The following is a 42,849-nucleotide window of genomic DNA, read 5'->3' as shown; positions in this document are numbered from 1 at the left end:
CGTGACAGAACGGCCGTTCTCACGCGCAACGCGTTACGCGATCGCTACCACCCTCCATGCGGCCCCGGCCCCACTCGCACCTGGAAATCGCACTCCGTGACCGCTCCCCAGCAAATGCACCAGACCCCGGTAACTGGCCGGCCGCTGAGTCGCTCGATGTTCACGGCGATGGCCGTGAGTACGTGTTGCAGGTGGGCTTTCGGCTGTCCTCGGTAGCGGCAGCGGCGCATGCCGTGTCCATGGGCGAACTCGTTGATGGCGCCCTCCACTCCGGAGCGGATCGCGTAGCGGGCCTTCCAGTCGTGTGTCTGCTGTTCGGCGCGGACGCGGACTTGCAGGTCGTGGAGTTCTCGTGGGGGAAAGCCCACGTTCCGGGCGCTCTCGGGGGAGTTGGTGCACCGGGGGCGGTCCGGACACGGCTGGCACTGGCTTTTGGTGAACTGCGCAACGATCAGGGGTGCCGCAGTGGGCGAGGAGGTCAGGTAGGGGCCGTGCCAGCCCTGGCTGACCTTGCCCTGTGGGCAGGTGACTTGTCGGCGGTCGAGGTCGATGCGGAAGTCGTCTCGGTCGAAGCCTTTGTTGCTTCGGTGCTGGCGGGTGGGGTTGCCCGGCAGCGGCCCGCTGACGGTGACCTGGTGTTCGCGGGCGGCTCGTTCCAGGTGGACCAGGGAGCTGTAGCCGCCGTCGACCAGGTGCTCGGCCGGCAGCAGTCCACGATGCGCCAGACGGGTGTGGATGCCGGGCAGGGCCTGGGCGTCGTTCGTGGCGGCCGGGGTGGTGGCGACGTCCGTGATCACGTTGACGCTGTCGGGGGCACATGTCTCGGTGAGATGGGCGGCGAACCCCTTCCAGCCGATGATGTGCCCGTGACGGACATAGCGCGCCGTGTCTCGCCCAAGCTCGGCCAGGCGCTGCGCGAGACCAAGCGGGACGGGCTGCACTACCTGGTGCTGGACGGCACGCTGATCCACACCGACCGGGTCGCCGCCGACCGGCCGTACTTCTCCGGCAAGCATCGCGTGCACGGGATGAACATTCAGGTCATCGCCTCACCGGACGGAACCATCGTGTGGACCTCCGGAGCGTTGCCGGGCAAGGCCCACGACCTGAGCGCTGCCCGCATCTGGGGCATCCTGCGCGCCTTCGAAAGCGTGGGCATCATCACCCTGGCCGACAAGGCGTATCAGGGAGCCGAAGGCCCGATCCGCACCCCGTACAAGGGCAAGAACAAACCGGAATCCCAGAAGCAGGCCAACCGCGCCCACGCCCGCCTTCGCGGACCCGGCGAACGAGCGAACGCCCAGCTGAAGAGCTGGAAGATCCTCCGCAAGCTACGCTGCAGCCCCAGCAAGGCCGGCCACCTATGCAAGGCCATCGCCGTCCTTCAAAACCACCGCGTTGCTCAGGCCGCCTGAGGATGAAAAGGGTCACTGCCTCGCAGATCCTCTGTCGTGGCCATCGTTGTACCCTGCGTCTCCCGGGCGGCGCTCCATCTCCTGTAGTGCCTGTATCGTCGCCTGTTCCGCTGACTCCGCCAAGCCCTCATGCAGAACCGCGAACGCGTGTAGCGGCGTATCTCCAGATATGCCACTAAAGTTTTCCACAGTGCCATTAGGGTGACGACCTTCGCCGACCAGAGTATCGATGAGGCCGAACATGCTCAGAGTTTCATGTGTGCTATATGCCTCGCGTCCTATCCCGAATTTGGCCAGGCGCTTTCTTTCCTCGGCTTTCACGTAAGGAGATTTGCCTCGGCCCCCTTGTAGTGCTATCAACATCAAGAGCAGGAGTATCTCGGAATCCTCGAGAGTGTGGATCCAGCCGCTGGTAAAGAAGGAAGCGGGGATTTCCATGTGCGGTTCACCTTTGCGAGGTACGACATACGGTATTACCTCGCCGCCTGGGCGGACCCCTCCCTCGTCTAGCAGCTGGAAACGCTCATATCTCGAATACCTGTTGGCGTTTCTTAGCTCTACGAGCTGTTCGTTATCACTGCCTAGGTGTGACAGTGCAGACGTGATGGCCCGACGCTTTCTTGCTATATTACCGTGAGCGGGCGGTCTGTTCGACGTTGCGGGAGGGATGACGATCAAGTCGACCCAGCCAGTGTTGGATCCTCCTGCTATGAGTGGACGATCATTGACGGGTCGCCCGCCTCCTCGGCGATACATTTGGGCCTCAAAAATGGCGAGCAGATAGAAGCGAAGTGCGATCCCCCGAGGAGATATTAGCCTGGCCGCTGGAGGGCGTTGCTTTACGTCGGGCAAGCTTCTGGGGGAACGGAGGAAAGCTGGACGCTCAGAGTAGACAAATCTCCTCCGAAGGCGAATGGTGGTGGGTCGCCGATCGGGGTGCCCGAGCCTACTTAGGTGATCAAGGGCCTGGTGTATCGTTCCTGCGGCCTGGATCTCCTGCAGGCGCTTTAGACGCTTCTTAACGGTCTCCTGCTGTTTCGTCCTCATGTGTCTCCTCAGCCTGGCGGGTTGGACCGTGACCAACTTCGACGCCTTGACCCGCCCCTCCAGTTTCAAGGGTGCTTCGGGATTCTCCTATGATCAGCGCCCGCTCACCGGCGGGTCAAGGCGTAGATCCTCGCACGCAAATGGGGCATGAATGATCCTCCATGATGGCTGGTGAAGGCCGGGTATCAAGGCGGGGCTCCGGGGTACAGCCGGAGCCCCGCGCGGCGACTACTCATGGAAAGCACAGGAGCGTGCCGCATGGCAAAGCGTAAGTCCCAGAAAGCACCGCAGGAACCCCCGCAACTGCCTCTTCGCTGGGTGGTCATCCTAGCTCTGACCGGGCTGGCAGCTGTTTCAGCTCACACTGCCGGAGGCCCGGCTCTAGCGATCACAGCAGCGGCTGCGGTTCTGGTAGCCCTGCAAGCAGTCATTAAGTAGGCGCTGCGATGCCGGGCGCGGGCGGGGTCGCGCACGGCATCGCAAACGGTTGCTGGCCTGTCGGCGCCGGTGAGCACGTGCGCGTGCCCTACAAGGGCCGCAACAAGCCCGCCTCACAGAAGGCCGCCAACGCGGCCCACGCCAAGGTCCGCAGGCCCGGCGAACGCGCCAACGCCCAGCTGAAAACCTGGTGCATCCTCCGCAAACTCCGCTGCTGCCCACTCCTCGCAGGTCAGCTCGTCAAAGCAATCCTTCCTTCAACTCCGCGAAGCGGGATCAAAGCCACTCAATGGTCCAGGAAGGTGAGCTGATGGGCCTCTACAACCTGCTGCTGGTCGAGCTGGAATGCCCTCGATGCCGGGCTAATGCGATGTGCGAGGTGGAATTCAAGCTCGGACTTCTGGACCTGCGGAGATACCGGCTCGGGGACGCCTTGCGATGGGCTGGTGGATACAGGAACAAACCGCCGCGACGCCCGGACGGGGGCACAGCCGACGGCGAGGGCCACACCGAGTGCCCGCACTGCGGCAAGGACTTCTGGGTTCACGTGTACGTCCGCGAGGATCAGATCTCGGAGGCAAAGCCCGAACCCGATCGCCCCGGCTACATCGCATGACAACAATCACTAGGTCCGCTGCGACTAGGCCATCAGGATGAAAAGGCCTCAGTGGTAGGGAGTGGCGGATTCCTCGAAGAGGTTGCTGAAGTCCTCGCTGCCGCTTTGCTGTGGCAACGTGGCGCGGCCTGGACCCGAAGTGGTCATCGAACGCCTGGGTGATTCTCGCCGTCATGACTCTCGACGGCCAGGCGGTCAAGGACTGGTCCGACCGCATCGACAACCTCGCCCAGGGCTTCGGCGCCACCTCCTGCCGGGTCGCGCTCGTCAAGGGTGGCCGGCTGCTGCTCACCTTCCCGCGCCGCGACCCACTCGCCGTACCCATGCCCGCGCTCCCCATCCCAGAAGAACCAACGGTCGGGCCGGTCGAGATCGGCAAGCAGGAGGACGGCAAGCCGCTCCGGCTCAAGGTCCACGGAACCCACATCCTGATCGCGGGCGCGACCGGGGCGGGCAAGGGCTCGTTCCTATGGGACACCATTCGCGGTCTGCTCCCCGCCATGCGCGCGGGCTGGTCGAGATCTGGGCGCTGGACCCCAAGCTGATGGAGTTGTCCTATGGGCGGGAGCTGTTCCAAGGGCGGTACGCCGCCCATCCCTCCGACTGCGCCGACCTGCTCGACGACGCCGTCAGCGTCATGCAAAAGCGCGCGACCCGCTTCGCCGGACTCCAGCGCTCACACGCCCCGACCGTCGAGGACCCGTTCGTCCTGGTGCTCGTCGACGAGGTGGCGTTCCTGACCGCCTACCAGCCCGACAAGCAGCTCAGGCAACGCATCTCCGCCGCCCTGGCCACCCTCGCCACTCAAGGCCGCTCAGTCGGCGTCGGCGTCATGGCGGCCCTTCAGGACCCACGCAAAGAGGTCATGAACATCCGCAACCTGTTCCCCGACAAGATCGCGCTCCGGCTCGACGAGTCCGAACAGGTGGACATGGTCCTCCGCGACGGCGCCAGAGATCGCGGCGCCCTCGCCGACCACATCTCACTCATCCCAGAACTGGGCGTAGGCGTCGCCTACATGCGCCTGGAAACCTCACCCGAACCCATCCGCGTCCGCGCCGCCTACGTCTCCGACGCCGACATCCGCGCCATGGTCGCCTACTACGGGCAGGCCGCATGACACTCGCCCACTTCCTCGACGGCCTTCGCTGCGCCACCTGCCACACCCTGAACCTTCTCTGGCTCGACCTGGTCCGCGCCCAGGTCGAGTGCCGCGAGTGCGGCCAGACCGCACTCATCCTCACCGACCCCGACGAAGGGAGGTCCGCATGACCCATGCGCACGACCGCGCACTACCTCGGGCCGTACGTCAGACCATGCCCATGGCTCGCGAGGTGCTCGAAGAGGTCGCCAAGCTCCACGGCGTCTGTATCCGGCCCATCCCACTCAAGCGGCTCGACATCGTCACCGGCCACTCGGAGATCATCGACGTACCGTGCGGCTCCACTCTCGACAGCAAGTGCCCGCCGTGCGCCAAGCGCAACCGGCAACTCCGTATGGCCCAGTGCCGCGAGGGCTGGCACCTGGACACCGAACCCGCCATCACGCCCGACGAGGGCAACGAGGAACAGCGCTGGCTCGTCGAGTTCCGCGCCGATATCCAGGCCCAACACGACGCCGCCGAAAAGGCCGGCGACGACACCACCGACTTGGACGCGATCATCACCGGCCTCGACGAGGAGATCAACGCGGCCGGGATGCGGGGCAACGTCCTTGGCCGGACAACCGCCAAGCGCTCCCGCTCGACCAGGCGGCGGCAGGACGCACCGGACCTGCCCAAGCGCACGATGACCAACACCACCCTTGGACGCACCTTCCAGGGCGCGGACGGCAGGATCTACCGGCCGTCCCTGTTCGTCACACTCACCCTGCCCAGCTACGGCAAGGTCCGCGACGGCGCTCCCACCGATCCGGAAACCTACGACTACCGGCGGGCCGCTCGGGACGCGCTGCACTTCTCCAAGCTGGTCGATCGCTTCGTCCAGAACCTACGCCGGGTCGCAGGCTACGACGTGCAGTACTTCGCCGCCGTCGAACCACAGAAACGCCTCGCGCCGCACCTGCACATGGCCATCCGCGGCACCCTGCCCCGCGCCGAGATCAAGCAGATAGCCGCCGCCACCTACCACCAGGTCTGGTGGCCGCAGGCCGACGAAGTGGTCTTCGAGGGCGATCACCTGCCGGTCTGGCAGGACGGCACCGGCTACCTCAACCCGGCAACCGGCGAAGTCCTGCCCACCTGGGACCAGGCCCTCGACGCCGTCGACGAGGATGCCGAACCACTCCACGTGCTCCGCTTCGGCGAACAAGTCGACGTCCAAGGCGTCCTCGCCGGGACAACCGACGCCGACCAGTGCATCCGGTACTTGTCCAAGTACCTCACCAAGTCCCTCGGCGACACCCTCGACGGCCAAGCCCAGCGAGAGCACGCGGCCCGCATGATCGACGCCCTGCGCTACGAACCGTGCTCGCCCACCTGCCGAACTGGCTGCGCTACGGCATCCAGCCCAAGAGCGCCAAGCCCGGCATGATCCCCGGCTGCCGTGGCAAGGCCCACAAGCCCGAACACCTCGGCTACGCCGGACGCCGCGTCCTGGTCTCCCGCAAGTGGAGCAACAAGACCCTCACCGAACACAAGCAGGACCGCGCACCTGGGTCCTGCAAGCCCTCGGCCAACCCGACGAACCCACCGACCTACACCGCTACGTCTGGCGGTCCGTCCCAGCCGGAGACGCCAACGTGCCGCCACTCGCCGCGCGCCTCCTTAGATCCGTCCACGAACGCCAACGCTGGCGCGCCCACCTCCGCGAACTGGAAGCCGCAGCAGCCGGACAAGATCTTTCGGCAACCGAGCCACTTAGGAGCGCCGCGTGATGGAGAGGCTCTTCTACCGGCCGAACGACGCGGCCATGGTCTTGGGGATGAGCCGTACAGCCATCTTCCGACTCATCAAGACCGGTGAACTCCGGTCGATCAAGCGCGACGGATACCGCCTGATCCCCGCTGCCGCCCTGCTGGATTTCGCCCGTGACCTGGAAGACAAGGAGGCGGCGTGATGGCACGCAAGCCCAACGGCCGTTCCTCGATCTTCCTTGGCAAAGATGGCAAGTGGCACGGCTGGGTGACCATGGGAGTCAAGGACGACGGCTCTCCCGACCGCCGACACCGCATCGGCAACACCGAAACCGAGGTGACCGGCAAGGTCCGTGAACTGGAGAAGCAACGGGACTCCGGCAAGACAGACAAGCCGGGTCGGGCTCCTACGGTCGCCGAGTGGATGCGCACTTACCTCGACGAGATCGCCCCGCTGAAAGTCAGTGACCTCACGCTGGTGAGCACCTACCGGCCCAAGGTCGAACACTGGATCATTCCGCGTCTGGGTGCTCACCGACTCGACCGGCTACGCCCTGAGCACTTGGACGCCTTCTACGCCTACCTCTCACAGCAGGGTCTCGCCCAGAACACGATCCTCCAGATTCACCGCATCCTGTCTCGCGCACTAAAGATCGCAGTACGCCGGGAGAAGGTCTCCCGGAACGTCTGCACGTTGATCGATGCACCCGCCTCTGAGGACGTGGAGATCGAACCGCTCGACGCCGACGAGGCCCGCGATGTCCTCGATGTGGCCAACCAGCAGAGGAACGGAACCCGTTGGTCCGTGGCGCTCGCTCTCGGCCTTCGGCAATGTGAGGCGTTGGGCCTGCGCTGGAAGTACGTGGACCTCAAGCGAGGCGTCATCCGCGTCTTCTGGCAGATCAAGCACCAGCGCTACCGCCACGGCTGCAAGGACCCGCACACCTGCGGCGGACGACTTCACCGCTACCCGTGCCCCAAGGACTGCCCCAAGGCCAAGCGCACCTCCGGCCGCAAGCACGTGTGCAACAAGAAAGGCCAGAAGTACTGCGCGCCCCACTGCACCAAGCACGCACCCTCCTCCCCCGAACGCGTAGGCGGCTGGATCTTTGTGAAGCCCAAGGGCAAGAGCAAGCGAACCGTCATGATCCCGCCCCCGCTGATCCCGCTCCTCAAGCTCCACCAGAAGGCCCAGCAGACCGAACGGGAAGCGGCGGGGGAGCGGTGGCAGGACTATGACCTCATCTGGTGCCACCTAGACGGACGCCCCATCGACGCCGGACAGGACTGGGACGAATGGAAGGAACTCCTCCGCCTGGCCGAAGTCGAGAAAGACGCCCGCGTCCACGACGCCCGCCACACCGCTGCGACACTCCTCATCGAACAAGGCGTGGACATCAGCGTCGTTCAGGAGATTCTCGGCCACTCACAACTGACCACGACCAAGCGCTACACCCACATCACGGCGACACTCTCGACCGAAGCAGCAGCCCGCATGGGCCGCGCACTCTGGGGATAACTGCAACTGAAAATGCAACAGAGCGGGCTTCCGGATCATGAAGATTGGGGAGTCCGCCCAGGTCATTGAGGTAGGGCGCCCGGGGCTCGAACCCGGAACCTACGGATTAAAAGTCCGCAGCTCTGCCAATTGAGCTAACGCCCCCTAGCAACAGCACAAGGGTACAGAGATTACCGCCCCCCACGCGACGCCCTTCCGCCCCCTCACCGATAAGCCGGGAGCCCCGTCAGCGCTTCCCCCAGCACCAGTGTGTGGATCTCCTGGGTGCCTTCGTAGGTGAGTACGCTCTCCAGGTTGTTCATGTGCCTGATCACAGGGTACTCCAGCGTGATCCCGTTCCCGCCCAAGATCGTTCGAGCCTGCCGGGCGATGTCCAGCGCCGCCCGTACGTTGGCCAGTTTGCCGAAGCTGATCTGCCGGGGCTCCAGCTTTCCGCTGTCCTTCAGCTCGCCAAGGTGCAGGGCCGTCAGGCCCGCCTGTGCCGTTCCGACGTACATCCAGGCCAGTTTCTCCTGGGTCAGCTGGAAGGCCCCGATCGGCTTGTCGAACTGCACGCGCGTCTTCGCGTAGGAGACCGCCGCCTCCAGGCAGGCGCGGGCGGCGCCCACGACGCCCCAGATGATGCCGAAGCGGGCCTCGGAGAGGCAGGAGAGCGGGCCTTTCAGACCGGAGACTTCCGGGAGTACGGCTGAGGCGGGCAGGCGTACGTCGTCGAAATACAGGGACGAGGTGATCGAGGCCCTAAGGGACAGCTTCTTGTGGATCTCAGGGGCGGAGAAGCCCGGCGTATCGGTCGGTACGACGAAGCCGCGGATGCCGTCGTCCGTCTGCGCCCACACGACGGCCACGTCGGCGATGGAGCCGTTGGTGATCCACATCTTGGAACCGTTCAGGATCCAGTCGGAGCCGTCTCGCTTGGCGTACGTGCGCATGTTGGCCGGGTCGGAGCCGTGGTCGGGCTCCGTAAGGCCGAAACAGCCGATCGCCTCACCGGCGGCCATCCGGGGCAACCATTGCTCTTTCTGCTCGGCGGACCCATAACGCCAGATGGGGAACATGGCCAGCGAGCCCTGAACCGACACGAAGGACCGCAGACCCGAGTCTCCGGCTTCGAGTTCGCGGCAGGCCACACCGTACGAGATGGCGTCCGTGCCGGCGCAGCCGTAGCCCTCGAGGTGCATGCCGAGCAGGCCGAGCGAGCCGAGAGCGGGCGCGAGCTCGCGTGCGGGAAAGGTGCCCTGCTCGAACCAGTCGCCCACGTACGGCAGGACGCGGTCGTCGACGAAGGACCTGACGGTGTCGCGGATCAGCCGCTGCTCGCCGTTGAGCCGGTCGTCCAGGCGCAGCAGGTCGTCCATCGAGCGTCCTTCCGTCATGTAAGGGCCTACCAGGGTTCTACCAGGGGGAATCCTGATGTGCGAACGCCGGGTCGCCGGGCAGTCTTGAGACATGAGCGAATACAACGTCAAGCAGCTTCGTCGGACCAACAACGGCCGCGTCATCGCGGGTGTCTGCTCGGGCATCGGGGAGTATCTCGGCATCGACGCCAACCTGATCAGGATCGGCCTGGCGGTCGTCACGCTGTTCGGTGGGCTCGGAGTAGGCGTGTACGCGATCGGCTGGCTGCTGATGCCGGACGAGGACCGCAACACCTCGATCGCCCAGGACCTCCTCAACAAGCAGCAGGCCAAGTCCACCTGGCAGGACGGCACCGACTACTACCGCGGCGAGCAGAAGCCGCAGCAGTGATCAGGCGGGGGCTGGGGTCTCGACCCGGGACTCGGACCAGAGTATGGCGAGCACGGCCGCGACCGTCACACCCGTGACGCCGGCCAGCGCGACCACCGGCTCCGGTCCGAGTTTCTCGGCGGCGAACCCGCCGATCAGGATCCCGATCCCCTGTACGGCCAGCAGTCCCGACTGCACCAGGCCGAACGCCTGGCCGCGTTGGTCGGCCGGCACGCACTGGACGAAGGCGGCATTGGCCGCCAGTTGGTACGCCCCACCCACCCCCGACAGGAACCACGCCCCCAGCACCACGGCCAACGGTGGCTGCATCGCGGTCACGACCAGCGGCAGACAGCTCAAGATGGCCAGCCACCCCATCATGCGCAAGCGCCGCGGCGGCGTGACGAACCTACTGAAGAAGAACGCCCCCACCGCGGTCCCCATCGGCATCGCCGCCATCAACAGCCCGGTGACCACCGGGACCGACAGGGTGCCGGTGCTGAGCTTCGCCGCGTAGGGGACGGCCAGGCCTTCCGGCAGGATGTAGAAGCCGCAGAGCCAGGCGAAGAGCACAAGAGTGCGGAGTTTCCGGTCGCCGAAGACGAGTCGGGATCCCGCCCTGACCATGGCCCACATCGACGACCTGCCGCTGTGATGGGCGGGCGCGGGGCGCCGATGGACGCGCGCGACCAGGATCAGCGCGGAGCCCAGGAACGTGGCCGCGTCGACCGCGAGCGCGCGATACGGACCTATGGCGGCGATCATCGCGCCGCCGGCCGCGAAGCCCAGCATTTGAATGCCCTGGTTCGTCATGTTCTGCAAGGCAGAGCCGACGATGTACCGGTCATCTTCGAGCACCTCCGGCAGCAGCGCCGCGCGCGCGGCCGAGAAGGGCGCGCTGAGCAGCACCACGACGAACACCAGCCCGCACAGCAAGGGGAACGGGACCCCCGGCAGCGCCATCACGCCCACCAGCGCCGCGCGGAGCAGGTCGCATGTGATCATGACGCCCCTGCGCGCGAACCGGTCGGCCAGGCTGGCCAGCAGCGGGCCGCCGAGGATCGTCGGCAGGTAGGTCAGCGCGTAGACGGCCGCGGTCGCGAGCGGCGATCGCGTGCGGTCGTAGACGAGCACGGCCAGCGCCACCTGGGCGAGCTGGTCACCGAGCAGGGACAGGCTCTGGCCGTACCAGAGCGCGCGGAATTCCCTGATGGCGATGACCTCGCCGTATGTGACTTGGCGTGGGAGGGCACGGCGATGCCGTCCCAGCAGCCGTCGCGTCCGCATGGCCCCCATTGGACTCCGCTGTGCCTGACTCAGAGTGTTCGCTATGTCACCTAAGGTGCCCGATCATTTGACAGGCCGCAACCCAAAGCAGCCAACCCATTGCGAACGGTTACCAGCCTAGTTCATGGAGCCGGGCGTCATCGATGCCGAAGTGGTGCCCGACCTCGTGGACGACCGTTATGCGCACTTCGTCGATCACGTCGGCCTCGGTATCGCAAATCTGACATATCGGATTGCGGTAGATCTCAATGCGGTCGGGCAAGACTGCGGAGTACCAGTCGCCGCGCTCTGTGAGGGGGATCCCCGTGTACAGGCCCAGGAGGTTGGGTTCAGGCGCGTCGTCGACGACCGTGACGACGACATTGCTCATCACCCGCGTCAGACCTGGGGGAATCACATCCAACGCCTCGGCTACGAGCTCCTCGAACCTCTCCCGCGAAACCTCGATCACCCTTGCCATTCTGCCTCGCAGGTTGGGTAAGCAAGAAACTGTATGAAGTTCGCTGACAGATTGAAGACCGTCCTCCAGTCGCGGGTGTCCAGGGTCGTGGCCGTCCTCATCGTGGCCGCGGTGGGCGCCTGGCTCGGCATCTTCCTCAGCGGCACCGTCAAGGCTCAGGTCGGTCCGGTAGAGACGGGTATGTCGCTCCGGCCCGCCTGGAACGGCGAGACGATCGTGGACGCCAGCCCGCTGGGCACGCTCACGTTCCGCACCCATGACGCGCCGCTCAGGCTCCGCATCTCCCTCGAGAACATCGACCAGGAACGCGCCAAGGCGATCATCGAGGACCCACGGCTGGCGGACCGGCTGCCGGAGATCATCGAGCGCGACCTGCTCGACGGTGTCCGCGCGCTGCTGATCCGCTCGCTGCTGTGCGCGGGGGCGGGGGCGCTGATCGCGACCCTGCTGGTGTTCAGGCGCCCCCGCGTGGCCTTGCTGGGCCTGCTGGTCACCTCGGTGGCGCTCGCCGGCACCAGCGCGCTCGCGGCGCTCACGTTCCGCCCCAATTCGCTCGTCGAGCCCAGATACTCGGGGCTGATCGCCGCCGCGCCGTCGCTGGTGGGCAGCGCGGAGTCGATCGTGACGAAGTTCGAGTCGTACCGGTCGCAACTCACCAAGCTGGTCACGAACGTCTCCAAGCTGTACGACACGGTGTCGACGCTGCCGTTGTACGACGCGGACCCCAGATCCATCCGGGTCCTCCACATCTCGGACATCCACATCAACCCGATCGCCTGGAACGTCATCCGCTCCCTGAAGGACCAGTTCAAGGTCGACATGATCATCGACACCGGCGATATCTCCGACCATGGCACGAAGACCGAGAACAAGTTCGTCGACGAGATCGGCACCCTCGGCGTCCCGTACGTCTACGTTCGCGGCAACCACGACTCGATGATCACTCAGAAAGCGGTCGCCAAGCAGAAGAACGCCATCGTCCTGGACGACAAGACCCAGAAGGTGGCAGGCCTGAACATCTACGGCCTCGGCGACCCCCGCTTCACCCCCGACAAGACCGTCGCCGTGGACTCGAACCCGGCCGTGCTGGCCCAGTTCGGCCGCTCGCGTGTGCCGCGGATGGGGAAGCCGGACGTGGTCGCCGTCCACGACCCAGAGGTCGGTCGCGGCTTCTCCGGCGCCACACCGATCATCCTCGCAGGTCACACCCACGAACGATCGACGACCGTGCTGCCCTCGGGCACCCGCCTCCTGGTCCAGGGCTCCACGGGCGGCGCCGGCCTGCGCGCCCTCGAACACCCCCAGCCGACCCCCATACAGGCCTCGGTCATGTACTTCGACAAGGAGACCAGACGCCTGCAGGCCTGGGACGACATCACGCTCGGCGGCCTCGGCGAGCAGTCGGTGTACATCCAGCGTCACGTGGAGCGTGACCCGGGACGTATGATTTCTCCAGAGCCAACGAACGCCCCGTCGCCAACGGGATCGATCACTGGCACGACGTCGCCGGCCGCCGGTCCGCCACTTTGGCATCAAGGGCAATCGTCCCCTATGCTTCAGAGGTCTCCGACGGAAGACGACAGGGAAAGTTCCTGAGCCCCCATCGTCTAGCGGCCTAGGACACCGCCCTTTCAAGGCGGCGGCACGGGTTCGAATCCCGTTGGGGGCACGGCGAAGCGCCTAGCGCACCGCAAAACGGTTGGTCGAAAGCCAACCGGGAGCTGGTAAGCTAAGCGAGTCGCAAAGTAAGGCGCAAGGTCCTGTAGAGCAGTTTGGAGTGCTCGCCACCCTGTCAAGGTGGAGGTCGCGGGTTCAAGTCCCGTCAGGACCGCTCGGGTCAGGTAGCTCAGTTGGTACGAGCGTCCGCCTGAAAAGCGGAAGGTCGGCAGTTCGACCCTGCCCCTGACCACCAGCCTTGAACGGCCGAGATGCCCCGAAGCGAAGCTCGCTCCGGGGCGTTTTCGTGTCTGTGACAGCAACGCTGACAGCAACGTCGCGCATCAATCCAGTGGATCATGTGGGCGTTTCCGTCCTACCGTGAGTCGTGGACTTTCACCCGGGCAGCCTTTTTGGTCCCGTCCCCGAGCGACTCGGGCGACTGGTCTTCCTCAACGGGACTCCCAGCTCAGGGAAGACAACTGTGGCGAAGGCACTGCAAGAGGAGTTGGCTGAGCCGTTCTTTCACCATTCGTTGGACGAGTTGCGCGGTGGTTACCAGGGTCGATACTGGCGGCAGGACTACGGAGGCGTGCTCTTCCGTAGAGTGCTCGATGGCTACCTGCACATGCTGCGCAGTCTCACACTGCTTGGTCATGACGTGATCTCGGAGGCGGTGATCACACCGCAGATGTTGGATCACTACCTCGCCCTGTTCGAGGGGATTCCGGTGCTGTTCGTCGGAATTCGATGTCCTCTAGAGGAGGTGGAACGGCGTGAGAGAGGGCGAACCGACAGGATGACGTCGGCGCCGCAACTCGATGAGCCGGTCCATGCGCATGGCTGCTATGACCTGGAGGTGGACACCTTCGTCCAGAAACCTGCGGATGTCGCCAAGCTGATCATTGCCGCTCTGATGGAACCGCCGGTGGTCGGAGCGCTCAGCAAGATCACCGGCACGGGATAGCACGGGATCATCTGCTGGATGAGAACTTTCTCTACGGTTTTAAAGGCGGCCCGCTCCGCGGCCCGCCGGGCGGCCGCGTGCCCGGCTGCGGCTCTTCGGCCGGTCCGGGCACGCACCGCCCCGCGCGCCCGAAAGGTCAGCAGAAGTCCACTGAACGCCGTGACGATCGCCCACTTCGCTTCTCGCCATAGGTGGCCAGGGCGATCGGCTGCCGCGGCCCTCCTGCGTCGGGCTTTGCCATCGGGCAACGTGGGCAAGGTCCTGCTAATCTTCCGGATCTGATGCCGCACCAGGTGGCATGAGACGGTTTGCTTCCTGATGAGCTTGTGAAGCCTCAGCTGCGCGGCCCAGCTCCGAGAAGGTGGTGCCGAGGTTGGACAGCGAGCGGGTGAGGTGGAGGCGGTAGCGCTCGGCCAGCTGCCGGTAGAGGATGACGGCCTGTTCGGCCGGGGGCAGGGCGTCGGTCGGGCGGCCCAGTGCCGAAAGATGCAGGCCAACACCTGACAACCACCGTGCCCGCTCCCTGCTTCGTCGGCACCGACAAGATCATCATTCATCGGATCTATTACGACCAGTTGGAGCTGTACAGCCAGCTTGGTGGCGAACTCGTCCTCGGCGGTCCCTCACCGGCATAGCCCGGCTTGCGGTCGCACTCCGCATGCCGTAGGCGGGAGCCCTGCCTGGCAGGCGAGCAGGAGAACTGGTCGCCGACGTGTTGTGGACGCAATGGTCGCCCGAGTTCGGCGGTGAAGACGCAACCGCTGTTGTAGCGGTGCAGTAAGTCTCCGAGAGCATCGGTCCGTTCGTCATTGCTGGCGTAGGGCCGTAGGTGGGCCCCTTCCTCTACCAAGCGCCCGACGGCATCGAATCGATCCGTTTAACTGTGAAAGTTCGACACAGGTCTGGATGGTCCTGAGCATGCCGATTCTCGATCTTGGACCCGTGTTCGAGGCGTCCAACGCAGCCTGAAACTTACATGACGTCTAGGACCGCGTGATCTCATCGGGCGTGATGGGAGCCAGACGGCCGAAGTGATCCGATCTCTGTGGAACCCTGAGCATTGACGGGTGGGAGCCTGGGCCTTATGTGTGATGTCCGGCCATGCCGTCGAACCGATACGACGCTCCCATTACGAGGAGACAGGATGCCCCCCTCAAGCCGTCGGCTTTTGCCGACGAACGGCGACGGCCTGAACGGCCGGGCGGTGGCGCCCGCGGAGGGGCGGCCGGACCCGGGAAGTGCCTCACAAACGGGATTCACCCGAAAGGATTACCGATGAAGCGGAGCGACCCCTCCTCCCGTCCTCGACGTACGGCGAGCAGGTGGCCGGCTGTGGTAGCGGCCCTGCTGGTCGCGACGATCGGAGCTCAGCCGGCTGTCGCGGCACAGCGGTCCGCGCCGTCGGAGTCCACCGCGACGGTTGCCGCCGCCGCTGGGGACATCGATGGATTCACCGCGGGCAATGCCGCGGTCGCCTCGGTCGATCTGGCCGGGACGTGGAGCTTCACTCCGGCGGGCCGGTCGACGACGTCGATCAAGGTGCCCGGAGGTGGCTGGTACAAGCAGGGCTTCACCGATGTGTCCCAGGCGGTGTACTCGCGTACGGTGACGGTGCCGGACTCGGGGCAGCCGCAGTCGGCGTGGATCGAGTTCGGCGCCGTGAACCACCAGGCAACGTTGTCGGTGGATGGCCGGGTGGTCGCGACGCAGACCACGGCCTTTACTCCGTCGAAGTTCGACATCAGCGCCTACGCCGCCCCGGGCACCACTCATACGATCAGCGTCGATGTGAAGGGCCGCGGCGCGTTGAAGGCATCCAACGGCCGGTACCTGGTGCCCGACGCCGCCGAGTGGTCCGAGGCGGTCCCCCAGGGGATCTACCGTTCGGCGTTCCTGCGGGTGTACCCGGCGGTGTACGTCAGCGACACATTCGTGCGTACGTCGGTGGCGAACAAGACGTTGAGCTACGACGTGTCGGTGCGTAACACGTCGGGCAGTTCCCGGTCGGTGACGTTGACCGGGTCGCTGTCGTCCGACAACGGAACGGCTTTCAGCTACCCGGAACTGCCCAGCCGTACGGTCACCGTGGCGGCGCGCTCGACCGCGACCGTGACCGTCGGGTCGGTCGCGTGGAACCTCGACAGCACCTCGTACTGGTGGCCCAACGTGCCGTACCGGTCGGGGTACCGGGCGCAGCTGCACCGGCTTACGGTGCATGCCGACACCGATGACGGGCACACCGGCGACGCCACGTACCGGTTCGGGTTCCGGGAGGCCACCCAGAACGGTGAGTACTACTACCTCAACGGCGTGCGCGTGAACTTCCGCGGCGACAACCTCCAGGGTGCCGACTACGACCGGATCAACAACGGCGGCAAGGGCGACGCCTTCGACACGCTGCCCGGATTCCTTCCGCCTTCGTCGGGCAACGGCGGCTGGCCGCAGGCCGTGGACAACTACCAGCGGCTCAACTACAACGTGGTGCGCATCCACCAGGAGCCGGCCAGCCCGTACATGTTGGATGTCGCCGACGAGATGGGCCTGATGATCATCGACGAGGTCGCGATCCGCGGCTCCCAGTCCGGGCAGGATTGGATCTCCGGGCACGACAACATGGTCAACCACGCCCGTGCGCTGGTCCTGCGCGACCGCAACCACCCCGCGGTCATCCGCTGGAGTCAGAACAACGAGCCGAACCAGAGCGGCCAGGATTCCGAACAGTTCGAGAAGGACCTGTATGCGGCGATGAACGGCGCCGACGGCACCCGGCCGGTCATTGTCGAGCTGGGCGTCGGCGCGAATCTCAACATGTATCCCGGGATGACGTACGCCAACTTCGCGGTGATCTCGCACTACGTCGACGGCTTCGGCAGGTACGGGGAGGGCCTGATCACCGTGAATGGGCGGCCCGACGGCGAGGGCGAGTACATCTGGCCGGCATGCAACACCAAGCAGGGCTTCGAGTGGTTCGCCACGGCAACCCTGGCCAAGCGCGGCAAGAACGCCACCGACCTGCGTCCGTACACGCTGCTGTCCGCCTGGGCCAGCGTCGTGCCCGGAGTGCGGAGCACCGACTTCACCCCGGAGGAGGGCGGTCACCCTATCTACGGCGCGGACAACCTCCCGGACCCCTGGAGCAACCAGCAGATCCAGCGCGTGCAGGCGGCGTTCAACCCGGTGGCCGCGGTCGACCTCCCGTACTGGTCCGCCTCCGGCGCCTCGGACTCCAACGGCACCTTCCCTCTGCCGCAGGCCGTGCCCACCTACGCCCGGAACGCCACGGTCACCCGCAACATCACCGTCTTCAACGACGACTTCGCCGACACGTCGGTGGGCTTCACCTGGACGGCGCGGCTCGACGCGCCGGACGGCGCGGTCGTCGCGTCCGGAAGCACGACCCTGACCGTCCCGCTCGGCTCGCGGGTCACCCAGCCGGTGTCCTTCACCACCCCGGCCACCGGCAACCGCGTGTACCTGCAGCTGTCGACCACGAAGTCCGGTAGCCCCGTCTTCACCGACGCGGTGGAGTACTTCAACCTTGGCGGAAGCAGCGGAAGCGGACCCGCACCGGGCACCTACCGCATCGTCAACCGCAACAGCGGCAAGCCGCTCGCTGTCGCGGGCAACTCCACCGCCGACGGTGCCAAGGTGGTCCAGCAGAGCGGCACCGCCACCTGGACCATCGCCACGGCCTCCGACGGCTCCTACACCCTCCAGTACGTCCCGAGTGGAAAGGTGCTCGACGTCAACGGCGGCAGCAGCACGGCCGGGCTGCAACTGCAGCAGTGGACGGCCAACGGCGGCACCAACCAGAGGTGGTATCTGCGATCCACCGGCAACGGCTACTACACCATCGTCAGCCACGGCAGCGGACTGGTGGCGGACGTCTCCGGTGGGGCGACGAGCGACGGGGCACAGGTCGTGCAGTGGGCCGCCAACGGCGGGGCCAACCAGCAATGGCAATTTAACCAGACCTGACCGGACGACCCGGTTCTCGCCTGCTGCCGCGGCGTCGACCGCTACCCCTGGCCGCTCGGCCCTGCGGCCAGGGGTAGCGGCGAGATGTCAACTCCGAACGTCGGCAAGCGACCACCACCGAGTACCTTGTCTCCGCTCCCATCGGTACGGGCCGGCAGACCACCCCGGTGAACGCATCGAACCGCCTCGCTCGCGAGCGGTAGGCGCTCGTCATTGATCGAACCCCACGCTGATGGAGGTTCCGCAACCGTCGGCCGCGACCACCTGGGCGACCGGTAAGTCCGGCAGCGCTCTGTCATTCACCTCGAATTCCAGCGTGGCTCAGGTGCCCCACTCCGATTCCCTGGTGATGGACGACGCTTTGACGGTGGAGGCGTGGGCCTGCCCGACCCAGATCACCTGGTCGCATCCCATCCTGGAGAAGGGCGCGACCGGAACCGACGAATACGGGCTCTTCGCGGCGATGAGCAACACGGGATCGCCGCCCTCAGGCCCGGCGGCGCGGGTCGATCCGTATTATCCAGGGGTCAGCAGCACCGGCAGTTCGGCCGTCCTCCCGACGAACACCTGGACCCACGTCGCCTGCACCTTCGGCGGCGGCAGCCTCAAGGTCTACGTCGATGGCGTCCAGGTCGCGGAGACAACGGGCATCAATTCCATCGTGCCGAGCACGAACCCGCTGCGCTTCGGCCAGAACACCTACTTCGGGATGTACTACAAGGGCCTCATTGATGAGGTCCGAATCTACTCCACCACACTGACGGCCGCGCAGATTCAGGCAGATATGAATATCCCCGCTCTGACGATTCACTCTGTTGGGCGCCGCGACCACGGCGAGAACCGTCGTCACGATGGACTCATCGGCCGCTTTCGATGATCTTCCCGGCGTGCGGGCTCAAGTCGTTCCCCGCTGAACCAGCGGGACGGTGGTCGCACCTGAAAGCGCCGGTTCGACTGGGATGTCGCCCGCAGTGAGGGTGATTCGCGGTCCGGCGCACCCCTCGGCAGCGCGCCCATCGCTTGCCCGGGGAGAGAGATCGGACTTGATCCACATGGTATCAATGGACGATTCTTACGCTAGGGATCTCTCCTAGGTGTCGCTAGGGATTGGGCACTTCATGGTGTACCACCAACGGGTGAGTTTCGCCGTCCTGGGCTCCGTTCAGGTCTTCCTGGAAGGGACTCAGCAGACCCCGATCCATCTCCGCGGAAAGCCTCGGGCCGTACTGGCCACGCTTCTCCTCAACGCCAACGCGGTGATCTCCCGGGACAGCCTGGTGGCCGCCCTGTGGGACGAGCCGCCGGCCACGGCGGTGGCCAACATCCAGACCCACGTATGGCAGCTAAGACGGGCGATCCCCGGTGGGGACCAGATCGTCAGGACCGAAGGGGCCGGCTACCTGCTGTGCGTCGAACGCGATCAGCTCGACACGCTGATCTTCAGTGACGCGGCGCGCGAAGGGCGGCTGGCCGTACAGCGGGGTGAACTGGCCGTCGCCGAGAGGGCCTTCGGGCGGGCGGTGGCGCTCTGGCGGGGCCGGCCCGCCGAGGACCTCGTGCTCGGTGACATGGTGACGCCCCGGATCGCCGAGCTGGAAGAGGAGCTGTACCAGGCGCGTTCCGACTGGATCGACGTCCGGCTCGCCCTCGGGCAGCATGACGAGCTGATCGGTGAGCTGCGGAAGATCGCGGACGCGCAGCCGCTGCGCGAGCGGCTCTGGGGTCAGCTCATGCTCGCCCTGCACCGGGCCGGGCGGCGGGGTGAGGCGTTGGACGCCTACCGTCGCGTACGGACGGTCCTGGTGGAAGAGCTGGGCGTCGAGCCGGGCGCCGATTTACGCCGGCTCCACGCGAGCCTCTTGGAGGATCATGAGGCACCGGCTTCGCCGGTTTCGGTGACAAAAGCGGTGCCGGACTCCACGACGTGGCACCACATCTGCCAGCTCCCCGCGGACCTCGCGGATTTCGTGGGCCGGAGCGCTGAGCTGAAAACGATTACCCAGATTCTGCGCGGCAGGGACCCCGCGGCCTCCGCACCCATGATCGTGACTCTGTCGGGCGCCCCTGGACTCGGCAAGAGCACCCTCGCGATCCACCTCGCGCATCTGCTCCGGCCCGCCTTCCCCGACGGTCAGCTCTACGTACGCCTCGGCGCGGCCTCGCCCGCCCCGCGCGATCCCTTGCGCATTCTCGGGGAGTTGCTGAGAGCACTCGGCGTGGACGGGAGCGCGCTCCCCGACACCCTCGAAGAGCGCGCCAACCTGTACAGGTCCCGCCTCGCGGACCGCGAGATCCTCATCATCCTCGACGACGCGGCAGATGAGGCGCAGGTGTCGCCGCTGCTGCCGGGCACGGCGCGGGGCGCGGTCCTGGTGACCTCACGCGCGCAGCTCGCCCTTCCCGGCGCTCAGGCGATCTCGCTGGACGTACCCGGCGAGGACGACGCGGTGGAGATGCTCGAACGTACGGCCGGACAGGCCCGCGTGCGCGCGGAGCCGCAGGCGGCGGCGTCGATTCTGAGAGCCTGCGGCCGCCTGCCGCTGGCGATCCGCATCGCGGGGGCGAGACTGTCCGCCCGGCCCGCCTGGCCGCTGTCCGACTTCGCGGCCCGCCTGAAGGACACTCGCCGACGCCTGGACGAGCTGGCTCTGGGCCAGCAGACCGTTCGCGCCAACTTCGCCGTGAGCTACGACGCCCTCACCGCCGTGGCGCGGCGGACGTTCCGGCTGCTCGGACTGTGCGGCCTGGAAAGCGTGCCCGAGTGGGCGGCGGCGGCGCTGCTCGGGGAGTCCCGGGACGTGGCGGATCGCGCGCTGGAAGCCCTGGTGGTCGCCGGTCTGGTGAACGGGCCCGAACCCTGCGCCGCGGGAGGTCTGCGATATCGGCTGCACGATCTGTTACGAGCGTTCGCGCGGGAACAGGCCGAGGCGGAGGACAGCGAGACGCAGCGGCGCGCGGCCCTGCTCCGGCTCGTCCGCGAGAGCCTCGACCGGGTGACGGCGGCCGTCGGCGACCTCCCCCTGCCCTGCGCTCCTACGCCGAGCGCTGGCGAGTCCCGCCCGGCGGCAGGGGAGTGCGACTCCGGGTGGCTGATGGAGGAGCGCGGGAACATGGTGGCGGTGGTCGAGCTCGCGGCCGCGCTGGACAGACCCGCCCTCGCGTGCGAGCTGGCCTACCATCTGACGGCCTATCTACGCATCCACGGCTTCTTCGACCAGGCCACCCGGGTTCATGATGCCGTCATCGCCGCCGCGACCCGGCTGGAGCTCACCCCGGCGATATTGACCACCCGGCTGCTGCGGGCGGATCTCATGGTGGAGCGTGGGATGTTCGGCGAGGCGCTGCTGGAGTTCCAGTCCTTGCTCGAGCCGTTCGAGCGCATGGGCGACCGGCACTCCACCGCGTACGCGCTCAGCGGCCTCGGCATCTGCCGGCATGTGTTCGCGGACTTCGAGGAGGCTCTGGAGCGCACCACGCGCGCGGTCGATCTGTTCGAGGAGCTGGGCGATCACGGCGGGCTGCTCAGCGCGTTGATCCACCGGGCCTCGATTCACCTTGAGCTCGGCCATCACGACGAGGCCGCCGAGGTCTGCCGTCGGGGGCTGGAGCTGGCGAGCGGAGCCCGTACCGCGTACCCCCGGGCGATCCTGCTTCGGGCCCTGGGCATCACCCACTACAGCAAGGGCGAGGTGGCGGAGGCGATCCGGCGCTATGAGGAGAGTCTGGAGCTCAGCCGGCGGCATGGCTATCCGATCATCACCACCTTGACGGAGCGCCGGCTGGGGGAGGCACTGGGCGCGGTGGGCCGGTTCGACGACGCGGTGCGGACGCTCACGCACTGCGGGCGGAGCTTCGCGCGTTTCGGCGATACGTACGGTGAGACGCTCACGGCTTACGCGCTCGGTGAGGTCGCCTTCCGGCGTCGTCAACCACGAGAGGCGCTGCGGCACCTGACACACGCGCTTGACGTGCTGGGAGTCCGGGAGATGCCGCTCTGGCGGGCCCGAGTCCTGCGCGAGATCGGCCGGGTCCATGCCGATCTCGGTGACCCGGACGCCGCTGTGGCCGTCTGGAGCGAGGCGCTGACCATCTTCTACAGCGTCGACTCCGCGGAAGCGGCGGAGGTGAGCGCCTTCCTCGCCGCCGTGCGGAGGCCCCCTCGCCAGGTGTCCGCCGGGTGACTCAGCCGCCTGTTCCCCGTACGACCGGCACGGCTGTGACGCCTGCCTGCCGCGCCGCCCGCCGGGCCGTACCCGGCGCGCTCCCTGTCGCGACGACGGCCCCTTCGTGCAGCGCGACCCAGGAGCGTGCGTCAGCGGGGAGATCCTCCAGCGCCTGGGCGAGCTCGACCCGCTCCGGCCCGCCGCGCAGCGCGCGAGCCCGCTCGCGGCGCCGCCAGAACAGGTGCTGTCCCACGATCAGCGGCCCCAGCGGCAGGAGCAGCGGTACGAACTCCAGGTCGGTGAGCAGGACGGCGAGTGTCAGGCCCAGCAGCAACGTTCCCTCGACCACGGCGGCCCACCAGCCGGCGGCCCTGCCGTACGCCTTGGCCGCCACCAGCGGCCACACGGCCAGCATCAGGCAGTCGCCGAGACCGGCCAGGCTCGACACCGGCCCGTAGCCGGTGGCGAGTATCGGGGCGAACGGCAACCCTTCGACCCGGGACACGAAATCAGCCGTCAGAGAGCTCACCCCTGTGGCAAGGGCGTCATAGACGGTCAGGGCGGCGGCCAGCCCCGCCACGTGGGCGGCCCGCATCCCCGTCTGCGCCCACATGTTGGCGACCCCGACCGTGAGGAGGATCATCGTGAGGTCGTTGACGACGAGCACAGCCGCCGGCCATTGCGCGAAGTACGCGGCCACGTCCGCCGCGCACAGCAGGGCGGCCACCAGCGCGGCGTTCCGGCCGCCCAGCACCGGCGACAGGACGAGCTGCGACACGGTGAAGACGACCACACCGAAGATCGTGACGACGAGCCCGATCGGCATGTGCATATAGGCGAACGGCATGGCGACGAGCGCCACGACCATGATCCAGATGTCGGTCCAGACGAACCTGCCGACCGGCGGGCGTGGCATCGTCACCCTGGCGAAGTAGCTCGCCGCGACACCCATGGTCAGCAGGATGAGCAGGTAGAGGACCAGCCCGCGCAGGACCGCCTCGGTCATCAGGGCGCTCATCGGACTCCCATCTCGGCGACCGCCTCCGCGGCCGCCCGCAGGGCCGACTTGCCCGTCCGGGCGGACTCGGTGGCCGTGAAGTGCTCGAACGTGTGCTCCCGCAGGTCCGCGCGGACCCGGCAGAGGCCGGGAAGCGCGGCCGGATCATCGACGAGCTCAATGCCCTGCAGGGGCAGCTTCAGGTCGGCCGCGCGCTCCTCCAGCCGGGACACCAGCGCGCGGCTCACGTTGCCGGCCACGGCGTGCAACGCCGGTCCCGACCGGGTCTCCTCCAGCACGTATCGCGTCGGGAGCGGGATCTCGCGCTCCGCCTGGAGGAGGTCCAGCACGTCGCGCGTGGTGATGGACGAGGGTGACAGCCGGCCGAGGACCCGCGAGGTCGCCGGTACGGCGGCCAGTTCGCAGGCAGGCTGCTCGCTCTCGGGCAGCACTTTGACGATGTCGCCGGTGACATAGCGGAGCAGCAGGGTCGTGTCGCGGTACGTGGTGTACGGCGTCACCACCAGCACACCGTGCGCCCCTGGAGCCGCCGGCTGGAACGTCTCGGGGTCGAGGACCTCGACGTGCCCCTGGTCGGTGGGGAGATGCAGGTGTCCCTGCCCGCAGACCTGGCCGCCCACGGGGGCGATCTCCGTCATCGAGTAGCTGTCCAGGACGCGAGCCCCGAACATGGCCTCCGCCCGCTCCTTCAGCGCGTCGGTGAGGACCTCGCCACCGGAGTGGATCTCTTCGAGGCCGAAGTCCTTCGCGTCCCAGCCGCCCCGCTCGGCCTCCTGGACCAGTGCCGCGAGGTACGAGGCCGTCGTGTTGAGGTGGGTCATCTGTGGCCGCTTGCCCGGGACGTGCAGCGGGACCGCCAACCGGTCCAGCGTGGCGCGGGGGTCCACGAGACCTACGTGGACGAAGGCCGCCCCGGTCATGGTCGCCGCCCGCTCGATGAGGATCTGGGCGATGGACCGCGAGGTGATGCAATTGGCCCAGACATGCTCGGAGCGGAGTCCACCGGCGAGCATCAGCGCCAAGGCCGACATGCCCGACATCAGGTCGATCTCGTAGCGGGAGAACCAGACCATGGTCGGCACACCGGTCGTGCCCGTGGTCTGGGCGAGTACGGCCGGGCGGGCCCCGTCTGCGACGAACGCGGACGGCAGGTCACGCAGCGCGGCCTTCGTCGTCGGCTCGATCGAGGCCAGGGACTCCAGGGTGATGGATCCCGGGTCTATACCGTGCTGCTCGAACCACCGCCGGTAGTAGGGGGTGTCGCGCGCGGTCAACCGTACCGTCCGTCTGAGCCGGCGCGCGGCGAGGTCCCGCTGCATCTCGGGGTCGGGCGCGGTCAGCATCTCGCCCGCGCCTTCACCCGGGGATCCGAACTCCTCCAAGGTCGCGCGGAGGTCTTCGACCAGCGCGGTCACGTCCTTCACCCGGAACCGGCGGCCCGCCAGCATCGACCAGGCGTACCCCAACTGCCGGGCGGCTGTCCCGAACATCCTGTCCCATCCTTTGCGCGGTGGTCATGGAACACGACGGTTCCTGGGAGCCGGCACGAAGCCGCTCCCAGGAACCGTCACGTGGGACCGAGCCTCAGCCGTTGAGGCTGAACACGGCGGTGGAGAGGGCGCTGACGACGTAACGCGCGTAGAACCTGACCGTCTTGACCATGACTTCTCCCTTCGTTCCTGCCCCGATAAGGGCCAGGAACGACTGTCGTCGCGGGGGCTACACGATCGCTACACGGCCGCTATCAGCGCAGGTCAGCCATCAGTTGGGGACGGGATCACCGACATCGCGCGCTGGACCGCGTCGAAGAGGCCGGCGGCTCTCAGGTCCGGCACCCCTTCCTGAAGATGGTTCATGACGTAGCCGAACGCGAGCCCGGTCGCCGGGTCGGCGAAGCCGAGGGATCCGCCTCGGCCGGGAAACCCGAAGGCGGTCGGGCTGTACCAGAAGGCGTCGGGTGTCGGCAGGCCGAAACCGGTGCCGATCCGGACGGGTACCCGAAGGATGCGGTCGACACCACTGACCTGCTCCGCGGTCGCCGCCGCCAAGGTCTCGGGGGAGAGGATGCGCTGCCCGTCGACCTCGCCGATGAGCGCGGCGTAGAAGCGGGCCAGCGCGCGGGCCGTGCAGATGCCGTTGGTCGCGGGCATCTCGGCGGACTGCTCAGCGGGGTCGTTGTGGTCAAGCGGGGGCATGACGACGGCTATCGACCGCCTGGTCAACGACGTCGGATCGGCGAAGGCCGCCATCACCTCGCGCATGGGCTCGGGAAGGGCGTCCAGGTCGATGCGGGCAAACGCCTCGAAGTCCGGCGGGGCAGCGATGATCCGGCTGACCCGATGCCGCTCGGCTGCCGGCAGCCCGATCCACAGGTCCAGGTCGAGCGGTCCGGCGATCTCTTCGGCGAGGAACGTGCCGAGGCTGCGGCCGCTCACCCGGCGGACGACTTCGCCGACCAGCCAGCCGTAGGTGAGCCCGTGGTAGCCGTGGTCGGTGCCCGGCTCCCACGCCGGACGCTGGGCCGCCAGCGCGGTCACCATCGGGTCCCAGGCGATCGCCTCCGCCGGGGTGATCGGGTGCTCGATCGCGGGCAGTCCGGCCTGGTGGGTGAGCAGCCAGCGGACGGGGATGCGGTCTTTCCCGTTCGCCGCGAACTCCGGCCAGTAGTCGGCGACGGGGGCGTCGAGGTCCAGTTCGCCGCGCTGGGCCAGCAGGTGCGCGCAGGCGGCCGTGATGCCCTTGGTGGTGGAATAGACGACCTGAAGGGTGTCGTGCTCCCAGGGGCGGCCGGTCTCGGGATCGGCGATTCCGCCCCACAGGTCGACGACTTTCCGGCCGTGCAGGTAGACGGCTACCGCGGCGCCTACTTCCTGGCCGCCGGCCAGATTGGCGGCGAACGCCGTACGCACTTCTTCGAATCCTGGTGCGGTGCTGCCGCCGATCTCGGGCATGCGTCATCGCCTTCCGGTCTTGTGATGCCGCCAGGACGTGCTAGCCGCGCCACTTCTCGATGAGCCAGGCGCAGACTTCCGGCTCGGTCATCTCGGGGAACTCTTCGGTGAACGCGAGGAGGGCGCGCAGCGCCTCGCCCCGCTCCAGGCCGCGTGCCGCCGCGTGCCTGAGGTACTCCTGACGTGCGGCGGAAGGACGACCTCCGCCCGCGCCGCGGCCGGGCAGGCCGTCGCGCCACCGCACGATCTCGTCCAGTCGATCAGCCCGCCAGCCGGGAACCCCGTCGATCTCGACATCGGGCTCGGGAAACGGGTGGCTTGAAGTGCTCGGATAGCGGGAGCGCCATTTGTGCACCGCGTGCCGGCTGACCCCCAGCGCTTCGGCGATGCCGGTACCGCCGAGGTAGTGCTCGGTCATGATGCACCAACTTCTCTGTCCGGCCTCCTTCGTGGATCTCATGACTACCACACCCGAGGTGCTTAACCTTGTCTCTGTAAGAGACAACGATAGAATGGTACGGGAAACATCGTCAACAACGCTGCGGGGCCTGACCATGGCGACTCCGGGCATAGATGGGAAAACCTTACGAAAACCAGGAAGAGGCGAGCCGGGCGGGCTGACCGTGAATCACCGGCAGCCCTGATATTTTCGGCTTATATGGTGCCGAAGATCGCGGAAATCCGGGATGGAAGTCTTCGGCCGCATATGAGGCATGACATTTGCGAGTCAATGGAACCGCTGTCACTGCCGTCGCCGGAAAAATCACCCGTCAAGGAGGCTCGTCATGGACTGGCTGAAGACCGCACTCTCTATAGGTACGACCATCGGCAAGATCGCGGGAATGCTGCAGGGCGGCAATGGCACGCTCGTTCACCTCGGTCCTAAGGGTTCCGGGGTGAATCCCGAGATCGGCCAGGCCATCTTCTTCGTGGGTGAAGACGGAAAACTCTACGCGGCCAATCAAGGGGACGCCCCGATGGGAATCCACTTCCCGGCCGGCCGGGGCGAGCTGCCAAAGGCCAACACTTATATGATCCCGCAGCGCGGGAGATTCAACATAACAGAGGCGTTCAATGTGTACGCCCAGGCGGAACAGGACCAGCTCGTCATCACCCCTGTGGAGGTCGCGTCCTCCCCAGGCTCGCGTGCGAACACGCATTCCACCATCCAGGCGCAGGCGACCAACGTTCCCGCGGGTGTGACGGTCAAACTGGGTCCCTACATCGAAGTGACGGTGAACGCGTCGGACAGGACGATCCTGGTCACCATCCTCGGTGGTCTGGCCCTGGCGGGGATCGTCCTGCTCAACATCAACGGAGCCGGCGACACCTTCGCCAATCTGGCCAACCTCGGCCTCCCGGGCGAGCATGACGGGGAGACGAAGAGCATGACCGTCCCGATCCCGGCCGGCGTCGAGGTGAGCCGGGGTCTGGAGTCCATCGACATCACCGTGGCGATCGAGGACTTGGAGAAGGTCCTGGAGCGCTTCTCGCAGGAGCACGCCGGCATGATGGAGCCGCTGTCCGAGAGGGACCTCCAGAGGATCGCCGCCTACACGGGAGCGTGACGGCGCCATCGACGATGAATGTACGTGCCTGCGCCGGCCGCGCAGGCACGTACACGTGCATTCAGAAGCCGATCACGTTGCCGCCCAGCGATTTCCATTCGGGCGACCAGGATCCGTCCGCCTCCTGCCACTTGTGCCACAGGGCGTAGTCGCCGAGGTAGAAGGCCTCCAGACGGCCGTCGTAGGTGGCGGCCAGCATCGGGTTGCTGTCCAGCACGCCATCGAGGCTGCTCCACGGCCCCCAGCCGCCGGTGGCGGTCTGGCAGATCTGCCAGGCGGCGGAGTCGGTGCCCCGGGTGAGGACGACGAGGCGGCGGTGCATGTCCTGGAAGACCGCCGGGGTGCCGGTGGCGCTCCCGCCCTCGAGCCAGTGCCAATCACCCCAGTCGCCGTTGGCGGTGGTCTGTCCGATGTGCCACAGGGTGTCGTCGGAGCGGCGTACGAATACCTCCAGCCCCCCGTCGGCCCGCTGGAACACGGCCGGAGTGTCGGCCAGAGCGCCGCCGAGGTCTTTCCAGTCGCCCCAGGCGCCGTAGCGGTTGGCCTGACAGATGTACTGCAAGGTGTCGTCGCCGCCTTGTACGAACACGGCCAGCCGGCCGTCCGCGGTCTGGAACACCGCCGGGTCGCTGCGGAGTTCGCCGCCCAGGTCCTTCCACCCGCTCCATTCGCCGTACGGCATGGTCTGCCAGCAGTGTTGCAGGGTGCTGTCGGCTCCGCGCATGAACAGGGCCAGTCGCCCTTCGGCGTTCTGGAATACCGCGACCTCGCCGCCCAGAGCCTGGCCGCCGAGGTCGTTCCAACGGTCCTCCCAGTTGCCGTTGGGGGAGTCTTGCCGCTTGTTCAGCACACGGCCCTCGGTGTCCGGGGCGAACACCTCCAGGCATCCGTCGGCGTTGCGGAAGACGGTCGGAGGGGTGCCGAACGTGCCGCCGAGGCTGCGCCATTCGCCCCAGTCACCGTTGAGGCTGAGCTGCCATACGTGCGTCACCGTGCTGTCGGCGCCCCGGGCGAACGCCTCCAGGCGCCCATCGGCGTTACGCGCGACGCGGATGCTGGCGATGGTGAGATCCATGAGCAAGTGCTCCCTACACAGAGTGGTCGTTTGGTCGCAATAAGTCAACCACACCGTATTTCGCCAGCCTAAGACGGCACGATGGAGGCTTGGCGAAGCCTTGGGGACCTGGGTCACCGCGGTCGTCAGGCATGGATGGGGGACACCGCGCGTACGCTGGTAGGGAAGGTGAGGGACCGTGATGACCACACAACACCGGGACGCCGCGCTTTCCCCCTCAGAGCAGGCGGCCATCCGAAAGCTGCTCGACGCCGACCGTCAAAGGACCACAACCCGCATCGCCATGCTGGGCCATGATCGGGACGAGATCGCCCAGTCGTCGGCGCAGTCGGCCCCCGACGACGAGCACGACCCTGAGGGGACATCCACCGCCTTCGAGCGGGCCCACATCATGGCCCTGCTCGACCAAGCCCAGACACACCTCGTCGATCTGGACCTGGCCTTCGAGCGGCTGCACGACGGCACCTACGGGATCTGCGCGAAATGCGGGCAACGCATCGCCATCGAGCGCCTGATGATCCTCCCGGCCGCCAAGACCTGCGTCAGTTGCGCCGCCCACCGCCGCCGCTGACCAGCGCGGGCGGTGATCGCCTGGTGGCTCACGCCTTGCGTCTCCAGAGTCTGCCCGTCGCCAGGTCGAAGTAATAGACGCGTTCGCTGTAGCCGCCGCGGACCAGGAAGGGACCCTCTTTCGACCAGCCGAGGGCGACGTCAAGGAAGTCGTCGCCGGGGAACCTGAGAGCGACGCTTGCCGGTCTCTGGGGCGAAGGTGTCGACCCGCCTCTGGAAACCCGAGGAGGACCCCGTCCGGGCAAGCGCGGGGACCGCCGGCGTGGGGCGGCCCCCGGGCGCTGACTAGCGCGACAGGACCTCAGGCCGCCGCGCCTGTCTCCGGCCTGGCCTCGCGCACTCCGCGCAACGCGCCGGCCCAGGCGATCACCTGGTCGAGCATGCCGCGGACCGCGACGTCGAGACCTTCCCCGGGGACGAAAGCGCCGGTCGAGAATGTGGGGATCAGGGGGACGGCGGGCTGCGCGCGGACCGTGGCCACCTGGAGCTCGGCGAGTACGAGCCTGAGGGCCTCGGCGGCTCGGACCCCAGCGGCCCAACCGCCGTAGCTGACGATGCCGGCGGCCTTGTCGTTCCACTCCCGGTATACGTAGTCCAGCGCGTTCTTGAGTGCGCCGGGGAAGGAGTGGTTGTACTCCGGGACAAGGAACACGAAGCCATCGAAACCGTCGATCAGTGCGGACCATTCGCGGGTGTGCGCGTGCTCGTACTGCTGGAGGTTTGGATTGCCGCCCTCGTCGAGGTTGCCGAGGCGGTGGTGCGCGAGATCGATCAGCTCGTAGTCGGCGCCGGCGTGAGCGCGCGCCGTGTCGAGCACCCAGGAGGCGATCTGCTCGCCTCGGCGTCCGGGTCGTGTGCTGCCGAGGATGATGCCAATGCGGAGTGCCATGACGCCCTTTCGAGAGAGTTGACGCGTCAACTCTAGGGCTGCGAAGTTGACGCGTCAACTCGCCTGCCCGGTATGATTCCCGCCATGGCGGAGACTCGTACGCTGGAACCCGAGGAGTGGGAGCTCTGGCACACCTGGATGCTCGCGCAGCGTCTGCTCGCCCGGGAGTTCGAGCGTGGTCTGCAGCGCGACTGCGGCATCTCAAAGGCTGAGTTCAGCGTGCTGGTGACGCTGTGGAAGGCTCCCGGCCGCGAGATGCGCGTGGGCGAGCTCTCCGAGTCACTCGCCTGGGAGAAGAGCCGCGTCTCGCACCAGTTGACACGCATGGAGAACCGCGGCCTCGTGGAGCCGACCCAGAGCGGGGCCGGCGGTCGCCGCACCGGGATCGGGCTGACCGCCAAGGGCCGCGAGGTCGCACAGAGCGCCATCCTCGAGCATGCCGGCAACATCCGCCGTTACTTCCTCGACTCACTCACGCCCGAGCAGGCCGCGGTCATGCGGTCATGGAGCGAGCAGGTGGTCGACCGCATCGAGCCGCGCTCCGGCGAGGTCGCCAACGACCACGTCTTCTAGAGCAGGCCCGGACGCTACCTCTCGGAGGGGGCGTCCCTCCGAGGGTCCCCAGCCACTACGGGCCGTCATCCTCGGCTCCGCCCCCGGAGGGGGTTTCCCTCCGAGGACCCCCAGCCACCACGGACGGGCTTCTTCCCCACCCCCGGAGGGGGTTTCCCTCCAAGGGACCCTAGCCACCACGGACCGTCACAGAGATCGAGACGGTCCGTGGGACGAAGCACCTGGGGACCCTGGAGTCACTGCCCTAGCGGGTAGTGCAGACGGTTCCGTTGAGGGTGAAGACGCCCGGCAGGACGTTCGGGCCGCTGTAGTTGCCGACGAAGCCGATCGTGGTCGACGCTCCGGTCGGTAGCGAGCCGTTCCCCGGCTCGTTGACGGCCTTGACGTCCGGCCCGTCCTGCGTCCAGGTGGCGTTCCAGCCGCTGCCCAGGCTCTGCCAGGTCCTGGGCCAGGTGAAAGCCAGGGTCCAGCCATTGATCGGCGCGCCGTTGTTGGTGATGTCGACGGCGCCGACGTAGCCGCTGGCCCAGTCGGACTGGACGGTCAGCCGTACCGTGCAGGAGCTCGAAGCGGGGGTGCCCGTGGTGAAGGTCAGCGGCGGGGAGGCCCACGAGACGCCGCCGCCAGCGTCGCGGGCGATCACGTTGAGCGTGTAGCGGGTGCCCGGCTTGAGGTTACGCACCGTGAGCGAGGTGCCGGTGGTCTCGCCGAGCTGCTCGGTGATGGCTCCGTTCTGGCGGTGGAGCTCGTACTTGGCGATCGAGCGGGCGCCGGGGGAGGCGGCGGGCCAGGAGATCGTGGCGGTACGGTCCGTCACGTCGGTGGCGGTCGGCTGCCCTGGCGCGCCTGGACGGCCGGTCTGGGGCGTGGCGGGGTGCAGCACGAGGGTGGTCATCGACAGCGGCGGGAGCGTCTGGCTGGTCGCGCTGCCCGCGGTCGAACCGGTGATGCTCGTGGCGCCGTTGGTGTGACTCAGTACGGTCGGCGCCCCCGACGCCGGGCTGAAGCCGGAGTAGCCGATGGTCACGGGGTAGGACGTGTCGGACGACGTATTGATCAACAGGACGGCCAGGTCGCCGTCGGGGCGGCGGGCGGCGTGCGCGGTGACCTTCGCCTGGCCGGTCGCGGCCCGGATGAACTGGTCGCCGGGGCGGGCGAACTTGCTCATCATCTGCAGCGCGTAGTAGGGCGCGAAGGGGGTGTTCAGCGGAGGCTCGCAGACGCTTCCGTCAGAGGTGCACGTAGCGCTCGACAGCAGGCCGAAGTCCCCGTAATCGGTCTGTCCTTCGACCTGAGTGACGTTGCCGATGCCGTTGTGGACGTTCCACCAGTCGACCGTGAAGATTCCGTTCGCCAGGAGCGTCGCGTAGGCGTCGGCGGCGGCCAGCGCGCCGGGCTGGGTGGTGGTGCCGGCGCTGCTGGACCCGGTGTTGAACTCGGTCATGGCCATGCCGATCCGCTCAGAACCGGGCCCGGCGTACTTCGCGATCTGCTGGCGGGTGAGCTGGATCATGTCGGGTACGTGGGCGGCCTTGTCGAGGGCGCCGGGGTACCAGTGCAGGATCACGAAGTCGATCTTCGGTCCGGCGATCGAGAGGACGACCTTGTTCCAGGTGCCGTCGTCGCCGTCAGCGACTATGCCGTCGGGCCAGTTGGCGGCCGTGGTCAGCACCGCGCCGATCTTGATGGTGGGGTCGACCGCCTTCATGGCGTCCGCATATGTCACGACATGGCGGGCGTACTCGGCCGGGCTCTTGTCAGCGTGATCGTCCGCCTCCCAGGCGGCGCCGTAGTGCCCGTTGCCGTAGTTCTCGTTGCCGATCTCCCAGTATTTGATGCCGTAGCCCTTGGTGACGTTGGCCTGACGTACCCAGGCCGCGGCCTCGTCGGCGGTGCCGGTGCCGTAGTTGGCGGTCACCATCGCCTGCGCCCCGGTGCGGCGCACACCACGGATGAAGGTGTCGAAGTCGGTGTTGGGCGCCACATAGCCGCCGGGAGCGGTGTGAGTGGCCCAGTGGTAGATGTCCGAGTAGGAGCCGCCGGGATAGCGCAGCAGCTTCACCCCGGCGTCCTTGAGCAGGTCGGCGGTCTCGTTGGTGCCCAGATTGGTGTCCCAGATGGCATGGTTGCTGCCGATGCCGGTCTCCGGGACGGTGGCGAGCGCGGCGCGGGCGTTGACGGTCACCGTGACCGGGGTGACCTCGTCGGCGTGCGCCGCGGGGACGTTCAGGGCGGTCAGCGTCAGCAGGACGGCGGACGCGGCTCGTAATACGAATCTCGGCATCGGTGCACCTCGCCATGGGTAGCGGCATTCACTCGACGCCCCCTCCTGCCAGGCGGCAACATGATCATGAGGTGTGGCGTCATGCCCGTCAACCAACGGTGAAACTTTCACGCCGACCGGCGGCGCGGGTGGAGCTCGGTGCGAAGTCCGATTCGCGCCAGCGGGAAACCAGGGATGCGAGAGATGCTCCGGTCATGAGCATGGTGAAGACGTCAGAGCTCCCGGTTGGCGGGGAGCGGTCAGGCCGACAGCGCGCTGTCGAGGCATGGACGGTTATGGAGAGGTTCTACGCGGCCGAAGCCGCGTACGTAGCCGCAGGTGGTTTCGGTAAGACCAGCTACGAACCCGTGGCTGCTCTCCTGGACCCGGAAGTGGTGCTGCACCAGGCCCCAGGACTGCCGTTCACCGGGACCGGGGTCTGGCGCGGACATGACGAGATGGAGCGGTTCCTGGCCGTTTTCAGTGAAGTCTGGGAGTCGATGGAGTTCTTGGAACAAGAGCATTGGGGGGATGCGAACATGGTCATCGTGCGGAATCGGGTGCGCTTCCGGGCTCGTGCCACCGGCAAGCAGGTCGACACCTTGATCATGCAAGTGATCACCGTGCGGGACGGACGCATGTTGGAATGCCGTCCGTTCTACTGGGACCCCCAAGCCATCACTGAGGCTTGTCGGCCCGATGCGCGGGAGCCGTTCGGCGCGGCCCAGATGTCGTAGCGGTGGTCACGGGTCATGGTCGGCCCGTCGAACTGCTCCTTGGCCCACTATCCGTATGTGGGGTGCTGCGGCCAGCCGGCCGGGGAGTCCTCCCAGTCCTCCTGCCGCCCGTAGGGGGTGAGGTCGAGGATGCTGTGGTGGAAGACGAGGCGGTCCACGCCCCGGGAGCCGGTGGAATACGTCTGGTAGACGTCCTCGCCGTCGCGCAGGTACACACTGAGCAGGAAGCCGCCACCCGCGCCGCTGTCGGCCGCGAACGAGGTGCCGTGCGACGAGACGAACGGCAGCGTCCAGCCCATCCGTGCCTTGTAGGCCTCGATCTGGGCGAGCGGCATGTTGGACACGGTGACCCAGGTGACTCCGCGGTCGCCCAGGTGGGCCAGCCCGGTCGACGGGACGTTGTTGGTGAAGCCGGTGCAGCCGGGGCAGTAGTCGTCCGGTCCGTTGTCCATGAACTGGTAGACGACCAACTGCCGGCGGCCCTCGAACAGGTCGAGCAGGGTCTTCGTCCCGGTCGGCGTGTCGAACGGGTAGTCGTTGGCGAACTTCACCATCGGGAGGCGGCGCCGCCGCGCGGCGAGCGCGTCCAGCGTGCGGGTGGCCTCCTTCTCGGCCTTGAGCAGGTCATCGCGGGCCTGCTGCCACTCTTCGGCGGAAACGATCTTCGGTAGCTCCATGCGTCGATTGTTCCCCGTGGCACCGACAGAATCCGGCCGCCTCCGCATGCTCACCGCCCCCGCCCAAGCGGGCAGAGGCGGTCATGGCAGCGGATTCAGGAGGACGGCTTGCTGTCGGTCCAGCCGGCCTCCAGTACGACCTCCGAGTTCCACACGGTGCCGGGTTCGAAGGCGCTCGTGAGGCCGACGGGCTTCACCACGACGTTCTCTTTGGCCAGGCCCCGCCCGGTCGCCTGGTCGAAGACCAACCGGTTCTCCACGACGCCCAAGCCCTTGGTGTGCTCCTCGATCGCCACGGCCGTGCCCTGGCGGCCCTCCGCGTCCGTGACGTTCTCGATGACGTCGACGGTGTCGAGGTCGGCGAGCATCCGGAAGGCGGCGCCGCGTACCTGGGGTGTGACCGGCATGTCGATGATCAACCCCATGCTCACGGTGAAGAGCCAGGGGTCGGCCGCCATCGGGTCGCTGCTGGACTCGGTGCTGTGCCCCTCGTACGAGCGCAGCAGCCACGCCTTGAGCTCGGCCGGGTCGGAGGGCAGGCCGCGCAGGTCCTTCATGGTGACGTTCCGGCCGAGCCAGAACACCTTGTCCCCGTCGACCAGGGGACTGTGGCCGGTGAACCCCTTTCGGGGAGAGGTCGAGAGGATCATCGGGCGTGGCTTGCCCGGCACCTTGACCGGGATCTCGGCCGGGGAGCCGGCCTGCTTCCACGCCTCCTCGTCCGCGGCGGTGACCGGTCGCGCGCCGAGCGGTTTGATGCTGCCCCACTGGTCCCCACCGGTGGCGTTGGGCGTCCAACCCTCCTCTCGCTGCCGGTCCATGACCTGGTAGCCGGCGCCCTCGACCGCGAACAGGCTTCGCCGCATGGACACGGTGTGCCAATAGGCGCCCGTCCCGGCGGGCTGGTGGGCCGCCTTCGCGGCGGCGGTCAGCAGGATGTCCCGAGCCGAGAGCTTCACCTTGGGGGTGGATGATGTGACCGTCGTCCGCGCCGGGACGGGCGCCTGCGCCGTCGTGCCGCCAGTGCTGGAGACCACGACGGCCACAGCGGTCGCGGCGCCGATGAGGCTGAAACCCCATACCGGCCGTACGTTTCTACGCTTGCGCCGCGCCGGCCGCGGCCGGGACATGGCGTACGAGAGCTCCGCGGCCCTGGTGCGTTCGTCGACCGGGGCGTCGCCGAGGTGCGCGGGCCGGGCGGCCCGTAGTTCGTCGATGGGGTTCATGACCACTCCTCGCTGAGGTTCGGCACGCGGGGCCGGGGCTGTCCCGCCGGTTCCATCGCCTGCTTGAGCCGCTTGCGCGCGCGATGCAGCCGTACGCGGAAGGCGGCGGACGAGCAGCCGATGACATGAGCCGCGTCCTTGGGGGACAGGCCCTGCCAGGCGATCAGGAGGAGGACCTCCCGGTCGTCCTCCGGCAGCTCGGCCAGCGCGCGCAGCACGCCGAGCCGCTCGGTCACCTGGTCGGCCACGTCGCCCTCGGTCCAGGCCCGCAGCTCCCCGTTCAGGGCCTCCCGCCGGATCTCCGCGCGGATGTTGTCGCGCAGGACGTTGCGCGCGACTCCGAGCAGCCAGGGCAGAGCCGGCTCCGGTACGTCGTCCAGCCGCCGCCAGGCGACCGCGAACGTCTCGCTCACCACCTCGTCCGCCACCTGCCGGCCCGCGCGACTGACCACGTACGCCCACACGCGTTGTCGGCATTCGTCGTACATGCTGGTGAACCGGTGCGAATCATCCGTCACCGCCTCAGCCCCTTAATCCCGGACATGGTTCTTCTGACACCAGGAAGTGGTCTGAGCATCTTCGTTGTTACGCCAATCACGAAATTTCCGGACGACCTGCCGCCCAGCCGGCGCGGCCACCTATACCCTCGACCGCGAGGCAGCCGAGGGCGGGGGATGAGTGTGGACGAACGGATCGAACGGGCCAGGGTGCTGTACGAGCGGGCCGTCTTCGACGGCGATGCCACGGCGCTGGAGACGGCCGACCGGGACCTGGACGCGGTCGAGGCGGATCTCGCCCTGGCCCGCGGCCGGCTCGTTCACGGGCGATTCCTGGACAAGGGCGAGGAGGACCCGAGCGAACAGGAGCTGTTCGAGCGCGCCGCGCGGCTTTACCGGACCCTCGGCGACGTGCGCGGCGAGGGCGAGGCGCTGTTCTGGATCGGCGTCTTCCACCAGGTCGTCCGGCGGGACAACGACGCCGCGGTCCCCATGCTCGAACGCTCCCACGAGCTCGCGGCCCAGGCAGGCGACAAGCTGACCATGTCGTACGCGCTGCGGCACCTGGGCATCGCCGAGCACGTCGCCGGCCGCCTGGCCCCGGCGCGCCGACGACTGGAGGAGTCGGTACGCCTGCGCCGCGAGCTCGGTTTCCTGCCCGGCGTCGCCGCGAACCTGATCGGCCTGGCCTACATCACCGCCGCGGAAGGCCACCGCGACCAGGCGCTGAAGGTGCTCGACGAGGCGGGCGAGATCGCCGAGACCACCGGCGCCCAGGGCGTCCTGCGCTGGGTGGAGGAAGCGCGCCAGGCTCTTTGACCATTCAGGGTGCGGTCTCCAGTGACCGCCCTCGTGCGCGGTCGGCGGTCACGTGAGCCGCGCCCGCCAGCCGTACGGTCACCGCCAGGCCGCCGTCCGGCCTGCCCACGGCCGTCACCGTGCCGCCGTGCGCCGCGACGATGGCCCGGACGATCGACAGTCCCAGCCCCGCCCCGCGCGCCGACCGCACCCGGTCGCCCTGCAGCCGGCGAAACGGCTCGAACAGGTCGTCCACCTCGTACGGTGACACCTGCGGGCCGGTGTTCTCCACCACGACCACCGCCTCGTCACCCTCCTGCCGCAGACGCAACCACACGTCGCCGTCGCGGACGTTGTACTTGATCGCGTTCTCCAGCAGGTTGAACACGCAGCGCTCCAGGAACAGCGGGTCGCCCGCGGCCACGGCCTGCCGCACGTCCTGGTGCACGGTGACGTGCCGCTTCGTGGAGGCGAGCTCGATCTGCTCCAGCACGGTCCGCACGATCCGCGGCAGCTCCACGGGCTTGCGCTCGGTCAGCTCCTGCTCCGACTGGGCCAGCAGCAGCAACCCCTCGATCAACCGCTCATAACGGGCGTTGGTCCCCAAAAGCGCACGAGCCAGCGCCTTCAAATCCGGCGACGCCGCCGGCTCCTCCAACGACACCTCCAAAATCGTCCGGTTGATCGCCAACGGCGTCCGCAACTCATGCGAAGCATTACCGATGAACCGCCGCTGCGCCTCGAACACCCGATGCAACCGATCCAGCATCGCGTCGAACGTGTCGGCCAACCGCTTGACCTCATCCTGCGGACCCCGCAACCCGATCCGCTCATGCAACGTACTCTCCGACAACCGCCGCGCCGTCTCCGTCACCCGATCCAACGGCCGCAACGCCCGATCCGCCACCAGATAGCCGAGCACGAACGCGATGACCCCGATCACGATCATGATCACGACCGAGGACCGCAGCATGTCGCTCAGCACGGTGGCCGCGCCCTGCTCCACATCGACCCGCACCTGCTTGACGGGCGAGTCGGCGTCGGGCGGCAGGTCCTCCGTACCGGTGATCAGACGGCCGCCGAACTTGGTGACGAACTGCGTGTTCATCGCCTGGGCGGTCAGCAGGTAGGTGACCCAGAGCAGCATCGATCCGGCGACGAAGAACAGCCCGCCGTACAACAGGGCCAGCCGCATCCGCAGCCCGAGCCGGTCCCACGGCCGGGGCCGCGTCACAGCCGGTAGCCCTTGCCGGGGACGTTCTGGACGGCGAGCGGCGCGCCCAGTTTCCTGCGCAGCGACGTGATCGTGACGCGCAGCACGCCGGTGCCCGGGCCGGCGTGCTCGTCCCAGACGCGCCGGCGCAGCTCGGCGGAGGTGACGAGGTCACCTCCGGCCAGCAGCAGCTGCTCCAGGACGTCGAACTCCTTGCGGTTCAGCGCGACCGCCCGCTCGTCCCTGGTCACCGTACGGCGGCCGGGATCGAGCCGGATCCCGGCCCGTTCCAGCGGCACGGGCGCGGCCCGGGACGACCGGCGGGCCAGCGTCCGGATCCTGGCCACCAGCTCGGCGAACGCGAACGGCTTGACCAGGTAGTCGTCGGCCCCCAGGGACAGCCCGTCGACCCGGTCGCGGACCTGCCCCGCGGCGGTCAGCATGAGGATCCGGCTGGCGCTCGCCAGCTCGCCGCAGACGTCGTCGCCGTGTACCTCGGGCAGGTCGCGATCGAGGACGACGACGTCGTAATCGACGTACGAGGCCAGGTTCAGCGCCTCCTGCCCGTCGTAGGCCACGTCGACGGCGATCGCGTGCAGCCGCAGGCCGCGCGCGACGGCGTCGGCCAGCTCTTCCTCGTCCTCCACGACAAGCACTCGCATGTGGTCGAGCGTGGCGGGTCGGGTGTTAGCCGCGAGTAAGCGCCGTTCCGTCACATGTTGATCATGTGCCCCGAGAGGCCGTGGATCGCTTCCTTGACCGCCTCGCCGAGCGTCGGGTGGGCGTGTACGTTGCGCGCCACCTCGTGCACGGTGAGGTCCCACTGCTGGGCCAGCGTCAGCTCGGGCAGCAGCTCCGTCACCTCCGGGCCGATCAGGTGCGCGCCGAGCAGCTCGCCGTACTTGTCATCGCTGATGATCTTGACGAAGCCGGCCGCGTCGCCCAGGCCGTGCGCCTTGCCGTTCGCGGTGAACGGGAACTTGACCACCTTCACGTCATAGCCCAGGTCACGGGCCTGCGCCTCGGTGTAGCCGAAGCTGGCCACCTGCGGCTGGCAGTACGTGGCCCGCGGGATCATCACGTAGTCGAGCTCCATGGTCTCCGCCTCGCCGATCGTCTCGGCCGCGATGATGCCCATGGACTCGGCGGCGTGCGCCAGCATCAGCTTGGCGGTGACGTCGCCGATGGCGAAGATGTGCGGCACGTTCGTCCGGCACCTGCCGTCGATCGCGATCGCGCCCCGGTCGGTGAGGGCCACACCGGTCTTCTCCAGCCCGTAGCCGTCGACGCGCGGCGCGAAGCCGATGGCCTGCAGCACCTTGTCGGCCTCCAGCACCTGCTGCTGGCCGTCGCGGGTGACGGTCACCTTGACCGAGGCGCCGGTGTCCTCGATGCCGTCGACGCGGGTGGAGGTGAGCACCTCGATGCCGAGCCGCTTGTAGCGCTTGGCCAGCTCGGCCGAGACCTCCGCGTCCTCCAGCGGGACCATCCGGTCGAGGAACTCCACGATCGTCACCTTGACGCCGTAGTTGTGCAGGACGTACGCGAACTCCACGCCGATGGCGCCGGCGCCCGCGATGATGATGCTGCCGGGGAGCTGATCGGTCATGATCTGCTCCTCGTACGTCACCACCCGCTCCGACAGCGACGTGCCCGGGATCAGCCTGGTGCTGGCCCCGGTGGCGATGATGCAGGTGGCGAAGGTGATCGTCTCGTCGTTCACCTGGATCGTGTTGGCGTCGAGGAACGTGCCGCGGCCGTCGTACTCCGTGATGGCGTTCTTCTTCATCAGGTAGTGGACGCCCTTGACCCGCCCGTCGGCCACCTTGCGGCTGCGCTGGAAGGCGGCGCCGTAGTCGAAGCTGACCTCGCCGCTGATGCCGAAGGTCTTGGCCTCGTTGTGGAAAATGTGCGCGAGCTCGGCGTTGCGCAGCAGTGCCTTGGACGGGATACAGCCCACGTTCAGGCAGACGCCACCCCAGTACTTCTCCTCGATGACCGCTGCGCGCAGCCCGAGCTGGGCGGCGCGGACCGCGGCCGTGTACCCTCCGGGACCCGCGCCGAGAACGACGACGTCATAGTGAGTGCTCATGAGTCGGACCATACCGTCCGCCCAACTCCACCCCTGAACCTCGCCCCTGGGTCAAGGACTCGGCCGAGTGCGCTCGCCCGAACCTAGACCTCCACGTTGTACGGCAGCGCCAGCTCGTCCGCCGGAACCCCGCGAATGCCCCAGTTGACCTTGGGCATCTCGATGATCGTGATCTCCACGTCCTCGGCGGCGAGCTGAGATCTGTCATAGATCGTCCGGATCAGCGCCCGCTTGGCGTCGTCGCTGCGGCCGGTGAAGCAGACCACCTCGATGATCAGGTAGTTCGGGCCGCGCTGCGGGCACACGAAGTCCTCGGCGTCGAGCAGCAGGAACCGGTGGAACCGCTTGTCCTCCGGCAACCCCCACGCGCTCACCAGGCAGGAGTGCAGCAGGTCCGAGAGCTCTCGCTGCCGCCCGGCCCACACGTCCCGCCGACCGTAGATCTTGAGCTGCGCCATGTCGGTCAATATAGGGCGTCTCCGCCGCGAGGTCCGGCGATTGATAGCCTGACCCCTGATGTATCGCCTCGTGTTCACGCAGGTCTTGCGGCGTTTCGACGCCGAGGCCGTGCACCATCTGACTGTCAGGGCCCTCGCGCTGCTCTCGGCGCTACCCCTGCTCAAGCGGCTGCTCCATCGAGCGCTCGCGCCGCACGACCCGGTTCTGCGCGTCAGCGCGTTCGGCGTGCACTTCCCCGGACCGCTCGGCCTGGCCGCCGGGTTCGACAAGGACGCCGCATGCGCCGAGGGCGTCGCCGCCCTGGGCTTCGGCCATGTCGAGGTCGGCACCATCACCGCGCACGCCCAGCCGGGCAACCCCCGGCCCCGGCTGTTCAGGCTGGTGCCGGGACGGGCCGTCATCAACCGGATGGGGTTCAACAACGCCGGGGCGGCCGCCGCCGCGCGCCGCCTGCGCCGCACCCGGGGAATCCCGGTCGTGGTCGGGGTCAACATCGGCAAGACCAAGGTGGTGCCCGAGTCCGAGGCCGTCGCCGACTACGTGGCCAGCGCCAAGGAGCTGGCATCGCTGGCCGACTACCTCGTGGTCAACGTGAGCTCGCCCAACACGCCTGGGCTGCGCGACCTCCAGGCCGTGTCGCTGCTGCGCCCGCTGCTCGCCTCGGTCAAGCTGGTCGCGGACGGCACCCCGCGCCGTACCCCGTTGCTGGTGAAGATCGCGCCCGACCTCGCGGACGAGGACGTCGACGCCGTCGCCGACCTGGCGCTGGAGCTGGGACTCGACGGGATCATCGCGACCAACACCACGATCCGGCACGGCGGCGAGACCGGCGGGCTGTCGGGACGCCCGCTCAAGGCCCGCTCCCTGCAGGTGCTGCGCCGGCTGCGGGCCCGCGTCGGCGACCGGCTCACTCTGGTCTCCGTGGGCGGCGTGGAGGACGTCGACGACGTGTGGGAACGCCTGCTCGCCGGGGCCACCCTGGTCCAGGGCTACACCGGGTGGATCTACGGCGGGCCGTTCTGGGCCGCGCGCATCCACCGGCAGCTGGCCCGCCGCGTCCGCCGCCACGGCCTCACCTCGATCTCCGAAGCCATCGGCCGCACGGCCTGAGACGCGCGAGGTGAAAACGTACGGTGTGAAGCGCGTGGCCTGAAAACTGCGATCCCGGAAACGCGACAGCATGCGTTTCCCGGCGTTGCTAGGGTTCCCGGATGCTCGATGATCTGCCTGACATCCCCTCGCGTCTGTGCCGGGACTACCTCGCGCTGGCCGATCGCCACGCGCCCGGTCTGGTCGAGGGGCTGTACCTGCAGGGATCGATCGCGCTGGGCGACTACCGGCCGCAGCTGAGCGACATCGACTTCGTCGCCGTGACCAGCCGGTCGCCCGATCCCGCGGCCCTTCGTACGATCCACGCCGAGCTGAAGCCCACCGGGGCCAAGCCGCACTTCGACGGGCTCTACGTGACCTGGGACGACCTGCGCAAGGACCCGGCCCAGGCACCCGACGGCCCGTCGGTGCGCGAATGGCGGCTGACCGAGTCGGGACGGTTCGAGCGGCACCTGGTCACCTGGCACGTACTCGCCCAGAGCGGAGTGGCGGTCCGGGGACCGGCGGCGGCTCAGCTCGGCATCCACACCGACTGGGACACGCTCGCCCGGACGACCCGGGAGAACCTGGCGACGTACTGGACCAGGTGGGTTCAGCGCAGTGCCCGGCGGATCTCCTGGCCGGGCGTGGCCGCGCTGAGCGACTACCAGACCGCGTGGGGAGTGCTCGGGATCGCCCGCCTGCGCCAGACGCTCGCGGTGGGCGAGGTGACGTCGAAGTCGGCCGCCGGCGAATACGCGCTGGAGGCCTTCCACGAGCGCTGGCACCGGATCGTGCGCGAGGCGCTGCGGATCAGGCAGGGCGGCCCCGCGCTCTACCGCAATCCGTTCCGTCGCCGGGCCGACCTGCTGGCCTTCATGACCATGGTCCTGGAGATGTGAGGGCCACCGCTCACACGCTGGGCCTGGTCGACTCCGCGTCGTGGGTCATCGAGTCCAGCCGCGTCATGACGTCGGCCACGCGTACGGCGGCCGGCCGGTGAGGCCTGCGCCGCTGCCACGGCTTG

The 42,849-nt window shown here is 67.7% G+C and carries 40 protein-coding genes, 4 tRNA genes and 3 pseudogenes (1 of these 47 cut by a window edge); 25 read left to right on the top strand and 22 right to left on the bottom strand.

The features are described 5' to 3' along the window. Positions 1–44 precede the first annotated feature (44 nt). A complete protein-coding gene (locus LDL49_RS48365; protein ID WP_225301700.1) occupies positions 45–797 on the bottom strand; it encodes a transposase in 753 nt (250 codons plus the stop codon). A 93-nt stretch (positions 798–890) separates the two neighbouring features. Between LDL49_RS48365 and LDL49_RS48360 the strand changes: the two are divergent. Next, a pseudogene (locus LDL49_RS48360) lies at positions 891–1,415 on the top strand (transposase family protein); the annotation flags it as partial. Positions 1,416–1,427: 12 nt separating this feature from the next. Here LDL49_RS48360 and LDL49_RS48355 read toward each other — a convergent pair. Beyond that, a complete protein-coding gene (locus tag LDL49_RS48355) occupies positions 1,428–1,853 on the bottom strand; it encodes a hypothetical protein (RefSeq protein ID WP_225301699.1) in 426 nt (141 codons plus the stop codon). A gap of 1,121 nt (positions 1,854–2,974) precedes the next feature. Here LDL49_RS48355 and LDL49_RS48350 point away from each other — a divergent pair. From LDL49_RS48350 to LDL49_RS48320, 8 genes and pseudogenes are all read left to right on the top strand, one after another. Further along, positions 2,975–3,211 (top strand): annotated as a pseudogene (locus tag LDL49_RS48350) (hypothetical protein); the annotation flags it as partial. After that, positions 3,211–3,516 (top strand): hypothetical protein, encoded by a 306-nt coding sequence (locus tag LDL49_RS48345; RefSeq protein WP_225301698.1) that lies wholly within the window; start codon positions 3,211–3,213, stop codon positions 3,514–3,516. The pseudogene LDL49_RS48350 and the gene LDL49_RS48345, both read left to right, overlap by 1 nt. 173 nt (positions 3,517–3,689) lie before the next feature. Further along, positions 3,690–4,061: a hypothetical protein gene (locus tag LDL49_RS59510; protein ID WP_372470690.1), complete on the top strand. Its 372-nt coding sequence runs from the start codon at positions 3,690–3,692 to the stop codon at positions 4,059–4,061. Then, on the top strand, positions 4,061–4,636 hold the full coding sequence (locus tag LDL49_RS59505) for a hypothetical protein (RefSeq protein WP_372470689.1): 576 nt from the start codon (positions 4,061–4,063) through the stop codon (positions 4,634–4,636). Before LDL49_RS59510 ends, LDL49_RS59505 begins: the two co-directional genes overlap by 1 nt. Then, on the top strand, positions 4,633–4,788 hold the full coding sequence (locus LDL49_RS48335) for a hypothetical protein (protein ID WP_225301697.1): 156 nt from the start codon (positions 4,633–4,635) through the stop codon (positions 4,786–4,788). The genes LDL49_RS59505 and LDL49_RS48335 overlap by 4 nt, the downstream gene beginning before the upstream one ends. Beyond that, positions 4,785–6,478, top strand: a pseudogene (locus LDL49_RS48330) (replication initiator). The gene LDL49_RS48335 and the pseudogene LDL49_RS48330 overlap by 4 nt, the downstream one beginning before the upstream one ends. Then, a complete protein-coding gene (locus LDL49_RS48325; protein ID WP_225301708.1) occupies positions 6,390–6,572 on the top strand; it encodes a helix-turn-helix domain-containing protein in 183 nt (60 codons plus the stop codon). Before LDL49_RS48330 ends, LDL49_RS48325 begins: the two are co-directional and overlap by 89 nt. Beyond that, entirely contained in the window at positions 6,572–7,888 is a 1,317-nt protein-coding gene (locus LDL49_RS48320) for a tyrosine-type recombinase/integrase (protein WP_225301707.1), read from the top strand. The genes LDL49_RS48325 and LDL49_RS48320 overlap by 1 nt, the downstream gene beginning before the upstream one ends. 71 nt (positions 7,889–7,959) lie before the next feature. Here the strand turns inward: LDL49_RS48320 and LDL49_RS48315 are convergent. Together LDL49_RS48315 and LDL49_RS48310 are read right to left on the bottom strand one after the other, a co-directional pair. Then, positions 7,960–8,032: transfer RNA gene (locus LDL49_RS48315), tRNA-Lys, on the bottom strand. 59 nt (positions 8,033–8,091) lie between these two features. Continuing rightward, the gene (locus tag LDL49_RS48310) at positions 8,092–9,246 is read right to left on the bottom strand and encodes an acyl-CoA dehydrogenase family protein (protein WP_225301696.1); all 1,155 of its coding nucleotides are present in this window, start codon (positions 9,244–9,246) and stop codon (positions 8,092–8,094) included. A 91-nt stretch (positions 9,247–9,337) separates the two neighbouring features. Here LDL49_RS48310 and LDL49_RS48305 point away from each other — a divergent pair, with 91 nt between their 5' ends. After that, positions 9,338–9,637: a PspC domain-containing protein gene (locus tag LDL49_RS48305; RefSeq protein WP_225301695.1), complete on the top strand. Its 300-nt coding sequence runs from the start codon at positions 9,338–9,340 to the stop codon at positions 9,635–9,637. Here the strand turns inward: LDL49_RS48305 and LDL49_RS48300 are convergent, their stop codons facing one another. Both LDL49_RS48300 and LDL49_RS48295 read right to left on the bottom strand, forming a co-directional pair. Next, a complete protein-coding gene (locus LDL49_RS48300; RefSeq protein WP_225301694.1) occupies positions 9,638–10,903 on the bottom strand; it encodes an MFS transporter in 1,266 nt (421 codons plus the stop codon). It lies immediately after the preceding gene. Positions 10,904–11,012: 109 nt separating this feature from the next. Beyond that, positions 11,013–11,363, bottom strand: a complete 351-nt coding sequence (locus tag LDL49_RS48295; RefSeq protein WP_263656466.1) for a metallopeptidase family protein — start codon at positions 11,361–11,363, stop codon at positions 11,013–11,015. 33 nt (positions 11,364–11,396) lie between these two features. On the opposite strand from LDL49_RS48295, the gene LDL49_RS48290 reads away from it, so the two are divergent. The 5 genes from LDL49_RS48290 to LDL49_RS48270 all read left to right on the top strand — a co-directional run bounded on the left by LDL49_RS48290 (position 11,397) and on the right by LDL49_RS48270 (position 13,986). Beyond that, on the top strand, positions 11,397–12,959 hold the full coding sequence (locus LDL49_RS48290; protein ID WP_225301692.1) for a metallophosphoesterase family protein: 1,563 nt from the start codon (positions 11,397–11,399) through the stop codon (positions 12,957–12,959). After that, positions 12,960–13,032, top strand: a tRNA-Glu gene (locus LDL49_RS48285). It begins immediately after the preceding gene. An 87-nt stretch (positions 13,033–13,119) separates the two neighbouring features. Beyond that, positions 13,120–13,194, top strand: a tRNA-Asp gene (locus LDL49_RS48280). 4 nt (positions 13,195–13,198) lie between these two features. Continuing rightward, positions 13,199–13,275 (top strand) — tRNA-Phe (locus LDL49_RS48275). 132 nt (positions 13,276–13,407) lie between these two features. Then, entirely contained in the window at positions 13,408–13,986 is a 579-nt protein-coding gene (locus LDL49_RS48270) for a phosphotransferase-like protein (RefSeq protein ID WP_225301691.1), read from the top strand. Between the two features lie 264 nt (positions 13,987–14,250). On the opposite strand, the gene LDL49_RS48265 is transcribed toward LDL49_RS48270, so the two are convergent. Beyond that, complete coding sequence (locus tag LDL49_RS48265) at positions 14,251–14,493, bottom strand: tetratricopeptide repeat protein (RefSeq protein WP_225301690.1); 243 nt, start codon at positions 14,491–14,493, stop codon at positions 14,251–14,253. A gap of 825 nt (positions 14,494–15,318) precedes the next feature. On the opposite strand from LDL49_RS48265, the gene LDL49_RS48260 reads away from it, so the two are divergent. The 3 genes from LDL49_RS48260 (at position 15,319) to LDL49_RS48250 (ending at position 22,145) form a co-directional block, all read left to right on the top strand. Next, a complete protein-coding gene (locus LDL49_RS48260; RefSeq protein ID WP_225301689.1) occupies positions 15,319–17,964 on the top strand; it encodes an RICIN domain-containing protein in 2,646 nt (881 codons plus the stop codon). Between the two features lie 232 nt (positions 17,965–18,196). Continuing rightward, positions 18,197–18,841: a LamG domain-containing protein gene (locus tag LDL49_RS48255; RefSeq protein ID WP_225301688.1), complete on the top strand. Its 645-nt coding sequence runs from the start codon at positions 18,197–18,199 to the stop codon at positions 18,839–18,841. A gap of 259 nt (positions 18,842–19,100) precedes the next feature. Then, entirely contained in the window at positions 19,101–22,145 is a 3,045-nt protein-coding gene (locus tag LDL49_RS48250) for an AfsR/SARP family transcriptional regulator (protein ID WP_225301687.1), read from the top strand. 1 nt (position 22,146) lies between these two features. Here the strand turns inward: LDL49_RS48250 and LDL49_RS48245 are convergent, their stop codons facing one another. From LDL49_RS48245 to LDL49_RS48230, 4 genes are all read right to left on the bottom strand, one after another. Next, on the bottom strand, positions 22,147–23,145 hold the full coding sequence (locus LDL49_RS48245) for a hypothetical protein (RefSeq protein ID WP_225301686.1): 999 nt from the start codon (positions 23,143–23,145) through the stop codon (positions 22,147–22,149). Next, complete coding sequence (locus LDL49_RS48240) at positions 23,142–24,635, bottom strand: phenylacetate--CoA ligase family protein (RefSeq protein WP_225301685.1); 1,494 nt, start codon at positions 24,633–24,635, stop codon at positions 23,142–23,144. The genes LDL49_RS48245 and LDL49_RS48240 overlap by 4 nt, the downstream gene beginning before the upstream one ends. Positions 24,636–24,899: 264 nt before the next feature. After that, complete coding sequence (locus LDL49_RS48235) at positions 24,900–26,096, bottom strand: serine hydrolase domain-containing protein (protein WP_225301684.1); 1,197 nt, start codon at positions 26,094–26,096, stop codon at positions 24,900–24,902. Between the two features lie 40 nt (positions 26,097–26,136). Continuing rightward, on the bottom strand, positions 26,137–26,514 hold the full coding sequence (locus LDL49_RS48230; RefSeq protein WP_225301683.1) for a hypothetical protein: 378 nt from the start codon (positions 26,512–26,514) through the stop codon (positions 26,137–26,139). A gap of 367 nt (positions 26,515–26,881) precedes the next feature. Here LDL49_RS48230 and LDL49_RS48225 point away from each other — a divergent pair, with 367 nt between their 5' ends. Continuing rightward, positions 26,882–27,664: a hypothetical protein gene (locus LDL49_RS48225; protein ID WP_225301682.1), complete on the top strand. Its 783-nt coding sequence runs from the start codon at positions 26,882–26,884 to the stop codon at positions 27,662–27,664. Positions 27,665–27,725: 61 nt separating this feature from the next. Here LDL49_RS48225 and LDL49_RS48220 read toward each other — a convergent pair whose 3' ends face one another. Next, positions 27,726–28,739: a PLL family lectin gene (locus LDL49_RS48220; RefSeq protein WP_225301681.1), complete on the bottom strand. Its 1,014-nt coding sequence runs from the start codon at positions 28,737–28,739 to the stop codon at positions 27,726–27,728. A gap of 181 nt (positions 28,740–28,920) precedes the next feature. Here LDL49_RS48220 and LDL49_RS48215 point away from each other — a divergent pair, with 181 nt between their 5' ends. Then, the gene (locus LDL49_RS48215; protein ID WP_225301706.1) at positions 28,921–29,310 is read left to right on the top strand and encodes a TraR/DksA family transcriptional regulator; all 390 of its coding nucleotides are present in this window, start codon (positions 28,921–28,923) and stop codon (positions 29,308–29,310) included. Positions 29,311–29,610: 300 nt separating this feature from the next. Here the strand turns inward: LDL49_RS48215 and LDL49_RS48210 are convergent, their stop codons facing one another. After that, a complete protein-coding gene (locus tag LDL49_RS48210; protein ID WP_225301680.1) occupies positions 29,611–30,198 on the bottom strand; it encodes an NADPH-dependent FMN reductase in 588 nt (195 codons plus the stop codon). A gap of 84 nt (positions 30,199–30,282) precedes the next feature. On the opposite strand from LDL49_RS48210, the gene LDL49_RS48205 reads away from it, so the two are divergent. Then, positions 30,283–30,771, top strand: a complete 489-nt coding sequence (locus tag LDL49_RS48205; RefSeq protein WP_225301679.1) for a MarR family winged helix-turn-helix transcriptional regulator — start codon at positions 30,283–30,285, stop codon at positions 30,769–30,771. A 244-nt stretch (positions 30,772–31,015) separates the two neighbouring features. Here LDL49_RS48205 and LDL49_RS48200 read toward each other — a convergent pair whose 3' ends face one another. After that, entirely contained in the window at positions 31,016–33,055 is a 2,040-nt protein-coding gene (locus LDL49_RS48200; protein WP_225301678.1) for a cellulose binding domain-containing protein, read from the bottom strand. A 194-nt stretch (positions 33,056–33,249) separates the two neighbouring features. On the opposite strand from LDL49_RS48200, the gene LDL49_RS48195 reads away from it, so the two are divergent. Next, positions 33,250–33,771 (top strand): nuclear transport factor 2 family protein, encoded by a 522-nt coding sequence (locus tag LDL49_RS48195; protein WP_225301677.1) that lies wholly within the window; start codon positions 33,250–33,252, stop codon positions 33,769–33,771. 47 nt (positions 33,772–33,818) lie between these two features. Here the strand turns inward: LDL49_RS48195 and LDL49_RS48190 are convergent, their stop codons facing one another. The 3 genes from LDL49_RS48190 to LDL49_RS48180 all read right to left on the bottom strand — a co-directional run bounded on the left by LDL49_RS48190 (position 33,819) and on the right by LDL49_RS48180 (position 36,192). Then, complete coding sequence (locus LDL49_RS48190; protein WP_225301676.1) at positions 33,819–34,448, bottom strand: DUF899 domain-containing protein; 630 nt, start codon at positions 34,446–34,448, stop codon at positions 33,819–33,821. 95 nt (positions 34,449–34,543) lie between these two features. Next, positions 34,544–35,674, bottom strand: a complete 1,131-nt coding sequence (locus tag LDL49_RS48185; RefSeq protein WP_225301675.1) for a CU044_5270 family protein — start codon at positions 35,672–35,674, stop codon at positions 34,544–34,546. After that, entirely contained in the window at positions 35,671–36,192 is a 522-nt protein-coding gene (locus LDL49_RS48180) for an RNA polymerase sigma factor (RefSeq protein ID WP_225301674.1), read from the bottom strand. Before LDL49_RS48180 ends, LDL49_RS48185 begins: the two co-directional genes overlap by 4 nt. 156 nt (positions 36,193–36,348) lie before the next feature. Here LDL49_RS48180 and LDL49_RS48175 point away from each other — a divergent pair, with 156 nt between their 5' ends. Beyond that, positions 36,349–36,990, top strand: a complete 642-nt coding sequence (locus LDL49_RS48175) for a tetratricopeptide repeat protein (RefSeq protein WP_225301673.1) — start codon at positions 36,349–36,351, stop codon at positions 36,988–36,990. Positions 36,991–36,994: 4 nt separating this feature from the next. Here the strand turns inward: LDL49_RS48175 and LDL49_RS48170 are convergent, their stop codons facing one another. The 4 genes from LDL49_RS48170 to LDL49_RS48155 all read right to left on the bottom strand — a co-directional run bounded on the left by LDL49_RS48170 (position 36,995) and on the right by LDL49_RS48155 (position 40,732). Beyond that, positions 36,995–38,203 carry a sensor histidine kinase gene (locus LDL49_RS48170; RefSeq protein ID WP_225301672.1) on the bottom strand — a complete coding sequence of 403 codons (1,209 nt, stop codon included), beginning with the start codon at positions 38,201–38,203 and terminating at the stop codon, positions 36,995–36,997. Next, positions 38,200–38,844: a response regulator transcription factor gene (locus tag LDL49_RS48165; RefSeq protein ID WP_225301671.1), complete on the bottom strand. Its 645-nt coding sequence runs from the start codon at positions 38,842–38,844 to the stop codon at positions 38,200–38,202. The genes LDL49_RS48170 and LDL49_RS48165 overlap by 4 nt, the downstream gene beginning before the upstream one ends. A gap of 50 nt (positions 38,845–38,894) precedes the next feature. Next, positions 38,895–40,274 carry a dihydrolipoyl dehydrogenase gene (lpdA, locus tag LDL49_RS48160; RefSeq protein ID WP_225301670.1) on the bottom strand — a complete coding sequence of 460 codons (1,380 nt, stop codon included), beginning with the start codon at positions 40,272–40,274 and terminating at the stop codon, positions 38,895–38,897. 83 nt (positions 40,275–40,357) lie between these two features. Next, positions 40,358–40,732: a tautomerase family protein gene (locus LDL49_RS48155; RefSeq protein WP_225301669.1), complete on the bottom strand. Its 375-nt coding sequence runs from the start codon at positions 40,730–40,732 to the stop codon at positions 40,358–40,360. Positions 40,733–40,790: 58 nt separating this feature from the next. On the opposite strand from LDL49_RS48155, the gene LDL49_RS48150 reads away from it, so the two are divergent. Continuing rightward, positions 40,791–41,843, top strand: coding sequence for a quinone-dependent dihydroorotate dehydrogenase (locus tag LDL49_RS48150; RefSeq protein WP_225301668.1), 1,053 nt, complete (start codon positions 40,791–40,793; stop codon positions 41,841–41,843). A gap of 101 nt (positions 41,844–41,944) precedes the next feature. Further along, entirely contained in the window at positions 41,945–42,724 is a 780-nt protein-coding gene (locus LDL49_RS48145) for a nucleotidyltransferase domain-containing protein (RefSeq protein WP_225301667.1), read from the top strand. A 10-nt stretch (positions 42,725–42,734) separates the two neighbouring features. On the opposite strand, the gene LDL49_RS48140 is transcribed toward LDL49_RS48145, so the two are convergent. Then, positions 42,735–42,849, bottom strand: the final stretch of a protein-coding gene (locus LDL49_RS48140) for a beta-N-acetylhexosaminidase (protein ID WP_225301666.1). 1,490 nt of this gene lie beyond the right edge of the window; 115 of the gene's 1,605 nt are visible here — the last part of the coding sequence; its start codon lies beyond the right edge, outside the window; the stop codon is at positions 42,735–42,737.

The organism is Nonomuraea aurantiaca, assembly GCF_020215705.1.
Lineage (GTDB): Bacteria > Actinomycetota > Actinomycetes > Streptosporangiales > Streptosporangiaceae > Nonomuraea > Nonomuraea aurantiaca.
The sequence above is the reverse complement of the archived record's forward strand: the minus strand, read 5'-3'. Positions and strand labels throughout refer to the sequence as shown.

What these genes read in the sequence shown, in the direction of transcription:
- LDL49_RS59510 (WP_372470690.1), top strand. Translation starts at nt 3,690, where the DNA reads ATGACTCTCGACGGCCAGGCGGTCAAGGACTGGTCCGACCGCATCGAC.
- LDL49_RS48210 (WP_225301680.1), bottom strand. Translation starts at nt 30,198, where the DNA reads ATGGCACTCCGCATTGGCATCATCCTCGGCAGCACACGACCCGGACGC.
- LDL49_RS48335 (WP_225301697.1), top strand. Translation starts at nt 4,633, where the DNA reads ATGACACTCGCCCACTTCCTCGACGGCCTTCGCTGCGCCACCTGCCAC.
- LDL49_RS48155 (WP_225301669.1), bottom strand. Translation starts at nt 40,732, where the DNA reads ATGGCGCAGCTCAAGATCTACGGTCGGCGGGACGTGTGGGCCGGGCGG.
- LDL49_RS48145 (WP_225301667.1), top strand. Translation starts at nt 41,945, where the DNA reads ATGCTCGATGATCTGCCTGACATCCCCTCGCGTCTGTGCCGGGACTAC.
- LDL49_RS48195 (WP_225301677.1), top strand. Translation starts at nt 33,250, where the DNA reads ATGAGCATGGTGAAGACGTCAGAGCTCCCGGTTGGCGGGGAGCGGTCA.
- LDL49_RS48215 (WP_225301706.1), top strand. Translation starts at nt 28,921, where the DNA reads ATGACCACACAACACCGGGACGCCGCGCTTTCCCCCTCAGAGCAGGCG.
- LDL49_RS48220 (WP_225301681.1), bottom strand. Translation starts at nt 28,739, where the DNA reads ATGGATCTCACCATCGCCAGCATCCGCGTCGCGCGTAACGCCGATGGG.
- LDL49_RS48355 (WP_225301699.1), bottom strand. Translation starts at nt 1,853, where the DNA reads ATGGAAATCCCCGCTTCCTTCTTTACCAGCGGCTGGATCCACACTCTC.
- lpdA (WP_225301670.1), bottom strand. Translation starts at nt 40,274, where the DNA reads ATGAGCACTCACTATGACGTCGTCGTTCTCGGCGCGGGTCCCGGAGGG.
- LDL49_RS48255 (WP_225301688.1), top strand. Translation starts at nt 18,197, where the DNA reads ATGGAGGTTCCGCAACCGTCGGCCGCGACCACCTGGGCGACCGGTAAG.
- LDL49_RS48200 (WP_225301678.1), bottom strand. Translation starts at nt 33,055, where the DNA reads ATGCCGAGATTCGTATTACGAGCCGCGTCCGCCGTCCTGCTGACGCTG.
- LDL49_RS48165 (WP_225301671.1), bottom strand. Translation starts at nt 38,844, where the DNA reads ATGCGAGTGCTTGTCGTGGAGGACGAGGAAGAGCTGGCCGACGCCGTC.
- LDL49_RS48225 (WP_225301682.1), top strand. Translation starts at nt 26,882, where the DNA reads ATGGACTGGCTGAAGACCGCACTCTCTATAGGTACGACCATCGGCAAG.
- LDL49_RS48325 (WP_225301708.1), top strand. Translation starts at nt 6,390, where the DNA reads ATGGAGAGGCTCTTCTACCGGCCGAACGACGCGGCCATGGTCTTGGGG.
- LDL49_RS48305 (WP_225301695.1), top strand. Translation starts at nt 9,338, where the DNA reads ATGAGCGAATACAACGTCAAGCAGCTTCGTCGGACCAACAACGGCCGC.
- LDL49_RS48240 (WP_225301685.1), bottom strand. Translation starts at nt 24,635, where the DNA reads ATGTTCGGGACAGCCGCCCGGCAGTTGGGGTACGCCTGGTCGATGCTG.
- LDL49_RS48300 (WP_225301694.1), bottom strand. Translation starts at nt 10,903, where the DNA reads ATGCGGACGCGACGGCTGCTGGGACGGCATCGCCGTGCCCTCCCACGC.
- LDL49_RS48320 (WP_225301707.1), top strand. Translation starts at nt 6,572, where the DNA reads ATGGCACGCAAGCCCAACGGCCGTTCCTCGATCTTCCTTGGCAAAGAT.
- LDL49_RS48150 (WP_225301668.1), top strand. Translation starts at nt 40,791, where the DNA reads ATGTATCGCCTCGTGTTCACGCAGGTCTTGCGGCGTTTCGACGCCGAG.
- LDL49_RS48230 (WP_225301683.1), bottom strand. Translation starts at nt 26,514, where the DNA reads ATGACCGAGCACTACCTCGGCGGTACCGGCATCGCCGAAGCGCTGGGG.
- LDL49_RS48175 (WP_225301673.1), top strand. Translation starts at nt 36,349, where the DNA reads ATGAGTGTGGACGAACGGATCGAACGGGCCAGGGTGCTGTACGAGCGG.
- LDL49_RS48290 (WP_225301692.1), top strand. Translation starts at nt 11,397, where the DNA reads ATGAAGTTCGCTGACAGATTGAAGACCGTCCTCCAGTCGCGGGTGTCC.
- LDL49_RS48205 (WP_225301679.1), top strand. Translation starts at nt 30,283, where the DNA reads ATGGCGGAGACTCGTACGCTGGAACCCGAGGAGTGGGAGCTCTGGCAC.
- LDL49_RS48295 (WP_263656466.1), bottom strand. Translation starts at nt 11,363, where the DNA reads ATGGCAAGGGTGATCGAGGTTTCGCGGGAGAGGTTCGAGGAGCTCGTA.
- LDL49_RS48190 (WP_225301676.1), bottom strand. Translation starts at nt 34,448, where the DNA reads ATGGAGCTACCGAAGATCGTTTCCGCCGAAGAGTGGCAGCAGGCCCGC.
- LDL49_RS48310 (WP_225301696.1), bottom strand. Translation starts at nt 9,246, where the DNA reads ATGGACGACCTGCTGCGCCTGGACGACCGGCTCAACGGCGAGCAGCGG.
- LDL49_RS48185 (WP_225301675.1), bottom strand. Translation starts at nt 35,674, where the DNA reads ATGAACCCCATCGACGAACTACGGGCCGCCCGGCCCGCGCACCTCGGC.
- LDL49_RS48245 (WP_225301686.1), bottom strand. Translation starts at nt 23,145, where the DNA reads ATGAGCGCCCTGATGACCGAGGCGGTCCTGCGCGGGCTGGTCCTCTAC.
- LDL49_RS48345 (WP_225301698.1), top strand. Translation starts at nt 3,211, where the DNA reads ATGGGCCTCTACAACCTGCTGCTGGTCGAGCTGGAATGCCCTCGATGC.
- LDL49_RS48235 (WP_225301684.1), bottom strand. Translation starts at nt 26,096, where the DNA reads ATGCCCGAGATCGGCGGCAGCACCGCACCAGGATTCGAAGAAGTGCGT.
- LDL49_RS59505 (WP_372470689.1), top strand. Translation starts at nt 4,061, where the DNA reads ATGGAGTTGTCCTATGGGCGGGAGCTGTTCCAAGGGCGGTACGCCGCC.